The 54,502-nt window shown below is 38.6% G+C and carries 49 protein-coding genes, 1 tRNA gene and 1 pseudogene (1 of these 51 cut by a window edge); 34 read left to right on the top strand and 17 right to left on the bottom strand.

The features are described 5' to 3' along the window. Positions 1 to 68: 68 nt before the first annotated feature. A tRNA-Tyr gene (locus GQR39_RS05165) sits at positions 69 to 153 on the bottom strand. Between the two features lie 112 nt (positions 154 to 265). Between GQR39_RS05165 and GQR39_RS05160 the strand changes: the two genes are divergently transcribed. The 3 genes from GQR39_RS05160 (at position 266) to GQR39_RS05150 (ending at position 2,386) form a co-directional block, all read left to right on the top strand. Next, positions 266 to 793, top strand: coding sequence for a VC2046/SO_2500 family protein (locus GQR39_RS05160; RefSeq protein WP_165734976.1), 528 nt, complete (start codon positions 266 to 268; stop codon positions 791 to 793). Positions 794 to 972: 179 nt separating this feature from the next. Continuing rightward, on the top strand, positions 973 to 1,275 hold the full coding sequence (locus tag GQR39_RS05155; RefSeq protein WP_002961433.1) for a DUF6172 family protein: 303 nt from the start codon (positions 973 to 975) through the stop codon (positions 1,273 to 1,275). A gap of 193 nt (positions 1,276 to 1,468) precedes the next feature. Then, on the top strand, positions 1,469 to 2,386 hold the full coding sequence (locus GQR39_RS05150; RefSeq protein ID WP_024598317.1) for a diguanylate cyclase: 918 nt from the start codon (positions 1,469 to 1,471) through the stop codon (positions 2,384 to 2,386). 74 nt (positions 2,387 to 2,460) lie between these two features. On the opposite strand, the gene GQR39_RS05145 is transcribed toward GQR39_RS05150, so the two are convergent. The 3 genes from GQR39_RS05145 to GQR39_RS05135 all read right to left on the bottom strand — a co-directional run bounded on the left by GQR39_RS05145 (position 2,461) and on the right by GQR39_RS05135 (position 4,176). Beyond that, complete coding sequence (locus GQR39_RS05145; protein ID WP_165734975.1) at positions 2,461 to 2,940, bottom strand: YchJ family protein; 480 nt, start codon at positions 2,938 to 2,940, stop codon at positions 2,461 to 2,463. A 38-nt stretch (positions 2,941 to 2,978) separates the two neighbouring features. Further along, on the bottom strand, positions 2,979 to 3,413 hold the full coding sequence (locus GQR39_RS05140; protein ID WP_007583705.1) for a SulA-like leucine-rich domain-containing protein: 435 nt from the start codon (positions 3,411 to 3,413) through the stop codon (positions 2,979 to 2,981). A gap of 298 nt (positions 3,414 to 3,711) precedes the next feature. After that, positions 3,712 to 4,176, bottom strand: a complete 465-nt coding sequence (locus GQR39_RS05135; RefSeq protein WP_165734974.1) for an SEL1-like repeat protein — start codon at positions 4,174 to 4,176, stop codon at positions 3,712 to 3,714. 118 nt (positions 4,177 to 4,294) lie between these two features. On the opposite strand from GQR39_RS05135, the gene GQR39_RS05130 reads away from it, so the two are divergent. Continuing rightward, positions 4,295 to 5,587 (top strand): NCS2 family permease, encoded by a 1,293-nt coding sequence (locus GQR39_RS05130; protein WP_010555089.1) that lies wholly within the window; start codon positions 4,295 to 4,297, stop codon positions 5,585 to 5,587. 66 nt (positions 5,588 to 5,653) lie between these two features. Here GQR39_RS05130 and GQR39_RS05125 read toward each other — a convergent pair whose 3' ends face one another. Continuing rightward, the gene (locus tag GQR39_RS05125) at positions 5,654 to 6,412 is read right to left on the bottom strand and encodes a hypothetical protein (protein ID WP_007583833.1); all 759 of its coding nucleotides are present in this window, start codon (positions 6,410 to 6,412) and stop codon (positions 5,654 to 5,656) included. A gap of 324 nt (positions 6,413 to 6,736) precedes the next feature. Between GQR39_RS05125 and cysB the strand changes: the two genes are divergently transcribed. After that, positions 6,737 to 7,714 carry an HTH-type transcriptional regulator CysB gene (cysB, locus tag GQR39_RS05120; RefSeq protein ID WP_002961670.1) on the top strand — a complete coding sequence of 326 codons (978 nt, stop codon included), beginning with the start codon at positions 6,737 to 6,739 and terminating at the stop codon, positions 7,712 to 7,714. A 77-nt stretch (positions 7,715 to 7,791) separates the two neighbouring features. Here cysB and GQR39_RS05115 read toward each other — a convergent pair whose 3' ends face one another. The 3 genes from GQR39_RS05115 to pabB all read right to left on the bottom strand — a co-directional run bounded on the left by GQR39_RS05115 (position 7,792) and on the right by pabB (position 11,212). After that, the gene (locus GQR39_RS05115) at positions 7,792 to 9,168 is read right to left on the bottom strand and encodes an L-serine ammonia-lyase (protein WP_010555091.1); all 1,377 of its coding nucleotides are present in this window, start codon (positions 9,166 to 9,168) and stop codon (positions 7,792 to 7,794) included. Between the two features lie 103 nt (positions 9,169 to 9,271). After that, complete coding sequence (locus GQR39_RS05110; protein ID WP_024590991.1) at positions 9,272 to 9,847, bottom strand: CoA pyrophosphatase; 576 nt, start codon at positions 9,845 to 9,847, stop codon at positions 9,272 to 9,274. A gap of 6 nt (positions 9,848 to 9,853) precedes the next feature. Further along, positions 9,854 to 11,212, bottom strand: coding sequence for an aminodeoxychorismate synthase component I (gene pabB, locus GQR39_RS05105; RefSeq protein WP_165734973.1), 1,359 nt, complete (start codon positions 11,210 to 11,212; stop codon positions 9,854 to 9,856). Between the two features lie 155 nt (positions 11,213 to 11,367). On the opposite strand from pabB, the gene GQR39_RS05100 reads away from it, so the two are divergent. From GQR39_RS05100 to GQR39_RS05080, 5 genes are all read left to right on the top strand, one after another. Further along, entirely contained in the window at positions 11,368 to 12,894 is a 1,527-nt protein-coding gene (locus tag GQR39_RS05100; RefSeq protein ID WP_007583843.1) for a fumarate hydratase, read from the top strand. Positions 12,895 to 13,321: 427 nt separating this feature from the next. After that, positions 13,322 to 14,362, top strand: a complete 1,041-nt coding sequence (locus tag GQR39_RS05095) for a Glu/Leu/Phe/Val dehydrogenase (protein WP_007583845.1) — start codon at positions 13,322 to 13,324, stop codon at positions 14,360 to 14,362. Positions 14,363 to 14,764: 402 nt separating this feature from the next. Next, the gene (locus tag GQR39_RS05090) at positions 14,765 to 15,403 is read left to right on the top strand and encodes a CatA-like O-acetyltransferase (protein ID WP_165734985.1); all 639 of its coding nucleotides are present in this window, start codon (positions 14,765 to 14,767) and stop codon (positions 15,401 to 15,403) included. 165 nt (positions 15,404 to 15,568) lie between these two features. Beyond that, a complete protein-coding gene (locus GQR39_RS05085) occupies positions 15,569 to 16,393 on the top strand; it encodes a M90 family metallopeptidase (protein ID WP_002961680.1) in 825 nt (274 codons plus the stop codon). Between the two features lie 105 nt (positions 16,394 to 16,498). Then, positions 16,499 to 19,678: an amidohydrolase family protein gene (locus GQR39_RS05080; RefSeq protein ID WP_165734972.1), complete on the top strand. Its 3,180-nt coding sequence runs from the start codon at positions 16,499 to 16,501 to the stop codon at positions 19,676 to 19,678. 197 nt (positions 19,679 to 19,875) lie between these two features. On the opposite strand, the gene GQR39_RS05075 is transcribed toward GQR39_RS05080, so the two are convergent. Further along, positions 19,876 to 20,217, bottom strand: coding sequence for a hypothetical protein (locus GQR39_RS05075; protein ID WP_002961684.1), 342 nt, complete (start codon positions 20,215 to 20,217; stop codon positions 19,876 to 19,878). Positions 20,218 to 20,367: 150 nt separating this feature from the next. Here GQR39_RS05075 and GQR39_RS05070 point away from each other — a divergent pair, with 150 nt between their 5' ends. Beyond that, positions 20,368 to 21,120: a Nif3-like dinuclear metal center hexameric protein gene (locus GQR39_RS05070; protein ID WP_165734971.1), complete on the top strand. Its 753-nt coding sequence runs from the start codon at positions 20,368 to 20,370 to the stop codon at positions 21,118 to 21,120. An 80-nt stretch (positions 21,121 to 21,200) separates the two neighbouring features. Here the strand turns inward: GQR39_RS05070 and GQR39_RS05065 are convergent, their stop codons facing one another. The 3 genes from GQR39_RS05065 to GQR39_RS05055 all read right to left on the bottom strand — a co-directional run bounded on the left by GQR39_RS05065 (position 21,201) and on the right by GQR39_RS05055 (position 25,697). Beyond that, entirely contained in the window at positions 21,201 to 21,965 is a 765-nt protein-coding gene (locus tag GQR39_RS05065) for a YdcF family protein (protein WP_165734970.1), read from the bottom strand. Positions 21,966 to 22,019: 54 nt separating this feature from the next. Next, positions 22,020 to 22,907 (bottom strand): LysR family transcriptional regulator, encoded by an 888-nt coding sequence (locus GQR39_RS05060; RefSeq protein WP_002961689.1) that lies wholly within the window; start codon positions 22,905 to 22,907, stop codon positions 22,020 to 22,022. A gap of 420 nt (positions 22,908 to 23,327) precedes the next feature. Further along, the gene (locus GQR39_RS05055; RefSeq protein ID WP_165734969.1) at positions 23,328 to 25,697 is read right to left on the bottom strand and encodes a GGDEF domain-containing protein; all 2,370 of its coding nucleotides are present in this window, start codon (positions 25,695 to 25,697) and stop codon (positions 23,328 to 23,330) included. Positions 25,698 to 25,987: 290 nt separating this feature from the next. Between GQR39_RS05055 and pyrC the strand changes: the two genes are divergently transcribed. The 9 genes from pyrC (at position 25,988) to GQR39_RS05010 (ending at position 34,879) form a co-directional block, all read left to right on the top strand. Then, a complete protein-coding gene (pyrC, locus tag GQR39_RS05050; protein ID WP_024606980.1) occupies positions 25,988 to 27,040 on the top strand; it encodes a dihydroorotase in 1,053 nt (350 codons plus the stop codon). Between the two features lie 440 nt (positions 27,041 to 27,480). Continuing rightward, positions 27,481 to 27,684 (top strand): cold-shock protein, encoded by a 204-nt coding sequence (locus tag GQR39_RS05045; protein WP_002961702.1) that lies wholly within the window; start codon positions 27,481 to 27,483, stop codon positions 27,682 to 27,684. Between the two features lie 1,117 nt (positions 27,685 to 28,801). Then, positions 28,802 to 29,572: a DUF3450 domain-containing protein gene (locus tag GQR39_RS05040; protein ID WP_024590812.1), complete on the top strand. Its 771-nt coding sequence runs from the start codon at positions 28,802 to 28,804 to the stop codon at positions 29,570 to 29,572. 6 nt (positions 29,573 to 29,578) lie between these two features. Beyond that, complete coding sequence (locus GQR39_RS05035; RefSeq protein ID WP_007583865.1) at positions 29,579 to 30,943, top strand: MotA/TolQ/ExbB proton channel family protein; 1,365 nt, start codon at positions 29,579 to 29,581, stop codon at positions 30,941 to 30,943. Then, positions 30,943 to 31,467 carry a MotA/TolQ/ExbB proton channel family protein gene (locus GQR39_RS05030; protein ID WP_002961709.1) on the top strand — a complete coding sequence of 175 codons (525 nt, stop codon included), beginning with the start codon at positions 30,943 to 30,945 and terminating at the stop codon, positions 31,465 to 31,467. Before GQR39_RS05035 ends, GQR39_RS05030 begins: the two co-directional genes overlap by 1 nt. 14 nt (positions 31,468 to 31,481) lie before the next feature. Further along, complete coding sequence (locus tag GQR39_RS05025; protein WP_007583867.1) at positions 31,482 to 31,886, top strand: biopolymer transporter ExbD; 405 nt, start codon at positions 31,482 to 31,484, stop codon at positions 31,884 to 31,886. After that, complete coding sequence (locus GQR39_RS05020) at positions 31,886 to 32,503, top strand: energy transducer TonB (RefSeq protein ID WP_007583869.1); 618 nt, start codon at positions 31,886 to 31,888, stop codon at positions 32,501 to 32,503. The genes GQR39_RS05025 and GQR39_RS05020 overlap by 1 nt, the downstream gene beginning before the upstream one ends. A gap of 11 nt (positions 32,504 to 32,514) precedes the next feature. Next, positions 32,515 to 33,774 (top strand): tetratricopeptide repeat protein, encoded by a 1,260-nt coding sequence (locus tag GQR39_RS05015; RefSeq protein ID WP_010553387.1) that lies wholly within the window; start codon positions 32,515 to 32,517, stop codon positions 33,772 to 33,774. 61 nt (positions 33,775 to 33,835) lie between these two features. Continuing rightward, positions 33,836 to 34,879, top strand: a complete 1,044-nt coding sequence (locus GQR39_RS05010) for a hypothetical protein (RefSeq protein ID WP_165734968.1) — start codon at positions 33,836 to 33,838, stop codon at positions 34,877 to 34,879. 16 nt (positions 34,880 to 34,895) lie between these two features. Here the strand turns inward: GQR39_RS05010 and GQR39_RS05005 are convergent, their stop codons facing one another. Continuing rightward, positions 34,896 to 35,222, bottom strand: coding sequence for a TraR/DksA C4-type zinc finger protein (locus GQR39_RS05005; RefSeq protein ID WP_165734967.1), 327 nt, complete (start codon positions 35,220 to 35,222; stop codon positions 34,896 to 34,898). 61 nt (positions 35,223 to 35,283) lie between these two features. Beyond that, positions 35,284 to 36,264, bottom strand: coding sequence for a tRNA-dihydrouridine synthase (locus tag GQR39_RS05000; protein ID WP_165734966.1), 981 nt, complete (start codon positions 36,262 to 36,264; stop codon positions 35,284 to 35,286). Positions 36,265 to 36,489: 225 nt separating this feature from the next. Here GQR39_RS05000 and GQR39_RS20440 point away from each other — a divergent pair. From GQR39_RS20440 to adk, 12 genes and pseudogenes are all read left to right on the top strand, one after another. Continuing rightward, positions 36,490 to 37,023 (top strand): annotated as a pseudogene (locus tag GQR39_RS20440) (hypothetical protein); the annotation flags it as partial. A 367-nt stretch (positions 37,024 to 37,390) separates the two neighbouring features. Next, positions 37,391 to 38,248: a DUF692 domain-containing protein gene (locus GQR39_RS04990; protein WP_101217250.1), complete on the top strand. Its 858-nt coding sequence runs from the start codon at positions 37,391 to 37,393 to the stop codon at positions 38,246 to 38,248. Between the two features lie 36 nt (positions 38,249 to 38,284). Beyond that, positions 38,285 to 39,037 carry a putative DNA-binding domain-containing protein gene (locus tag GQR39_RS04985; RefSeq protein ID WP_101217249.1) on the top strand — a complete coding sequence of 251 codons (753 nt, stop codon included), beginning with the start codon at positions 38,285 to 38,287 and terminating at the stop codon, positions 39,035 to 39,037. A 72-nt stretch (positions 39,038 to 39,109) separates the two neighbouring features. Further along, the gene (locus tag GQR39_RS20385; protein WP_002962301.1) at positions 39,110 to 39,232 is read left to right on the top strand and encodes a hypothetical protein; all 123 of its coding nucleotides are present in this window, start codon (positions 39,110 to 39,112) and stop codon (positions 39,230 to 39,232) included. Positions 39,233 to 39,402: 170 nt separating this feature from the next. Then, the gene (apt, locus tag GQR39_RS04980) at positions 39,403 to 39,948 is read left to right on the top strand and encodes an adenine phosphoribosyltransferase (RefSeq protein WP_007584093.1); all 546 of its coding nucleotides are present in this window, start codon (positions 39,403 to 39,405) and stop codon (positions 39,946 to 39,948) included. A gap of 3 nt (positions 39,949 to 39,951) precedes the next feature. Further along, entirely contained in the window at positions 39,952 to 42,471 is a 2,520-nt protein-coding gene (gene dnaX / locus GQR39_RS04975) for a DNA polymerase III subunit gamma/tau (RefSeq protein ID WP_165734964.1), read from the top strand. A 60-nt stretch (positions 42,472 to 42,531) separates the two neighbouring features. Then, entirely contained in the window at positions 42,532 to 42,858 is a 327-nt protein-coding gene (locus GQR39_RS04970; protein ID WP_002962306.1) for a YbaB/EbfC family nucleoid-associated protein, read from the top strand. A gap of 7 nt (positions 42,859 to 42,865) precedes the next feature. Next, positions 42,866 to 43,474, top strand: a complete 609-nt coding sequence (gene recR / locus GQR39_RS04965) for a recombination mediator RecR (protein ID WP_165734963.1) — start codon at positions 42,866 to 42,868, stop codon at positions 43,472 to 43,474. Positions 43,475 to 43,770: 296 nt separating this feature from the next. Continuing rightward, positions 43,771 to 45,672 (top strand): MFS transporter, encoded by a 1,902-nt coding sequence (locus tag GQR39_RS04960; protein ID WP_165734962.1) that lies wholly within the window; start codon positions 43,771 to 43,773, stop codon positions 45,670 to 45,672. 4 nt (positions 45,673 to 45,676) lie between these two features. Next, positions 45,677 to 46,402: an RluA family pseudouridine synthase gene (locus GQR39_RS04955; RefSeq protein ID WP_165734961.1), complete on the top strand. Its 726-nt coding sequence runs from the start codon at positions 45,677 to 45,679 to the stop codon at positions 46,400 to 46,402. Positions 46,403 to 46,520: 118 nt separating this feature from the next. Next, entirely contained in the window at positions 46,521 to 48,434 is a 1,914-nt protein-coding gene (htpG, locus tag GQR39_RS04950) for a molecular chaperone HtpG (RefSeq protein ID WP_076924124.1), read from the top strand. A gap of 188 nt (positions 48,435 to 48,622) precedes the next feature. Beyond that, on the top strand, positions 48,623 to 49,267 hold the full coding sequence (adk, locus tag GQR39_RS04945) for an adenylate kinase (RefSeq protein ID WP_007584076.1): 645 nt from the start codon (positions 48,623 to 48,625) through the stop codon (positions 49,265 to 49,267). Positions 49,268 to 49,355: 88 nt separating this feature from the next. Here the strand turns inward: adk and tpx are convergent, their stop codons facing one another. Continuing rightward, entirely contained in the window at positions 49,356 to 49,937 is a 582-nt protein-coding gene (gene tpx, locus GQR39_RS04940; protein ID WP_024598337.1) for a thiol peroxidase, read from the bottom strand. Between the two features lie 233 nt (positions 49,938 to 50,170). On the opposite strand from tpx, the gene GQR39_RS04935 reads away from it, so the two are divergent. Continuing rightward, the gene (locus GQR39_RS04935; protein WP_007584074.1) at positions 50,171 to 51,175 is read left to right on the top strand and encodes a response regulator; all 1,005 of its coding nucleotides are present in this window, start codon (positions 50,171 to 50,173) and stop codon (positions 51,173 to 51,175) included. A 3-nt stretch (positions 51,176 to 51,178) separates the two neighbouring features. After that, positions 51,179 to 52,150, top strand: a complete 972-nt coding sequence (locus GQR39_RS04930) for a diguanylate cyclase (protein ID WP_165734960.1) — start codon at positions 51,179 to 51,181, stop codon at positions 52,148 to 52,150. 100 nt (positions 52,151 to 52,250) lie between these two features. On the opposite strand, the gene GQR39_RS04925 is transcribed toward GQR39_RS04930, so the two are convergent. Together GQR39_RS04925 and GQR39_RS04920 are read right to left on the bottom strand one after the other, a co-directional pair. After that, positions 52,251 to 53,765 (bottom strand): SpoVR family protein, encoded by a 1,515-nt coding sequence (locus tag GQR39_RS04925; RefSeq protein ID WP_165734959.1) that lies wholly within the window; start codon positions 53,763 to 53,765, stop codon positions 52,251 to 52,253. A gap of 19 nt (positions 53,766 to 53,784) precedes the next feature. After that, a protein-coding gene (locus tag GQR39_RS04920) for a YeaH/YhbH family protein (RefSeq protein WP_165734958.1) crosses the window boundary here: on the bottom strand, positions 53,785 to 54,502 show its 3' portion. 566 nt of this gene lie beyond the right edge of the window; the window shows 718 of its 1,284 coding nt (coding positions 567-1,284); its start codon lies beyond the right edge, outside the window — the gene reads right to left on this strand; its stop codon occupies positions 53,785 to 53,787.

Below are 54,502 nucleotides of genomic sequence, written 5' to 3'. Positions count from 1 at the left end.
GCCGCTCGGGAACCCCTCCACACTAATTTTATTGCATTTGGCCCCACTTAACTTAGCGGTAAGAAAAGTGGTGGAGGGAGCTGGATTCGAACCAGCGAAGGCTGAGCCGTCAGATTTACAGTCTGATCCCTTTGGCCGCTCGGGAACCCCTCCAATGCAACGGCGCTGATAATAGCAAATTGCGTATTTAAGTAAAGAAAAAAGCTAAAGAAAATTGAAATAAAGCCGATAAATATCTATCAGTTACCACAATCGGCTAAAGACTATGCAAATAGATGATTTGTTAATCACAGAGAGTCAGTTAAACAGTAGACTCAATAATAGTGTGCATGAAAATCGCCGTGGCGAATTTGCACTATTATTAGCGATGCTGTCACATGACGCACTCGACTTTAGTCAATTTCATTTACCAAAAACTGAAACAGATAATTTAGTTATAGAAGAAGAGGCGTTAAGAAAGCAATTTGGCGCAGGTCCAAAGCAACTTTTAGCCCCTGATGCATATAATATGTTGGTTGGACAATTTAATGCATCATTAATATCTCAAGAAGGAGAGCACTGTGGTATGGCTAGTATTAAGTTAAGACAATGCTTAAGCCCTGAACCACTTGCGATTAGAAATGATGATAAGCATATTCCACTTAATGTAATAGATAACTGTGAGCTTGCCGTCAGAAGAAGAATTAAAAGCGGACAAACCCAACTAGCTAATCCCCCTATAGATGCAGCTGCTTTTTACGACAGCCTTAATAATGATGCATTACATCAACCACTTCAGCTCATTGCGGTGTGATATATGATTGTAATAATCACCAGTTAATATATGCTTTATAACGGGTCTGCTTTATATATTTGCTAATAATTGATTTAATGAAAAAAAAGCATCCAAAAATTAAATGCAATTGCTATAATGGCGTCAAATGGTATGACATGAAATGCCATTATCATTAAACCAAGGTAATTAGGAACGTAATGAAGAAAACATTCACGCTAAATCACGAGAAAATCAAATACCCTCGTATGGTTGATGCTGCAAAGCACGAAGTGAAAAAATATTTGAAAAGAGAGCGTAATAAAACGCTACCTGAAGATGCTGACTATTGGGCATTTGACTGTAAGTTTGGTAACACAGCTGAAGATGCGCAAGTTGTGCACGTTGCTGAATTAAGTAACCAAATTGGCGAAATTGAAAAGCAAGGTTTGACCTCTTTCTATGTAGAGATTTTAGCTCGACCTGCTCAACGTCAACAGTTAGATTTAGATGATGACGAATAACACTTAATTTAATTAAGTGTTAGAAGTTTTAAAATGAGCCCAAGTGGCTCATTTTTTGTTTTTATGCATTAAAGATTCACCTTAAATCATTTTTATTAGTAACTAATAAGTAGAATTTCACTTTATTAACATTTGCATAACAAAATGTAGTGATATAGGGTGTGTTTAATTAAAAAAACAAAACAGTTGTACCATGCCTATAAATTACTCTGACCACCAATTGAAATTAAGCTTAAAGAGCTCTAAGGTACTTGTCGTTGACGATCAGCTATTAAGCTTAATTGTATTAAAAAAAATATTATCAGAGCATTTTAGTGTAACAACAACGAGCTGTGGTGAGGATGCGATTGAAATTTGTAAACATAATCCGCCAGATATAATACTACTCGATATTAATATGGAAGGAATGAGTGGTATTGAAACATGTCTAAAATTAAAAAATATATCTGAAACACAAGATATCCCCGTTATTTTTGTAACCTCATCTGAAAATCAAGAAGAAGAGTGCTGGGAAGCCGGAGCTGTAGATTTTATAAAGAAACCAACTAACTCGGAAACTTTATATAGAAGAGTGCGCGCCCATATTACGATGAAACTTCAACATGACTTACTCAATCAAAAAGTATTTCTAGATGATTTAACAAAGGTATTCAATCGTCGTTATTTTGATGCGCATTTTTCTAAAATGGAACGAAGCGCCTTACGAGAAAAAGTCGACTACGCACTATTACTCATCGATATAGACTACTTTAAGCAATACAACGATCTTTATGGTCATGTGCAAGGCGATACGGTTTTAAACCTTGTTGCACAAACTATTACTAATAGTTTGCAAAGGCCAACCGATTTTGTTGCGCGTTACGGCGGCGAAGAGTTTGTAGTTGTTCTACCGCATACAAGCACTGAAGGTGCGATTTGTGTTGCTGATAAAATTAAACAAAATGTGGTCGATTTAGGAATATTACACAGATATTCAGAATATGACTTTGTGACTATTAGTATTGGCGGTGCAACCCTACAACCGTACGTAAATAACAAAAACACCTTGCAGATCGCAGATGAAAAAATGTATGAGTCCAAAATGCAAGGTCGTAACCAAGTGTGTTTTTAAGTTTAGCTAGCTAATAAATCACTTTGCCACTTAAAAACACCTTGTAGGTGATAAACATTAAATAAGATTATTTATTACACGCTATGACATTTTTTGTACTTTTTATTGCTACCACATGGGCAGTTATCATTTCTGCCCACTTTAATATCTTCAACAGGATATATAGTGCCATCTAAATAACGCCATTGAGTGTTTTCTTTAATAAACTGCGATTTTTCGTGAAGCTCACAAAATAAGTTTTGATAAAAATATTGGGCTTTAAATTCTACAGTGCCGGTATCTCCATCATGGCTTGACCCAATTACATCAAGATTTATAAATCGACAGCTGTTAGCAAAATCATTGATTTCTTTAACCGGATTTTCAGCTTGTTTTTCTTTTGCGTAGGTTTGATAAACATATTCTGCATTTTTAATAACATAAGCACTGAATCGTGAGCGCATAAGTTGTTCAGGAGAATCAGCTTGCTTAACAGATAAGTGAAGCGGCTCGCAGCAATCGGCATAATTGTGCCCACTGCTGCAAAAACATAATGTGGTATTGAGTGAAGTCATAATAATAATACAAAGTCTAAAACATTAGTTTAACAAGCTTATTGGGCGAGTGATATCTCTGTTGTTTGAGACTTTTTAGTAAAACAGTATAGTTTTGTATTCGTTTTACTTAAATCGAACGATAGATTCGTAAGTAGTTGGTTATTAACTATATCGGTCCAGGTAATTACCGCTGCAAAGTTTCCGTTATGTAATGCAGAATTTAATACATACTCTAAATTTACTAGGTGCTTTTGTCTAATAACAAGTAATTTACTTGTATCAATAGAGCATGAGTCAAGTAAAGCTTTGCTAGGTACGTGATCTGGAGCAATTAGTAACGTCCATGCATTAGAGCTATTGTATTGGTGTAATACTTTTAAAAGCTCAAAGGTCGCTGAAATTTCATCTTCAATTTGAATCAAATTCACGCAATCGCTTTGCTCATCTTGTTGGTAACTTTTAACTGTTCTTACGGTAATAGGCTGTAACATAATTTCACTCACTGGGTTTTTATACAGTATTCATATACAGTAGTTTATACAGTGCTTTCGTGCAAGCCTTTTATGCTATTTATTTGTACAGTTATTCAGCTTTTGATCATTGTTTTTATTTTTTTAATTTATAATTCTTTATTAATCAGATTGTTATGGAATTATTTTTGAGAAGGTATTCTAAAAATAAATTTTTGAGCAGTGTCTTCATTTTGGGGTTTTATACTGTATAGGATTATCTTTGTAACCATATACAGTATTTTTTTACACTGCATACAGTACTTCTGCCATAGCTAGCTTATGTGTTTTCAATCGTGCGAGGGATCATATGAGAAAACTGGAGTTGGTGGATTTGTTCGTACAAACTTGCCGCATAACATTGAGCATCTTTAAATCGCTTAGTTTCGATATGTTTGCGTATATCTGTAACCGCTGCAGTGGCAGGGGCGTACCCTTGGCTACTTGCTAAGCTTAACCAAGCTACAGCATGAAATACACTTTGTGGCACGCCTTCACCTTTCACAAAAAATAAACCTAAATAAAACTGTGCTCTATGGTTTCCCGCCATTGCAGCAAGTCGCATCCATTTTGCAGCCAATGGAGCTTGATTATTTTTTAAATAATATAGGGCTTTATTTAACGTACTTTGCTCATCTTTTTTATTATCAACGGGCACAGAGGTATTTTCGGGTTGAGTAACAAAACCTAAAATATTATCTAGCTGTTGCTCTAAGTCTTGCTCACAAGGTGTTGTTTTAAGCATATTGGTTCATTTATTATTTTAACTACTTTAACAGTTTAGTATATAGCAAGGTAAAATGTCCTGTAAAAGATAATTTTTATGTTAAAATCTCGCCACTTTTTACTATCACAAGTTTATTATGTTCGAAGCCTTATTTAAACTGAGCGAAAATAATTCAACAGTTAAACGCGAATGCGTTGCTGGCCTAACTACCTTTATAACTATGGTATACATTGTATTTGTAAACCCGGCTATGCTCGCAGAGGCTGGGATGGATCAAGGGGCTGCATTTGTAGCGACATGTATAGCAGCTGCGATAGGCTGTTTTATAATGGGTTTATGGGCTAATTATCCATTAGCATTAGCGCCTGGTATGGGGCTAAATGCCTTTTTTACGTATGGTGTCGTATTAGGAATGGGTTATACCTGGCAAGCCGCCTTAGGGGCTGTATTTATGTCGGGTTGTATATTTTTGTTTTTAAGCTTATTTAAAGTCAGAGAGTGGATTATTAATGCCATACCTCTGGTGCTCAAGCGAGCAATCGCAACGGGTATAGGTGCTTTTTTAGCATTAATTGCCCTTAAAAATGCAGGCATTATTGTCTCAAGCCCGGCAACATTAGTGCAGTTGGGCGACATTACTTCTCCAGGACCGTTATTGGCTATATTAAGCTTTTTTGTAATTGCAGCGCTTTTATATCGCGATTTTAAAAGTGGCGTACTTATTAGTATTTTATTAGTGACTGGCATTGCTTTAAGTTTGGGGCTTGTTGAATATCACGGTGTTATGGCTATGCCACCATCAATAATGCCTACTTTTATGCAGCTAGATTTTGCAGCCGCTTTTGATATATCAATGATGAGTGTTATTTTTGCTTTCTTGTTTGTCGATCTTTTTGATACTTCGGGTACATTAGTTGCGGTAACTCAAAAAGCAGGTTTAGCTGATGAAAAAGGTAACATGCCTCGTTTAGGGCGCGCATTAAGTGCTGACAGCTCAGCAACAATTGCAGGTGCGATGCTAGGTACGTCTACGACTACATCGTATATAGAATCGGTTGCTGGTGTATCTGTTGGCGGACGTACTGGCTTAACAGCTGTAGTTGTAGGCATCTGCTTTTTACTAATGATGTTTTTTGCACCGCTTGCACAAATGGTACCGGCTTATGCTACGGCAGGCGCTATTTTATATGTCGCTGTTCTGATGCTGCAAAATTTAAAGTTTGTAAACTGGGATGATATGACCGATGCAATTCCTGTTACTGTGGTATTACTAATGACACCATTAACGTTTTCGATTGCGCACGGTATTGCACTTGGTTTTATATCTTATACGGCGGTTAAAGTCTTGTGCGGCAAGCAAGATCAAGTCAGTATTAGTGTTTGGATATTAACAGCCTTGTTTGTTTTCAAGTTTGCATTTTTGTCTTAATAGCTAACAAAAAAGCCTGCACAAATTTTAATTTGTGCAGGCTTTTTTAATGCTTTTATAAAAGCACTACCATTTCTTTTTAGGAGCAAACAGTATATCTAAGTCGTCTTGCTCTTCTTCTGTTTTCTTTTTAAGTGCGCTTGCATTAGAAGCTCGCAGTTCAACACTAATTGCTTCTAAGTAACCCTCAACTTCTAGCCGTTTTGTTGTTACGTATTCGTCAGAGTAGGTAACTGCGCTGAGTGTTGCCTGCGCTTTTTCAAAGTACTGTCTTGCAGAGCCAACCATACTGGCTGAGCGGGCAGATAGGCCACGTTTTATTTGGCTTTCAATATTAATACGCAGTTGTAGTTTTTCGAGACGTTTATCTTCTAAAACAAAAACTTGGCTATCAATACGACCTTTGCTGTGTTCAGAGCGTAAAATTGAGCGTAATTTTTTAATGCCTTGAATTAGGCCTACAAGTTGTTTGTCATTACTCGGTAGCGTTAAAGCTTCACTGCTATTATCTTGAACTGGATTAGATAAGTGCGTTTTTGCTTCACTTAAGCGGCTTTTAAGTGCTTTAGATGTTTGCGAGTTAGTAACCATTGTATTTAAAGCTTCGTAAATACGGCGCTGTAACGTACGAATTAGATTTTCAGAAAGGGGGATGTTAGCACTATTCATTAGTGCCTCTTCTGTTTCTTCTATTATAGCTTTTTGTTTTGTAAGCTCTTTACGGCGTTCTGCCTCTTGTTTTTCTTTGTGTTGTTGTACAGCACTTACCCAAAGTGCAATCACAATCAATGCAACTATAAGCACTATTATAATAGAAACGATCATGGTGTAATTCTCGGATATATAACCTAATTATTTAATCTTACATTAAATATACGTTAACAGGGTAGCTTTGCGCCGATTAACTTAAAAAATATACCAAAAAATTGATAGGTTGAGCTCTTTATAAACTGCAGTAAGCCTAAGGGCTTATAAACTAAAGCTGAATAATCATCGCTACCTGAAGCATATTTATTATGCTAGCCTTGAGCTCTAATCAGATAATTGCACACCTAAAGACCTAAAGTGCTATTTTACGTAAATAACACTTGGTTTTAAGCGGTATTGCCTTTATAAATAATATGAATAATAACGTTAAAATTTGCAGCCATGAAATTACAACAACTCAGATACATCGTAGAAGTACAAAATCATAAATTAAATGTTTCAGCGACTGCTGAGAGTTTATTTACCTCGCAGCCAGGAATTTCTAAACAAGTACGCATGTTAGAAGATGAGTTGGGTGTGCAAATTTTTGGTCGCAGTGGTAAGCATTTAACGCATGTAACCGGTGCCGGCGAAGATATTATTAATATTTCTCGTGAAATACTCTCTAAAGTAGAAGGTATTAAAGCCGTTGCTAATGAGCATACGCTACCTGATCAAGGTAAGTTAAATATTGCTACAACACATACCCAAGCTCGTTATGCTTTGCCTAACGTAATTCAAGGGTTTATGAAAAAATACCCTGCGGTATCGCTTCATATGCACCAAGGTACTCCACAGCAAATATCGGATGCTGCAGCACGCGGTGATGCCGATTTTGCTATTGCAACAGAAGCACTGCATTTGTATTCAGATTTAGTTATGCTGCCTTGCTACCATTGGAATCGCAGTATTGTTGTCGCTAAAGACCATCCGTTGGCTAAAAAGGCAAATAGTTTAACCGTTGCTGATATTGCTCAATATCCACTCATTACATATGTATTTGGTTTTACGGGCCGCTCAGAGTTAGATAAAGCGTTTAGCGCACACGGGCTTGAACCACACATTGTATTTACCGCAACCGATGCTGATGTTATAAAAACATACGTACGACTGGGTTTAGGAGTTGGTGTTGTTGCTTCAATGGCGATAGATCAAGTAAGCGATACCGATTTAGTGTGTATTGATGCAAGCCACTTATTTGAAGCTAGTACGACCAAAATTGGTTTTAGAAAGGGCAGCTTTTTACGTACTTATATGTATGATTTTATCGAACGTTTTGCACCGCACTTAACTAAAGAGCGAGTAGAGCGAGCAAGCTTATTACGTAACCAAGATGACGTAGATAAGTTATTTGCAGATATAGAGTTACCCGTTAAATAATGTCACTACATTAAACGAATAATAAAAAAGCCGCCTATTTTAAAAATAGGCGGCTTTTTCTTTTTATAGCGAGCTGATTAACATTCGATAATATTAACAGCCAATCCACCGCGAGCGGTTTCTTTATATTTAGTTTTCATATCGTTACCAGTTTCAAGCATGGTTTTAATCACTTTATCAAGTGATACCTTTTGCTCGCCACTGCCACGTATAGCTAAACGTGAAGCGTTAATTGCTTTAATAGCGCCCATTGCATTACGTTCAATACACGGCACCTGTACTAAGCCACCAACAGGGTCGCACGTTAGGCCTAAATTATGTTCCATACCAATTTCTGCTGCGTTTTCTACTTGCACAACATTGCCACCAACAATTTCTGTTAATGCGCCTGCAGCCATAGAGCACGCAACGCCCACTTCACCTTGGCAACCTACTTCGGCACCCGATATAGAGGCATTCTTTTTATATAAAATACCAATAGCAGCAGCGGTTAATAAATAACGCGTGGCTATATCGCGGTCTACTTCTTTCACAAATGTGTGATAGTACATAAGCACAGCCGGTAAAATACCCGCAGCACCATTAGTTGGTGCGGTAACTACACGGCCACCTGCAGCGTTTTCTTCGTTTACGGCAAGGGCAAATAAATCAACCCAGTCCATTGCACGAAGCGGGTCGTTACTGACCTCTATATTTAGTTTTAAGTATAAGCTGGGCGCACGGCGTTTTACTTTTAAGCCGCCAGGTAAAATACCTTCGGTGCGCATACCACGGTCAATACAAGCCATCATTACTTTCCAAATATGGAACAATGTGTCTTTTACTTCGTCTTCAGTGCGCAGTGTTTTTTCGTTTTTCATCATCAAGGTAGAAACACTAAACCCAGACTCTTTACACATCTCTAGTAGTTCTTTTGCGCTACCAAATGGGAAAGGGGCTGGATTTTCTTCTCTAATATCGAGGGCCGCCTGTTTTTCGTTTTCAAACTCTTCGTCGGTAACAATGAAGCCACCGCCAATAGAGTAATATACTTTGCTGTAAACTTTTTCGCCGTTGTTTGAGGCGATAATTTCCATTGCATTAGAATGCTTAGGCAGTGTTTTACGACGATGGAAAACAATAGCACCTTGTTTTGGGAATTTGGCTTTGTGTGTTTTGTTTAAATAAATAACCTGATCTTTTTCAATGGTCGCTAAAATGTCGTCGACTAAATCGGCATCAATTGTTTCAGGATCGTAACCGGCTAAACCAAGAATTACGGCTTTACCCGAGCCATGGCCAACACCTGTTTGACCAAGAGAGCCATAAAGCTCTACTTTAATATCGGTAACATTTGCTAATAATTGTTGTTCTTGTAGGTCATTAACAAATAAGCGTGATGCGCGCATTGGGCCAACGGTGTGTGATGACGAAGGGCCAATACCAATACTAAACATATCAAATGCACTGATCATAATGTGTGTGTCTCTACTTTGTTTTATCAGCACGAAGCTGCTCTTTGAACGGTCGAGCATGATAACGTGGAATTGTGATTGTGTAACTACTAATAACGAAGATTTAAACTGGTAAGGCGAGTTGTTTTGTAAAGTTTTTTATAATGCTTGCAGTCGCACCCCATAGTAAACCATGCGGCGTTTTAAAACCTTGCAAAATAACCGTTTTCCCAAATCGTTGAAAAGGTAAGGGTTGCCAGTTAGCTTCGTTATTTAACTCAGTGACAGAGAGCAAAAAGCTCGCTTGTACTTCATTATAGTCATTTTCCCAGGTGGTATTTTTTTTGAGTAAACCCACATAGGGGCTAATACTAAAACCCGTTAAGGTTGAATACTCAGGTAAGTGACCTAAGACATTAACGTTGCTTTGGGCAATATTTAGCTCTTCTTTTAGTTCGCGAAGGGCTGTGGTGCGAAGGGTAATGTCGCTTACTTCAAACTTGCCTCCGGGCAAACAAATCTCCCCAGGGTGATGGTGTAAATAAGTAGGGCGTTTACACAGTAAAATATGTGCATGGTTATCTATATCAATAATTGGCAGCATAACAGCGCTAGCGCGTTTTTTACGTGTGTCTTTTAACTGATTTGGCGCAGCTGTAGGGCTTAACAGAAACCGCGCCATAATGTGTTCACTATTCAAAACGACCTACTGTTTTAATAAAGGGAGGATTTTATTTACTTTATCGTAAGTTTCTTGATATTCCAATTCGACTTTAGAATCAGCGACTATTCCACCACCTGCCCAGCAGTAAATTTGCGCTTTGTGGCACACCAAGGTGCGAATAGTGATACTCGTATCCATATTTCCACACGCACTTAAATAACCAATTGAGCCACAATAAATGCTGCGGCGATGCGGCTCTAGTTCTTCAATTATTTCCATCGCTCTAATTTTGGGTGCACCGGTGATTGATCCACCCGGGAAAGCTGCTTTTAGCTGATCGACCGCTGTTTTACCTTCATCAAGTTCTGAGGTTACCGTGCTTACTAAATGATGCACTGCCGGAAAGCTTTCAATAGCAAAAAGGGAAGGGACGTGAACGCTGCCTGGTTTTGCTACTTTGCCTAAGTCGTTACGTAGTAAATCAACAATCATTACATTTTCAGCGCGATCTTTAGCTGATGCTGCGAGTATTTTCGCTTGGCGTTGATCCTCTAGTGCATCTGCTTTTCGCGGCAGTGTGCCTTTAATTGGCTTGGTTTCTACAACGTTATTATTTACAGATATAAAGCGCTCAGGGGAAATTGATAAAATAGCCCCTTGAGGGTGATTTATAAAGCTTGAAAACGGCGCTTTATTTGCCTCACGCAGTTTAATATAAGCTGCCCAAGGGGAGCCTTCACACTGAGCGTTAAAGCGCTGCGCTAAATTAATTTGGTAACAATCGCCACTTTTTAAATACTCCTCAATTTGGGCAAACTTTGCAGCGTATTCCGTTTCGCTCATATTTGATTGCCAGTCGCTGTTTAGGGCAAAGGACTGCGTATTAACTTGGGAGTTAACGTGTTTATTTAAATATTGCTGATAAAGCGCTAATCGATCGGTGTTTGGCTGCGATACATAAAACCAGCTTTGTTGCTGCTTGTCGTAAATAAGGGCATCTAAGTAAAGGCCAATAGCCATTTGGGGAAGGTTAATGTCTTCGATAGCACGAGTGGGGATGTTTTCAATTGTACGGCCTAGGTCGTAGCCAAAGTAGCCAAGCCAGCCGCCGTTAAAGGGTAAATCGTAACCGGCTTTTGTTTTATCAAGATGCGAAAGCTCATTATTCATAATTTCAAAGCAGTTATCACTACTTTCTATATTATTTAAAAAGCTTTTATTATTTTTTACTTCAAGGGTACTTTGCGGCTCAATGGCAATAATATCAAAACGGCTGTTTATATGATTACTATTTGCAGAATCTAATAGAATTGCATAAGGCAAATGTGAAAAATGCGCAAAAACGTCAATGCAGTTTTGTGTTATGCCTAATTTAATACAATTTTTTTTATTGTTTAGCATTTACTGCCCCTTTAAGAACTGGCTCGAAACGGGCTGGGAGGGTATCATAAGTCAAATTTTTTGGCAGCACTAAGCTGTAAAAAACAGTGCAAACCACCGTCACCGGTTTGATTTAGATTACGCGACAACGCGTAACGGTAACTTAAGGAACCACTATGAGTACAATTTGTCAGCAAGACTTTATTGATAGCATTGAAGATGCATTGCAATATATTTCGTTCTATCACCCACTTGATTTTGTTCAAGCTCTCGAAAAAGCTTACAACAAAGAACAAAGTAAAGCGGCTAAAGACGCCATTGCACAAATTTTAATTAACTCACGCATGTCGGCTGAAGGCAAGCGTCCACTTTGCCAAGATACCGGTATTATTACCTGTTTTGTTAAAGTAGGTATGGATGTTAAGTGGGATAAAACAGATTTAACCGTTCAACAAATGGTTGATGAAGGTACTCGTCGTGCATATTTGAATCCAGATAACCCTTTACGTGCATCTATTGTTGCAGACCCTGCTGGCACGCGTAAAAACACGAAAGATAATACGCCTTCGGTTGTGCATATCGATTTAGTAGCGGGCGGTAAAGTAGAAGTAATGGTTGCGGCTAAAGGCGGCGGCTCTGAAAACAAAAGTAAAATGGTTATGTTAAACCCGTCAGATGATGTTGCTGAATGGGTAGAAAAAACACTACCAACAATGGGTGCTGGTTGGTGTCCGCCAGGCATGCTAGGAATAGGTATTGGTGGTACGGCTGAAAAAGCGGCAGTAATGGCTAAAGAGTCGTTAATGGACCCGGTTGATATCCATGAACTAATGGAGCGCGGCGCAGAAACGACTGAAGAAAAGCTACGTTTAGAAATTTTTGACCGTGCTAATAAATTAGGTATTGGCGCACAAGGCTTAGGCGGTTTAACAACGGTTGTTGATGTTAAAATTAAAACAGCACCAACGCATGCGGCTTCAAAACCTGTAGTAATGATCCCTAACTGTGCGGCAACTCGCCATGTACATTTTACACTTGACGGTTCTGGCCCTGCTAATTTAAAAGCACCTAAGCTAGAAGATTGGCCACAAGTAACATTTGAAGTGGGCGAAGGAACACGTCGTGTTGACTTAAATACACTGACTAAAAAAGATGTTCAAGAATGGAAAATGGGCGAAACTGTTTTACTTTCGGGCACTATTTTAACAGGTCGTGATGCAGCGCATAAACGTCTGCAAGATATGATCAATTCAGGTGAAGGTTTACCAAAAGGCGTAGACTTTGATAATAAATTTATTTATTACGTAGGCCCTGTGGATGCGGTACGTGATGAAGCAGTAGGTCCTGCAGGCCCTACAACTGCAACTCGTATGGATAAATTTACCGATATGATGCTAGAAAAAACAGGCATTGTAGGCATGATTGGTAAAGCTGAACGTGGACCTGCAACTGTTGAGTCTATTAAAGAGCATAAATCTGTTTATTTAATGGCTGTAGGCGGCGCAGCTTACTTAGTATCTAAAGCGATTAAAAAAGCACGCGTAGTTGCTTTTGAAGATTTAGGTATGGAAGCTATTTATGAATTTGAAGTAGAAGATATGCCAGTGACCGTTGCAGTAGACAGTGAAGGCGCCAATGCGCATACACAAGGCCCTGCAATCTGGAAAGCTAAAATAGAAGAGCTTGATAGCAAGCTAAAATAACGTACGTTATGTTTTTAAAAAGCGAGCCTAGTGCTCGCTTTTTTGTTTTTTAAATAGAGTCATTATCAAGCTTACAGCTCTGACCAGTTTGCGAAAAAGCTCACTTTTTACTGGAAACCTATAGGCAGCAGTACGTGGCGGGCAAGCAGCACTTGTATATTAAACTTTACACGCAATCGCTTTGTTACGTTCACGTAAACGTAAGTTGGTGTGGTTGTTCTATTTATAGTTTTTAAAACTTACAAATGACGATTTTGTGAATTTTTTATCTATACAATAGTTTTAATCCGGTTATTTAATTTAAGCTTGATGTTTTCATTGGTTTTATCTTCTGCGAGTATAGCGAACTCGAATATGAAGTGATAAAGTCTCGGCAATTTCCAGCGCGCATACCCTCTCACGGGTTAACTATTTCGGAGTATTTTAAGTGGCTGTGTTTAATCGAGTTGAATTTGATAACCATGAACAAGTGGTTTTTTGTTCTGATGAAGAGTCGGGTTTAAAAGCAATTATTGCTGTACATAATACCAACCTAGGTCCTGCAGTTGGCGGATGTAGAATGTGGGATTATGCGAACGACGAAGATGCTGTTTACGACGTGCTACGTTTATCAAAGGGCATGACTTATAAAAATGCAGTTGCGCGCTTACCATTTGGTGGTGGTAAATCTGTAATTATAGGTAACGCGAAAGAAATTAAATCTGAGCAATTATTCCGTGCATTTGGTCGCCAGTTAGAGCGATTAAATGGCAGCTATTACTCAGCAGAAGATGTAAACATCACATGTGCTGATGTAGCTATTATGAATAAAGAAACTAATTACGTACTGGGTCTTGAAGGTAAAAGTGGTAACCCATCGCCATTTACAGCATATGGTACGTTTTTAGGAATTAAAGCAGCGCTACAGCATCAACGTGGTCATCAAGATTTTGCAGGAGTGAAAGTGGCTGTTCAAGGTTTAGGTGCTGTTGCATATGGTTTATGTAAGCATTTAGCCGATGCGGGCGCTGAGTTGTTTGTAACTGACATTAACCAAGCTGCAATTGATCGCGTAGTTAATGATTTTGGCGCGACTGCGGTTGGCATTGATGAAATTTACGACTTAGATGTTGATGTTTATGCACCTTGTGCATTAGGTGCAACTATTAACGATTTAACGATACCGCGTTTAAAAGCGACTATTATTGCAGGCTGTGCTAATAATCAGTTAGCAGAGTCTCGCCACGGTGAAGTTATTCGTGAAAAAGGCATTTTATATGCACCAGATTACGTAATTAACGCTGGTGGTATTATTAATGTTTATTACGAAACAGCGCCAGAAGGTTACAGTGCAGCAGCGTCTAATAAACATGTTGAAGGTATTTTTAATACGTTAGCTGAAATCTTTGCCCGTAGCGAAAAAGAGCAAAAATCAACGCATTTAATTGCTGACGAATTAGCGCAAGAGATCATTAAAAACGGTCTGTGATCTAAGTTCTAATTTATATAAGGGTGTGCAAGTGCACACCCTTTGTTTATCTGTAAGTTAGGGTCTGTTGATCTTTGCGGATTAAAATTTGTTCAAACTAGGGGTTATTTAATCGCGGCGCGAGATTTGTAACCTAGTGGGCTAAGTAAAAACCGAGTAACAAAGAGTAAGTAGCCCCTAGGAAGAACCTTTTGGGCAGCGCCTGTTTGGCATTAATGCTACGTTATAGCCCATTTATGGGGAATAACCACACTGCATAGACTCTGCCTTGCCTAAATACTAAACAGGCTGCTGCAAATTTAACCTTGAAAGATCAACAGACCCTAATGCAATTATTACTGAACAGCGGTACACTTTATTTTTAATATTGTGCGGCAAATTATGACTCCCTCAACTTCTCTCATGCAGCCTATCGATTTAGATAATTGGCCTAGAAAGCAACACTTTGAATTATTTAAACACTTTTCTCAGCCTTACTTTAATGTGTGTGTGCGTTTAGATGCTCAAGCACTTTACGACTATTGCAAAACCAATCAATTTTCTTTTTTTCAAGCGTATGTATATTGCACCTTAAAAGCGTGCCATGAGTACGATTCAATAATGCTACGTATTATAGATAGTAAGCCATGGTTACTTAATAGTGTTCGCGCAAGTGTGGTTGAGTTGTCTGAAAACGATACGTTTGTTTTTAGTTATTTTAACAGCACAGGCGAGTTTAAAGAGTTTGTAAATCATGCAAGTAACGTAAGCAAAAAAGCGAAATTACAGCCGTTATTTTCTGATGCATTTGCTCAAACAGAAGGGCAGGCTGATTTAATTCATATATCTGTTTTGCCGTGGCTGAATTTTAGTGCGTTTTCGCATGCATTTAGTGAAGGGCAGAGTTTAGGCATTCCTAAATTTGTATTTGGTCAGTTTGATAAACACACAGGCACAATGCCTTTAGCTATCGATGTACACCATTCATTAATGGATGGTTTGCACGTAGCGAAATTTATAAGCACATTGCAGGGTACATTTGATACCTTTTGCAAAAATTAACTTTAAACACATCAGTAACGGCAGTGCAAAGCAGTAAACAATTTATAAGTAATCTATAAGCAATGCGATGTGAATTACTTTATATTCAAATACATAACCTTGTATGCTTGAAAAGCACGTGTGCTGGACATATTTATATACCATACCTTAGCTCAGGAAATCCCCATGATAAATGGACTGTTAATTGTTGTTTTAATTCTTTTTGTGGTGATTTTCTGGCGTTGGCCATCAATTCAAAACCGATTATGGCGCAGTAAATATAAAGACTTTGCTTTAAATTCGCAGCAAAAAGATATTTTACTGCGTTGCATGCCCATCTATAAAAAAATGACCGACGCCGACAGAGAAAAATTAGAGCGACATATTACGTGGTTTTTAAACGAAAAACGCTTTGTCGGTTGTGATGGCTTAAGGCTAACGTCTGCAATGAAGTTAATTGTTGCCGCCGATGCGTGTGTATTAGTACTTAATAAACCGTGGCCGTTATATAGAAATGTAAAAGAAATTTTATTATATCCAAGTGCTTATTATGCTCCGCAATCAACTCGCGATAGTGCAGGACTTGTGAGTTACCATAATACGGTAAGACTAGGCGAGTCATGGCCTGGCGGCACACTCGTTTTAAGCTGGCATGATGTACTTGAGGGTAATCGTTTACCAAGCGATGGACATAACTTGGTATTTCATGAGTTTGCGCATCAACTCGATCAAGAAACAGGTAAAACAACGGGTACGCCCATTTTAAAAAGCTCAGCAGATTACAAAGAGTGGGGCAGGGTATTTAGCCGCGCCTTCACCCAGTTAAAAAGCCATGTTGCCTATAGCATGCCGCATGTTATTCACAGCTATGGTGCGACTAACGAAGCTGAGTTTTTTGCTGTACTCACCGAAACCTTCCTCGAAAAACCCGCAGAGCTGCGCCGATACGATCCTGAAATTTATAGTATGCTAGTTAATTACTATCAATTTGACCCTATTGTTTGGCATTAAACCTACATAAACCGCGCTTTATCATATAACGCTGGCAAGTTGCGTTTGTTTTTGTTGCAATCATGTGAAATAGTTTTTACTGCAACAATAACAAGCGAGAAACGCATGAAAAAAATGCTTCATACAGTATTGGCGCTGTCGGTGTCATTAGCGATAGGGCAGGTAAATGCCGCTGAAAAAGACGAACAAAAATGGCAAGTAGATTCACCTAAGGGGCAATTTGTTGACGCTGCAATTAGCGTTGAGCAGGGCACATGGATGAATATAGATATTAGCCCTGATGGTAAAACCGTGGTGTTTGACTTACTTGGCGATATTTACACTATGCCAATGAGTGGTGGTACAGCTACAAAGCTCACCTCTGATATTGCATGGCAAATGCAACCACGCTTTAGTCCTAACGGCAAAAGTATTGCGTTTACCTCCGATCAAGGTGGTGGCGATAACATTTGGATAATGGACTTAAATGGTGAAAATCAACACGCTGTTACCGATGAAACCTTTAGATTACTAAATAGTCCTGCATGGAGTCCTGATGGCGACTACTTAGTTGCGCGTAAACACTTTACAGCTAGCCGCTCATTGGGAGCAGGTGAAGTGTGGTTGTATCACAAAGCGGGTGGCAAGGGCGTACAGCTTACAAAACGCGAGAACGATCAAAAAGATTTAGGTGAGCCAATGTTTTCACCTGATGGTCGTTATGTATACTTTTCGCATGATGCAACACCCGGTAAAACCTTTCATTATTCAAAGGATTCTGTAGCGGGCATTTATAAAATTAAGCGCTACGACCGTGAAACGGGTGAAATTGAAACTGTAATCGATACGATGGGCGGTGCTATTAGGCCTACACCATCACCAGATGGTAAAAAGCTTGCTTATATAAAGCGTGATGACTTTCAAACTAGCTTGTATTTATATGACTTAACTAGCGGTGAGCACACTAAGCTTTACGATAAGCTTGAGCGAGATATGCAAGAAACATGGGCTATTCATGGTGTATACCCAACCATTGCATGGACCCCCGATAACGAAGAGTTAGTATTTTGGGCTGGTGGTACAATTCACAAGCTAGATGTTGCAGACAAATCCGTTAAAACCATTCCTTTTAAAGTGCAAACTACTAAAAAAATTCAAAAAGCGGTGCGCTTTACACAAAACTTAGATACTGATGAGTTTGATGTAAAAATGCTGCGTAATGTGCAAGTAAGCCCAGATGGCGAAACTGCAATTTTTGAAGCGCTTGGGCATATTTATAAACGTGATTTAGAGTCGGGTAAAATTAAGCGTTTAACAAAGCAAACTGATCATTACGAATTATTTCCACAGTACTCTCGCGATGGTAAAAAAATAGTTTACACCACATGGGATGATAACAAACAAGGGTCTGTAAGAGTGGTTTCTGCGCGCAGTGGTCGTGGCGATACAATTACTAAAGAGCCCGGGAAATATGTAGAGCCTGCGTTTAGTCCAGATGGGAAAACGGTTGTTTATCGAAAAGCCACGGGGGGCAGTATTTTAAACCCTAAATGGTCACTTAACCCTGGTATATATAGCGTAAGCGCAAAAGGCGGTAAAAGTGAGCTTATTTCAAAAAGTGGTTATCAACCACAATTTGGAGATGCAAACGATCGCGTTTTTATAATGAGTCCTTGGCCAAAACCAACGCTAAGTGTAGTTGAGCTTGAAAGTAAAAAAGTTCGTAAACTGTACGAGTCAGAACATGCGACAGAATTTAGAGTATCACCAGATGGGCAATATCTCGCTTTTGCTGAGCGATTTAAAGTATTTGTAACGCCGTTTGTTCAAAGTGGTAAAACAATTAATATTGGGCCTAAAGACAGTCAATTTCCAATAGAGCAGTTATCGGTACGTGCTGGTGAAAACATTAGCTGGAGTGCTAAGAGCAACAAACTTTATTGGACATTAGGGCCTGAGCTTTATCATGCAAGCCTTGAGGGGATGTTTGCTATTAACAAAGCCGAAGATGCCGACTTTAAAGTGAAAAGTGGCGATAATATCGGTTTCAGTAAAAAAATGGCAGAGCCTAAAGGTATGATTGCGCTCACTGGTGCAAAAATTATAACTATGGACGGCGAAAAGGTTATTGAAAATGGTGTAATTATCACTGATGGCAAGCATATTAAAGCAATTGGTACAGCCAGCGATATAAGCATTCCTAAAAGTGCTGAGGTTATTGATGTAACAGGTAAAACTATTATGCCTGGTATTGTTGATGCTCATGCACATGGCTCGCAAGCAAGTGACGAAATTATACCTCAGCAAAACTGGAAAAACTTTGCAGGTTTAGCGCTGGGTGTAACTACAATTCACGATCCATCAAACGATACCTCAGAAATATTTACCGCAAGCGAAATGCAAAAGGCAGGCATGATTGTTGGCCCGCGTATTTTCTCAACGGGTACTATTTTATATGGCGCAAATATGCCAGGTTATACGTCGCATATTGACTCGTTAGACGATGCTAAATTTCATTTAGAGCGCCTTAAAAAAGTAGGGGCGTTTAGTGTTAAATCGTATAACCAGCCACGCCGAGAGCAGCGCCAACAAGTTATTGAAGCAGGTCGGATGCTTGAAATGATGGTAGTACCAGAAGGCGGCTCATTATTACAACATAACTTAAGTATGATTGTAGATGGACACACAGGTATTGAGCATTCAATCCCTGTAGAGCACATATACGACGATATAAAGCAGTTATGGTCGCAAAGTGATGTTGGCTATACACCTACGCTTGTAGTGGCTTATGGTGGTATTTGGGGTGAAAATTACTGGTACGATAAAACTGATGTATGGAATCATCCGCGTTTAAGTAAATTTGTGCCTAAAAACCAATTATTACCGCGTTCTATGCGCCGCATTAAAGCGCCCGATCATCACTATAACCACTTTAATAACGCACGCGTTGCTGCTGAACTGCAAGACTTAGGTGTTTTGGTTAACTTAGGTGCACACGGTCAGCGTGAAGGATTAGGTGCACACTGGGAAATGTGGATGTTTGCACAAGGCGGAATGACGCCGCTTGAGGCTATACGTGCATCGACAATTGATCCGGCTAAGTATTTAGGGCTTGATAAAAACGTAGGATCACTTGAAGTTGGCAAGCTTGCTGATTTAATGGTTATTGATGGCGATCCGCTTAAAAATATTCGAGATTCGGATAAAGTAGATTACACCATGATCAATGGTCGATTATTCAATGCAGAGACAATGAGTGTAGTGGGTAAAAAAGAGCGCGAACCACTTTACTTCGAAAAGTTATAATTTATTTTGATCTTTTGAAAGCGGCTACATAGCCGCTTTTTTAGTCTTACTCAACTTATAAGGCTCTATTTTTTTGATTAAATGGTGCAATTAAGGTTGGAAGACGATAATTAATATAATTTTTAGATATTTTTTAGCAAATAACGCACATAAAAAAACCGCTTAACGCGGTTTCTTTTAAAAATCATAAATGTTGATTAAACAACACCGCGCGGTAAGCGACAGTCATGATCTTTACGAGCTAAAATTACAATCCAAAGTTCTTCCGCTGTGTAACCTTCTTCGTTTTCGGTAACAACAGTGAATGGCGCTTTTTTCTGTGCTTTAACAGGCGCAGCTGCTTTTGGTTTTTTCGTTTTAGTTGTTTTACCAGAGTTTAACTTTTTAGTAAGCTCTGCTACGTCAGCTAGGCGTAAATTTTTACCGCCATCAATGCTGTACCAACCAGGTTTAGTTGTGATTTCAGGTTTTTTACCATTGGCAGTTTCGTACGCTGCTTCAAAGGCAGATAACACTTCTGTTTTGTCTAGTTTGCTCATCAGAGACCCTATACGTTGTGAACACAGATAAAGAAGAGGTATTTATACCTATTTTAAAACAGTTTTTCAATTTTTTGCGATTTTCCTTCCATTTTAGGGCTATAAACGCCAAAATTTGCACAAAATTCAGTGCTAAGTAAGGTAAGTTATATGCAACGTAGAGAATTTAACCAACTCCTAAATGACATTTTAAAACCTCAATTAATTAAAGATTTTTGCCCAAATGGCTTACAAGTTGAAGGTAAAAACGAAATTAAAAAAATTGTGACGGGTGTAACCGCAAGTCAAGCATTAATAGATGCTGCCATTGAGCAACAAGCAGATGCTATTTTAGTTCATCATGGATTTTTTTGGAAAGGGGAATCCCAACCAATAACGGGAATGAAAAAGCGTCGTATAGGTGCGTTATTAGCACACGATATTAATTTATTTGGCTATCACTTACCACTCGATATTCATCCAGCAGTTGGCAATAACGCGCAACTTGCAAAGTTATTGGATATTGAAATTGAAACAGGGCTAGAGCCAACTTCAAATAGCGTAGCAATGAAAGGGCGTTTAAAAACACCATTAAGTGGTGAAGATTTTGCAGATAAAATTGCAAAAGTGCTAAATCGAACCCCGCTCACAAGCTTAGTACGTTCAACAAAAATTGAAACCATTGCACTGTGCACCGGTGGTGGGCAAGGATATATTGATTTAGCTGCAGAGCAAGGCATTGATGCTTATTTAACGGGTGAGGCATCGGAGCAGACAATTCATAGTTCTCGTGAGCAAAACATTGATTTTTTTGCTGCAGGGCATCATGCAACAGAGCGCTATGGTGTAAAAGCTCTGGGTGAGTTACTTGCTCAAGAGCATGGTTTTAATGTGACATTTATAGATATAGATAACCCAGTTTAACTAGGCTATCTATTAGTTAACCTGAACGCTTCTTGAGATTGATTTATTATCCAGAGTTCAAGTTAGTTAGACGAAATGAGTTACAGTGCCTCTGGATCTATCCAGCGGCGCAAACTTATCCATGTGTTTCCTACTACTTCGTGACTATATTGCGTAACCACAAGTAAGGCATGAGCATTGGGAATAAACTGTTTGCTCCATGGAAGTGCAGCAAAATTATGATAATCAGTGGCTGCGGTTATGACTTCAATACCTTGAGCATTAAATAAGTCTTTTGCGCGTGGCATGTGCAGTACAGATGTTACTAGTGCAACTTTAAAGTCGACTAATTTTGATGCCAGTAACTTAGCTTCTTCACCTGTATCCATTGCTTTTGGGTTTTGGGATATACGACTCTTATTAACGCCTAAACTAATTGCCGTTTGATACATAAGCCCGCTATTAGTGATATTTTGATAACCCCCGCCTGACACTATAAGCTCTGCATTAGGGTAGTGCTTTGCTAGCTTTACACCTTCTACTAAGCGCGTTAGTGCACAATTACCTAATTGATTATTAGCACTGAGTGCAGGGTTTGGGTTTATATCGCAACCTAGTACAACTATTTTGTCTATTTTTGGATGCTTTAGGGTATTAAATGCAAGCGACGCAGGTTCATTATTTTGGATAATTAAATTGGCGATAAAGGGTGTGCTCAATGCAAGTAATACAATTAAGCTTAAAGTAGATAAGAAGAGAGCTGATTTGCGGCCTTTAAATGCGAGTAGGAGCATCAGGCACGCAAATAAACCCAATAGAGGCAGTGGCATAAGTAAGCCACCAATCATTTTTTTAATAACAAACATAAGAGTTAAACGCTGTAGAGTTAATTACAGCGATATTACTCATTATATTGATGATTATCGACCGTTATTTAGCTTACACGTATTTAAAAAGTGACGATAAACAGGGTTATCTTTCATGTCTTTTTTCATCGCTAAATACATAGGACGAGTAAGGCCAAGAGCGCCCAAAGGAATTGATTTAATTAAGCCTTGGCTTTCATAAGGTGTAACTAGCCAATCAGGTAAAGCGGCAACGCCCATGCCGGCACTTACTAGTTGAAAAATAAGTAATCCTTGGTCAACCGTTTTTAACGTACCGTCAAAACGTGCATTTTGAATGAAATGCTTAAATATATCTTGGCGTTCACGCGGGATAGGGTATGAAATAATAGTTTCGTTTTTTAAATCAAGCGCTGTTACATACGCTTTTTTAGCAAGTTCATGATCCGGTGCCACAATAAGCTTCAATTTAAAATCAAATAAGTGCGCGTACTCTAATGTGTCGGGTTCACGTATGTCAGATGTTAAAACTAAATCGAGCTCATCGCTTAGTAAGTCAGGAATAGCGTCGTAACTAAAGCCGCGCTCGTAATCAATTTTTATATCAGGCCAAAAGTTATTAAATTCTTTAATAGTAGGCAATAACCAATGAAAACATGCATGGCATTCCACACTTAAACGCAGTTGAGAAATAGGCTGATTTAAGCTTTCTTTCAAACGGCATTTAGTCGCTTCCATTTTTGGTAATATTTCGTGAGCCAACTCAAGTAATAGCATTCCCTGAGGGGTAAAGCGGACTGGTTGAGTTTTACGCTCAAATAATTGGCAATCTAATTTATTCTCTAAATCTTTGATTTGATGAGATAAAGCAGACTGTGTCAAAAATAACTCTCGTGCCGTATTAACCAAAGATCCTGTTTCTTTTAGGGTTGCTATGGTTTTTAAATGTTTAATACCAATCATCTTTAAAAATTCTCATGGGAAAAGTGAGTTCAGCTCAGATTAACCACATAATACGCCTATATAAAAAACGTTTCAACGTCTAGATGGCTAAAAGCTTGCGATTTATTGTGGTTTATTGCAGTTTATTGCTATGAATCGCGAAAATGTTAGAATTAGTAACGATAAAAGTCATTCAAAAACTGGTTTGATGAGTTTTAGATGAGTTTGCTTCATGTTGTATTTTAAGTATATCGATTGCGGTGTGCTTCACCTCAGTGTGAATTTTGACCATGTAAATAACTGTGTGAGGTGGGGGGTTGTTGAATGGTTACTTTAGATTGTGGTTTAAAAACTAAGGTCGTTTTGCCCTTTAGCTTTAGTTTAGGTCAATGGATGAGTATATACATAATACTTAAGCCAGCGACCTACTCGCTGGCTTTTTTATAAGGGCTTATTAATAAGTAATATGGCTTCTTTGGCTGTGACCGGTTTTGACTTTAAAAAACCTTGGCCATAGTCGCACGCGGTGGATTGTAAAATGGCTAATTGTTCAAGTGTTTCTATCCCTTCAGCAACAACCTCAAGTTTTAATGATTGCGCAAGTGATAAAATGGCTTCAACAAGTGGATTGGTGGAATCTTGTAGGTGGTCAATAAAACTTTTATCTATTTTTAAAATATGAATAGGCAGTTGGTGCAAGTAGCCGAGTGCTGAATAACCCGTTCCAAAATCGTCAAGGCACAATTTTACTTTTAAAGGTGAAAGACCTTCTATTATTTGAGTGGCGAGTTCTAGATTTTCTATTAAGCCTGATTCGGTAATTTCTAAACATAAAGAACCCAGAGGTAATTGGTATTTATTATAAATAGAATGTATTTGCGCTACAAAATCGAGGCTTGCAAAATGCCGTGACGATACATTAACCGTTACTTTCAAAAAGCGATGACCTTGCTGGTGCCAATTAGAAATCTGCTGAGCGGCTAAATCAAGTAAATGTAAATCAAGATTTATAATTTGCCCTGTAGTTTCAGCTATCGGTATAAAGTCATTAGGTGGTACAAATCCTTTTTTAGGATGATGCCAGCGCACAAGTGCTTCAAAACCAATAACCTCACTTGTGGTAATTGTAAAAATTGGCTGAAAATAGAGTTCAAATTCGTTGTGTTCTATACCGTGTTGCAAGTCGTTTTCGATATCGGCATGGGTTTTAAGTTTTTTACGCATCGTGTTATTAAAAAACTTAACTTGTCCACGCCCGGTGGATTTTGCTTCATACATAGCAGCATCAGCTTGTTGCAGTAATATATAAGCTTGATCGTTTATGTTGTCGGTATAGGCAATACCAATACTAGTAGAGGCTTGAAGTAAGTGGCTATCTACATTAAGAGGTTTTGATAATGCGCTTTTAATTCGGTTTAAAGCTTCATTAACTTGGTTTTTATGTGTGATATTTTCCATAAAAATAGCAAATTCATCACCGCCTAAACGAGCAAATGTATCGGTGCTTCGTACTGTACTTTTAATTAAGTCGCATATTTTTATAAGAAAATGGTCTCCGACTTCATGCCCTAGCGAATCATTAATACTTTTAAAACGATCAAAATCTAGATACAGCAGGGCATGGCTAGTACTTTTTTTAGCACGCGTTAAACGTAAAATAGCATGCTTTATTCTCTCAATGAGTAATGAGCGGTTAGCAAGGCCGGTAAGCTCGTCATGCAATGCTTTATGCTCGAGCTCTTGTCGGGCTAGTTGTCTATCAATTGCCATACTTATTTGGCGACTTACGTAAGTTAGAAGAGCGCTGTCGTGTTCGTTGTATTGCAGTGTTTTATCGTAGCTTTGTACAACAATAACACCGCTTATACGATCACTTGTTTTAAATGGAACACCCAACCAAGACTCTGATTGTCTGCCTACCATTTTAAAATCACCGTTATCTATATGACTTTGAAAGGCATCTTTATTGAGTAATAAGGTTTGCTCTGTTTGCAGTAGGTAATATGAAGCAGTGTCTTTGAGCTGTTCTTTAGATATTTTTTGATGTGTTTTGGTGTTTATGCCTTCTTCGACTATATAAACAAGGTCAAGTATATCTACTTTTTTGTCATATAAAGCGATAAAAAAGTTATCAGCACGAAGTAAGTTATTGATAATTGAATGCAAGGCTTCAAAGAAGGTATCTAAGTCGTTAGCTTTGTAGGTTAGGTTGGCTATTTGTAATAAGCTATTTTCTAATTTTTGTGCGTTGTTAAGTTGCTCAACTGTTTTTTGTAAGTTATTTACCGTATTTACCTGGTTAATTTTAGCACTGAGTAAGTGGGCAACTGTTGTAAGAATTTCAAGGTGTGCGTTTGTAAAGTAGCCTTTAATAGGGTGCTCACAATCAATAACACCTAAAACTTGTTCTTTATATATAAGAGGGACGCATAGTTCTGATTGGGCAGGGCGCTCATCTGCGATATAACGGCTATCTTTTGTTACATCATCGATAATTACGGCTTTACCAGTAGTTGCAACAGCCCCAGTAATTCCTTCACTAAAACGTATTACTTTACGTTCGGCTTGATATTTGTCACGGGCGTGAGCAATACCCATCGAGGCAACTTGATTTAATGTATAAGCATTGTTATCGGCAAGGTAAATAACGCAATCAACAAATCCTAAACGGTTAACAACGTGCGTTGTAACATACTCAAATAGCTCGTCTAGTGTGTCTAGTTGCAATAAGCTTGATGAAAATTGATTGATAATACTCAGTTGATCAGTTTTTATCTCAAGTGCTCTTGAGGAATCATTTTTGTAAGACATAGGCAATTTATATTATTCTTTTTATTTTTAAATACGTAGCTAAGTTAACCTAATCTTGGATTTTGTACAAAATAAAGCGATGAGTGGTTTTAATTGGCTGTAAATTATTATGACGAATGACTTTAATTAATTGTAAGTAATAACAATAGCTAATCCCAATTGAATTGGAGTATTAAGCTTTAATTACACAACTCGGTAATGTCATTAGCATATGCATTATTTTTAATAAAATCTTTACTCGAAAACATCATATGCCTATGATCGGATAAATTCAGCCTTGGAATAAAGTAATGACAAGCAATAATACAAACTCTGTAACAACCCTTACTATCACTCGCCCAGATGACTGGCATGTACATTTACGTGATGGCGACCAGCTAAAGGATACTGTACGAGACATAAGCAGATACATGGGTCGCGCTATTATTATGCCAAACCTTGTTCCGCCGGCAACATGTACTGATACCGCTCTTTCTTATCGAGAACGTATTATGGCAGCAGGCCCACAAGGTGCCTTTGAGCCTTTAATGGTACTTTACCTTACTGATAAAACGACACCAGATGAAATAAAGAAAGCAAAAGCAACGGGTAAAATAGTAGCTGCAAAGCTGTATCCTGCTGGCGCTACAACCAATTCTGATTCGGGTGTTACATCAGTCAAAAATATTTACCCGGTTTTAAAAGCAATGCAAGAAGTAGGTATGTTGCTGTTAGTACACGGAGAAGTTACTGATTCATCAATTGATATTTTTGACCGTGAAAAAGTATTTTTAGAGACGATTTTAGGGGATGTGGTAAGTGACTTTCCTGAACTTAAAATTGTACTAGAGCATATTACAACTAAAGATGCAGTAGAGTTTGTAGTTAATGCACCTAGCAATGTAGCAGCAACAATTACAGCTCATCATTTACTTTATAATCGTAATCATATGTTAGCGGGTGGAATTCGCCCACATTATTACTGTTTGCCAATCCTCAAACGTAACATTCACCAGCAAGCATTAATGGCCGCAGCTATAAGTGGAAATAAAAAGTTTTTCTTAGGAACTGATTCGGCACCACATTATAAAGATAAAAAAGAAGCTGCTTGTGGTTGTGCTGGTGCATATACGGCCCATGCCGCTATTGAGTTATACGCTGAAGCATTCGAAGAAGCGGGAGCTTTGGACATGCTTGAAGGATTTGCAAGCCACTTTGGTCCTGACTTTTATGAGTTGCCGCGTAATGCCGATACAATAACATTACAAAGAAAACCATGGGACGTACCTGCAAGTTATACCCTAGGCGACTCTGAAGTTGTGCCTATAAAAGCAGAAGATACTATTGATTGGTCTGTTAAATAGTTAATATTCTATATTTAAACCAAAAGCCGCTTAATTTTTAAAGCGGCTTTTTTGTTTGTATTTTTGATGTTATTGAAGCGTTATTTGACAGTATTGCTGTTGTAGAGGGCTTTTATACGCGTTTATAGCAATATATATTACAATAATACTTTATAGTTTTCGCTTGGAAATTAGTCAGTTAAAGGCGATTTGAAACAAATTTATATTTTTAATAAATAATTCCCAATTAATAGAGCGAAAAAAAATATAATGTGTTAATCTTACCTTGCTTTGAGTTTTTATGTATTGAATTTACGGATATTGTGCTGCGTTTAAGGTTACCGGTTAGGTTATTACTTGTTCCTGTACTGTACCTCCATATTTTTGAGCATTGACTCAGGGAGGATATTGCCATAATAATATGGCTGAATTTTAATTATTGACTTACAGGAAAATTTAGTATGTCGGTTACTGGTAAAGTAAAGTTTTTCAACGAAGCTAAAGGCTTTGGTTTCATTGAACAAGAAAATGGTCCTGACGTGTTTGTACATTTCAGCGCAATCACTGGTTCTGGTTTTCGCACTCTTAGCGAAGGTCAAGCAGTGACATTCAGCATCAAACAAGGTCAAAAAGGCCCTGAAGCTGAGAACGTAGAAGCAGCATAATTTATTATGTGAACTCTAGTTCATCTTGGTGAAGCAGGTCTCTGTTTCACCATAATTCCTCTCTATGTACATAATTAATAAAATCCTTCTTTTTAAATCCTTGAACACAAATTTCATATATTCATATATTTTTAAATCTTCTATTTTAATACAAACCCAAAATTCAATTATCTGAATAACTTATACAATCGAACCACTTTCTATCGCATTTAAAACATCCCTTACAATTTATCCAACTGATCTGATACTTATATACATAAAAATGATGCCAAATAACAATCTGTGTAAATTTTAGTGTAAGTCTTGCTAGTGCAATCAGGTTGAAGTTTTGTACTTTAACTATAAATGGGCAAGGGAACCTCTATAGACCTCTGATAGCTTATTATGGAAGCGTTGGGCATCATTTATAGTCCATTATTATTAAAGTTGAGCAGCTTTTTGTGATTAACTTTGTTACTAAATAAATTTAACTGTTAAATAGTATTAATGAGCACTCTAAAGCGGTAAATGTAACTCGTCTAATTATCGAAAGCTATTTGGCTATTTCAGGCCTTGCTAAAAGGAACTTATTATTAAGATTATTATTACTATTTATGGGAAACACGTTTTATAAATGGCTTTAGGCAGTGCGTGCATAAAGCAAGGTGGGCGGTATTGTAGATTATCCAGTGTTGTTTTTTTGTGCGACAAATGGTTTGTTTTTTCAGATGAAGTGTTATTGGGGAGATAAAATGTGCTGAAATCGTTTAAAAAATAACTTTTGTTATATCTATCTATATTTTTTTTTGTTTTTTTTCAGTGCGAATTCAGCTTTGGCTAAATGTTGCAATAATGTTGTTTTATGTCAGTACAATGCGAATAAATACACCCCTCAAAAGGCTTTAATCGAAATATTAAGCAAAAGCTTGGTTGCAATAATGTTAACAGTTGTGTGCTGGTACTTTTGTTTAAGCATTAACTTAGCTATTTATTTGCAGAGATTAGTAAACATCAAGTTGACAGCGCTAATTGCATTTAGCATTATTGGAAGGTTGATATCTATTAAAAGATATCAGGGTTGTTCTCTTCGGAGGATAATTAAATTATAAAAGTAACATTACTTAATTGGTTGGGAACTATGTCTGTTAAAATCAGAAAGAGTCTTGTAGCAACTGCGTTGGTTGGCGCATTTGCATTTGCAAGCAGCAATGTGATTGCAGATCCTTTGAATGACGTGCAAAAAGCAGGTCAACAAATTCAAAAGGCTGCGGTTAAGTCTCAAACTAAAATTGACAATGTATATGGTCAAACTCAGGAGCTAATCGCTGAGTACCGTAGCGTTGTTGATGAGACTGAACTTATGAAAGTGTATAACGATCACGTGTCGCGCTTGGTTGATAGCCAAAACGCGTCTATTGAATCGTTTGATCGTCAAATCGCTACGATTGATAACACGAAACAAAACGTTGTGCCTTTGATGTATCGCATGATCGATACGCTTGAGCAATTCATCAAAGCGGACGTTCCATTTAATCTAGAGACGCGTTTAGGACGTGTTGAAAGACTACGTGAAATCATGGTTTCTGCGTCTGTAACGACGTCTGAAAAATTCCGTCAAGTACTTGAAGCTTACACTATTGAAACAGCATACAGCTCACTTGTATCTGCTTCACAAGGTACACTAGAAGTTGATGGCAAAAGTATTAACGTTGATATCGGTCAGTTAGGTCGTATTACTTACGTTGCTCAGTCTTTTGACTTGAAACATGCTTGGGTGTGGGATAACAACACTAAACAGTGGAAAGAATTAGGTGAAGAATACCTAAAACCTGTTAAAGAAGTTATTCGTATGGCGCGTAAGCAAGCGACATTAGAACTTGTTAAACTACCTATCTTTGGCGCGGAGTAATCAATAATGAAGAAACTATTTAAAGGTTTTGCTGTTGCCGCAGTACTAACTGTTTCTGCAGGTACCGCGTTAAATGCACATGCAAATACTGGAGCTCTAGATAAAATACTTGAGCAAGTAAAGCAAGAGCGTATCTCTGAAGGTAAAATCGATAAGAAACGTGAACAAGAGTTCTTATCAGATCGTGCTGACAAGCAATCTTTACTTAATAAAGCTAAAAGCCAACTTGCTTCTGAGAAGTCTCGTGGTGAAAGCTTAACTAAGCAATATGCACAAAATGAAAACACGTTAGCTGAAAAAGAAGCTGCTCTTCAAAGTGCTCAAGGTACTTTGGGTGAGATGTTTGGTGTTGTACGTCGTGCAGCTCAAGACGCTATCGGTTCTATCGAAGCATCACTAGTTAGTGCTGAGAAACCTGGCCGTGCAGAAATCTTACGTTCATTAGCTGCTGCTAAAGAACTTCCAACTGTTCGTGAACTTGAAGAGCTTTGGATTTCACTTCAAACAGAAATGACTGAATCAGCTAAAGTTTCAACTTTTGAAACTGAAGTTGCTGGTCTTGACGGTAACCCGTCAATGAAGAAAGTAACGCGTATCGGTAACTTTAACTTAGTTACAGACGATGGTTACTTAATTTATTCACCAGAAACTAAGTCTATTCAGCCTCTAGGTAAACAGCCTGATAGCTATATCTTAGACGGTATCACTGATCTTGAAAATACATCACCAGATAACTACGCTGGTGTTTATATCGATCCGACTCGTGGTGCTATCTTACGTATCAACACTCAAAAAGCGACACTTATGGAATACTTCCATCAAGGTGGCGTAGTTGGTTATATCATTACAGCTTTACTAGCTTTAGGTATGCTAATTACTCTAATTCGCTTTGTTGACCTTACACTTACTACTAGTAAGATTAAGAGCCAGCTTAAAAATGTTGCTACACCGAATACAAATAACCCACTGGGTCGTATTCTTAAAGTGTACCATGACAACAAGAACCAAGATGTTGAAAACCTTGAGCTTAAACTTGATGAAGCGATTCTACGTGAAACGCCGCGCATCGAAGCTGGTATCAACATAATTAAGATTCTTGCTGCAATCGCACCATTACTAGGTCTACTAGGTACAGTAATCGGTATGATCTTAACGTTCCAAACAATCACATTGTTCGGTACGGGTGATCCGAAGATCATGGCAGGTAACATCTCTCTAGCACTTGTAACTACAGCGCTAGGTCTAATTGCTGCATTACCACTAATTCTACTTCATGCTCTTGTAGCTGGTCGTAGTAAGTCGGTATTACACATCCTTGATGAGCAAAGCGCGGGTATCGTTGCTACTCACGCGGAGAAGGAGAAAGCCTAATGCTAGTCCTGATGGAGATATGGGAATCTATCAGGGATTTTGTTGGCACAGGCGGCCAGGTTTTATACGTGGTCGCGATAGCACTCTTTCTGATGTGGGTTTTAATGATTGAGCGCTATTGGTTTCTACTTGCAGAGTTTCCTCGCACAGCGAAAGAAATTGTAGCAAAGTGGGATGCCCGCCAAGACACTACGTCTTGGTACGCACACAGAATCCGTGAAGCATGGATTTCTGAAGCGTCTGAAAAATTAGATCAGCGTATGTTGTTGATTAAGACATTAGTAGCTGTTTGTCCTTTAATAGGCTTACTTGGTACTGTTACTGGTATGATCTCGGTTTTTGAAACCATGGCCAACCAGGGTACGGGTAATGCACGCTTAATGGCATCAGGTATTTCAATGGCAACAATCCCAACAATGGCTGGAATGGTTGCGGCACTATCTGGAGTATTTTTTAGCTCACGTCTTGAGACAAAAGCTAAAATGGTGAAAGCCAAACTTATTGATAGTATGCCTCATCACTAGAGAGAGAATTAAATATGGCACGTAAACAACGTTTTCGTGAAGAAGAAGAAGCAGCGGTTGATATGACGCCAATGCTTGACATCGTATTTATCATGCTTATTTTCTTTATCGTAACTACATCGTTCGTTAAAGAGGCTGGTATCGAGGTCAATAAACCAAAAGCTGCCCAAGCTACTAAGCAAAAAAATGCTAACATTTTTATTGCTATTCGTAGTAACGGCGAAATCTGGGTTGATAAACAACAAATTGATGTTGAACGTATTTCAGCAAAAATCGAAAGTTTATTAGCAGAACAACCTACTGAAGTTGTGATTATACAAGCTGATAAAGAAGCTAAACACGGCACAGTGGTTAAAGTTATGGACCAGATTAAAGCGACGGGTGACAACCTTAGAATTTCAATAGCTGGAGATCAGTAATGATTCGTTTTCTGTTTTCACTGATTGCAGGTGGGGCAGTTACTTTCGGCTTGTTCTACTTCATGGCCTTCCTCATCTCTGGTGGGGCTGACCGTAATACGGAACAAAAAGAGCAGATCATAGTCGAAATAATGACGAATCCGCCTGAATCTAAGGTGCAGGAGAGGAAGCGTGTACCGCCTCCTCCTCCACCACCGCCAAAGCAGCCGCCTAAACCGCAGCCGCCACAGCCGGAAAATAATAATCCAAACCCTGGTGCTATGTCATTTAACATGGGTAGCATTGATGTTGGTAGTTCAGCTGGTGGACTAAGTGGTCCTGGTGCATTTGGACGAGATGGTGATGCGACACCTATCGTTCGTATAGAACCAAAATATCCAACGCAAGCAGCACGTGATGGCAAAGAAGGTTGGGTACAACTTTCATTCACAATTGATGAGTTAGGTGGAGTAACTGACGTTGAAGTAATTGACGCAGATCCAAAACGTATCTTTGACCGTGAAGCTAAACGAGCACTGCGTAAGTGGAAGTACCGTCCTAAGATCATTGACGGAAAACCACAGAAACAACCAGGTTTACAAGTTCAATTAGACTTTAAACTTAACCAAGGCAACTAAGGAGGCGAGTAATGAGAAATTTTTCTAAAGTAACTGCTCTTGCGATTCTTATGTCTGTGTCGGGTGCTACTTTAAGTGCATCTGTTTTAGCAGCGCCAGATTACGCAAAGATTGAAGAGCGTAAAAAAGCAAAAACTAAAATCATGGGCGAGCGTACTGGTAAAAAGGTAATTAAAGCATTTGACTTGTACAACGAAGAAAAAGTTGATGAAGCAATTGTTTTGCTTAGAGAGATTGAACCTTCGAATGACTTTGATAAAGCGACCGTAAATCGTTACTTAGGTAGCATGTACGCTCAAAAAGAAAAGTATGACGAAGCGATTAAGTACTCTAAGCAAGCAGTTGCCCCTGATGTTTTAAACTTTGCTGATCAAGAACAAACTCTAAAGCTGTTAGGTGATTTATACGCTGGCACAGAAAAGTATCAAGAAGCCAAAAAAGCTTATGTTACTTGGATGGATTTTACCGGTGAAGAAGATCCTACGGTTTACACGCGTATTGCCCAAGCTAACTATCAGTTAGAGCAATTTCGTGATGTTTTTGAACCAGCAGATAAGGCAATTAAACTTCAAAAAGAACCTAATAAAGGTCCTTACCAATTAAAACTGGGTGCATACTTTGAACTTAAAGATTATGCAAACATGGTTAAGATTGGCGAAGAGATTGTTCGTGTATGGCCTGATGATAAAAAAGCTTGGGTTAGCTTAGGTAAATATTACCTACAAACCGAAGACTATCAAAAAGGTTTAGCAACGATGGAAGTTGCTTACAAGAACGGTTACTTTGAAAATGAAGTTGAGTATAAAGTCTTATCTAACTTTTACTCTCTAAACGAGATCCCTTTTAGAGCAGCTGTAACGCTAGAAAAGGCCGTTAAGAGTGAAAAAGTAAAACGTACAAAGCAGAATGTTAGCGCGATTGCTAGTAACTATCATCGCTCTAAGGATCTAGAAAAAGCTGCTAAGTACTACGAAGAAGCTGCTAAATTTGATGACGACGCTGAACTTTACCGTAAAGCTGGTTCATTACTTTTACAATCTGAAAAATTCAGTGCTGCTGTTGTTCGTTTGAACAAAGCATTAGAGCTTGGCTCTGACAAAAAAGGTACTATTTATTCAGATTTAGCTGAAGCGTATTACTATCAAGGTAAGTATAAGCAAGCATATGCTGCAATTACTAAAGCTATGGATGACCCTCGCACACGTAAGTTTGCAAAAGGTTGGTCTACATATATTAAAGATAAAGCCGCTCGCAACGGTGTTAAAATTTAATTTTAATTAGCTAAAGCAACTTATAAAAAGCCCCTCTGGGGCTTTTTTTATTGGAACTACTATGTATAAAAAGCTCTCTTTTTCATTACTACTGTGCTTATTTTTAGCTGCATGTTCAAAGCAGCCTCAACCTTATGAGTCATTTGAAGACGCACAAGTTGCTTTAAAAACTTTAAACATGGCACTTGTACAACCAGACGCTAAAAAAATCGATAGGATTACTAAAGAGCAATTGGTCTTTTCTGATGCGTATTTAGTTAAACGTCATACTATTTATCAGAACCTAATGGGTATGGAGCTTAATCTCAATCAAATTGCACAAGTAAACTACTTGGTTATTGCAGAGCGCTTTCCTGAGCGCTATTTTAATTGGCCGGCTCAAGTAGACGTATTAAAAAACATGCTTGCTTTTGAGGGTTCAAAAAGTACGCCGGATAATATTATTACTTGGCTTAAGTTAACCCAAGATACGCTAGACAGTGCTAAACAAAGCAATTTAAAGCTGAATAAAATTGAGCTCACACTACTACAAAGCTATGTATTGATTGCGATAGGTAGTAATGACGTTCAACCAGCGCTTAAGAGTCATATAAGAGCTTTTAGCGATTATTTAGCTAGTTACAAGCCTAGAGGTAGTGTTGGTCTGAGAGGCCTGCCAAATGGGTCACAGTGGTATCAGAGCAAACTAAATTACTTTAGTGGCGAAGTACATTCACCGCTAGAGTGGGTTACTATTTTAAATGAAAATATAAAAGTATTAGATCGTGTTGCATTCGACAGTAAATTGTCTATTTCTCATAAAAAATCGTTTTTAGTGCAGTATCTATCGAATGAAAAATTAATTGAAGGGCTTGATTGGCAGGCTGATTATCAAGACTTACCTGCAATGGCGAGCAATATGAACATGTCTGATAAAGATAAAACATTGATGCTTGCAATGATGGAATCAGATATTGGCATTCATTACCATGCGTGGACTTTGCCACAGGCAAAGGTGAATCTTATGAAACGCTTAGAAATCACCCAAGAAGAGGCTCAATATTTAGTTGAAGATATAATACTCTACCCAGGGCAATCATTTAGCTTTATACAACACATTATATAATGATTTGAAAGTGCGCTTATTGTGCGCACTTTGTACACCGTTGAGTTGCGGGGTCTAGTTCAAGTGATTTGGCTGGTATTTTTTCTTCACAGTCGCAGCAGTAGCCATATTGCCCAATTTCTATTTGGCTGACCGCCGCTTCTAATTTGATCATGCGACTGATCAAAAACGCATACTCAGGACCTAGCTTCTCTGCTGCACAGTCTAACCATTCATTGTTTGCTGTATTATCTAAAATTTGTATTAAATGCTGATGTGTAGGGTAGGCTGATTTAGAAAGCATAGTTAATATATTTAATTTAATTTGTGCTATTTCATCGTTTAGTCTTTTTTGATGATGCATTATCAGTACAACCTTATTAAATTGGCTTCACGTTATACTGATATTATCTAGAGGCTTTAGGTTAGCCGTTATGATTTGAATCAAGTTGCGGTGCTTTGGCGTATTTTTTTAATACGCTTGCCACATCTTCTTTACTTTTTAAACGCCTGATTTCATCAAATAAATCGATCGCTTGCGGGTATTGGCGTTTAAGGTAACCTAGCCATTGCTTTGTACGAGAAGCAAAATACTTTTCATCTTTTGCAGGGTCTTGATGAATAGCAGAGTGGATTAAGTGATAAATAATATGCTCCCATTGAAGGCCATCATATTGTTCATTATTTACATGAGCTTTAATTTTTTTTGCTAAATCAGGGTGCGAAAGGGCGCCACGACCAAGCATCAAATCAGTACATCCACTTCGTTTTTGGCAAAGCATTGCGTCCTCAACTTGCCAAATTTCACCATTGGCAACAACGGCAATATTTTTATCTTTTATTATTGGTGGAATTTTTTCCCAATAAGCTGGCGGGTTATAACCATCGCGTTTGGTTCTGGCGTGTATAGCTACACTATTTGCGCCTGCGCTTACCACAGCATCAACAATTTCTTGGCTGTTACTGTCGTCATCAAAGCCTAAGCGAATTTTTGCACTTACTTCATGTTTATCATCTACAGCATCTCGGACTGCTTTAATAATCGTATACATGTGGTCAGGATCTTTAAGCAGTACAGCACCCCCTCGACTACGATTAACGGTTTTTGCTGGGCAACCAAAGTTAAGGTCGACCCCATGAGATCCTAAAGCAATTGCTCTTACTGCATTTTCGGCTAACGGATTTGCTTCTTGGCCGAGTAATTGAACACGCACAGGAGTACCTGCTCGCGTAAATCCATTATTATGTAGTTCAGGGCAAAATCGATGAAAAACTTTATCAGGTAAGCATGTTTCAACCACTCTTACAAACTCGGTAACGCACAAATCGAACCCACCAATGTCTGTAAGTAATTGGCGCATTTTAAAATCAACGACACCTTCCATAGGTGCTAAAACAAGTTTCATAAAGTGATTAATTTTGATAAAAAACTGGACGCATAGTTTACCTGTAAATCACACATTGATAAATCTGTAATTACCAACCATATTTAATGTAGAAACCGCAAAAGTAAATATTATGAAAATAAATGAAAGTTTTTATTCTTGTACAGGTCTACTTAAGCATACAAGCAATTTAAAATATATTTTCATTGCTGAGATTTACAATACTTGATTAAAGAGAGTCACAAAATGAATACAGTTAAAAAAAATACAATCGCGTTAACTTTAGGTGCAGTAGTTGTTGGCTCTGCAAGCTTTGCATCTGCAGATGTACAAGCCAACCCATTTGAGTTTCAACAATTAGTGACAGGTTACCAACTAGACGCTAAAGAAGGTAAGTGTGGTGAAGGTAAATGTGGCGGCGATGCTAAAGATGCAAAAGCTAAAACAGAAGGTAAGTGTGGCGAAGGTAAATGTGGCGGCGATGCAAAAGATGCAAAAGCTAAAACAGAAGGTAAGTGTGGCGAAGGTAAATGTGGCGGCGATGCAAAAGATGCAAAAGCTAAAACAGAAGGTAAGTGTGGCGAAGGTAAATGTGGCGGCGATGCAAAAGATGCAAAAGCTAAAACAGAAGGCAAGTGTGGCGAAGGTAAATGTGGCGGCGACGCAAAAGATGCAAAAGCTAAAACAGAAGGCAAGTGTGGCGAAGGTAAATGTGGCGGCGATGCAAAAGATGCAAAAGCTAAAACAGAAGGCAAGTGTGGCGAAGGTAAATGTGGCGGCGACGCAAAAGATGCAAAAGCTAAAACAGAAGGCAAGTGTGGCGAAGGTAAATGTGGCGGCGATGCAAAAGATGCAAAAGCTAAAACAGAAGGCAAGTGTGGCGAAGGTAAATGTGGCGGCGACGCAAAAGATGCAAAAGCTAAAACAGAAGGCAAGTGTGGTGAAGGTAAATGTGGCGGCGATGCAAAAGATGCAAAAGCTAAAACAGAAGGCAAATGTGGTGAAGGTAAATGCGGCGGCGATGCTAAAAAAACTAAAAAAGAAGGTAAGTGCGGCGAAGGCAAATGTGGCGGTCGTTAATATCTTATTCTAAATAAGTTATGCTAAAAGGGCCTTAAGGCCCTTTTTTGATAAGTTAGAGGTAGTTATGACACAAATCCAGAGTACAGATTTCGGGATGGTGGGCCTTGGCCTACGACGAGAAATGCTTGATGAACTGCTTGAACACGTACCTAATCAAGTAGATTTTTTGGAAGTTGCGCCAGAGAACTGGTTAAAACTAGGTGGACGCTTTAAAAAGCAATTTAGAACATTAACAGATGCAAATAATTTTGTGTGTCATGGATTATCACTGTCTATCGGTTCACCCGAACCACTGGATGTTGAATTTGTTAAATCTTTAAAAGTTTTTTTTGAAGAGCACAATATAAAAATTTTCAGTGAGCACTTAAGTTACTGTTCCGGTACAGGCCATATGTATGACTTAATGCCTATTCCGTTTACACAAGATGCAATAGCACATGTTGTCCCTCGTATTAAACAAGTACAAGACATACTTGAGCAGCAAATTGCGATAGAAAATGTTTCCTATTATGGCGCTCCTGGACAGCAATTATCAGAGCTGGAATTTACAAATACCATTTTAGAGCAAGCAGACTGCAAGCTTTTACTGGATGTGAATAACATTTATGTGAATTCGATTAATCATGGCTATAACGCACAAGAGTTTTTAACAGGGTTACCCTCTAATCGTATCGCCTATGGGCACGTTGCAGGCCATTATAATGAGGCTGATGACTTAATAGTTGATACACATGGTGCTGATGTCATTGATCCTGTGTGGGAGCTACTGGATAAAGCATATGAAGTGCATGGCGTATTTCCAACCTTGCTTGAGCGCGATTTTAATATCCCTACCATGAATATTTTAACCAAAGAGTTAGATATAATTCATGAGCTACAAGCTAAACACATTACTTCAACTGTTTTAAAACAACGAGCTTAATATAAGCCTTTATAAATATTAAAAGAGTGCCTGGTTATGAGCTTTATTGAAATACAAAACGAATTTATGGCGCATATTCGCGAGCCTAAAAAAAATAAAAAGCCCAGCGGTATCGAAGACAGACGTATGGCCATTTATCGCGACCTATTTTTTAATAACATTGAAGGTTTTATATCATCAGGTTTTCCGGTATTAAAAACCTTATATACAGACAAGCAATGGCTGGTCCTTGTACGCAAATTTTTTAGCGAATATGATTGTCATTCGCCGTACTTTTTAGATATAGCAGGGGAGTTTATTAATTACTTATCAAGTGATTATAAAATGAAAAGATACGATCCCGTGTTTATGCTAGAACTTGCACATTATGAGTGGGTAGAGCTAGATGTATCGATTGCACACGAAGATGAGCAAGAGCAAAAATTACAAACAACAGCGCTTACTAGTTCTGCTTTGCATTTATCGAAAACGGCAAGAAATTTAAGTTATCAATTTCCGGTTCAAAATATTAGCAATCGCTTTATACCAAAAGAGCCATCACCTCAGCCTAATTATTTTGTTGTATATAGAGATGAAGATGATGACGTTCAATTTCTGGCTACGAATGCGATGACTGCTTTGTTGCTATCAATTATTGAGGCAAGTGATGGAGCGACATTTGACGACGTTTGCCAACAGGTATTCGCTCATGCACCACAATTTAATGCAGATCAAATTGCTCAAGGCGCATTGGTTACCCTTAATGCAATGGTTGAACGCGGTGTAATTGTGACAAAAAATCAAGATTAAGGTCTTTATTGATGATTTTACATCGTCTATTATGGCAGCCTTATTTGTCGTGCTTAATAAAAGGTTGTACCAATGTCAGATGATAAAGACTTTAAAGATCCGTTCAATGCTACTTATTTTCTTGCTTTCTTAGCTGTATTTGCAGGGATTGGTTGTTTAAATGCAATATTAGGCTGGATCACTAGCTTAACTTAAAATGCATAGCGTTTATTAAGGCTGTTGCTTACTTCAGCCTTGAACCACTTTATTTTAATTACACCCCCATAGTTAATACTTCTTTTATAGTAACGCCAAACTCGCAATTAAAGGTTAGTTAAGGTTATAATCACCTGCTTTGTAATATAAACAATTGAGCAGTTAAAATTATGACTCAAGTAACACCAGCAATTATCAAAAACAGCATAACTACAATTGCTGATTATCCAAAGCCGGGCATCATGTTTCGCGATGTAACCACTTTAATGGCAAATCCAGAAGCCTTTAAAGCAACTATTGACGCGTTTATCGCAGAATATAAAGATCAGGGTTTTACTAAAATAATTGGCACAGAATCACGTGGCTTTATTTTTGGTGCGCCACTGTCTTACGCATTAGGCATTCCGTTTATTCCAGTTCGTAAACCAGGTAAGTTACCACGCGAAGTTATTCGTCAAGATTACTTACTTGAGTACGGTGAAGACACGCTAGAGCTGCATGTTGATGCAATTGTACCTGGCGATAAAGTATTATTAGTTGATGACTTATTAGCAACTGGCGGCACAATTGAAGCCACCGCTAAATTAGTTCATAAACTAGGTGGCGAAGCCACAGATGCTGCATTTGTTGTATCACTACCAGAGCTTGGTGGCGAGCAGCGCATCAAAAAAATGGGTATTAAAATCCTAAAATTGGTTGAATTCGAAGGCGAGTAATCGATGAGTTATCAGGTTCTAGCGAGAAAATGGCGTCCTCAAACCTTTCATGAATTGGTTGGGCAGTCTCATGTTAAGCAAGCGCTTGTAAATGCGCTTACACAAAATAGACTGCATCACGCTTATTTATTCACTGGAACCCGCGGTGTAGGTAAAACCACTATTGCGCGTATTTTTGCTAAAAGCTTAAATTGCGACGAAGGTATATCTGCAAATCCGTGTGGCCAATGTAGCAGCTGTTTAGATATAGAAGCAGGGCGCTACATTGACTTACTCGAAATAGATGCGGCTTCTCGTACAAAAGTAGAAGACACCCGCGAAATACTCGATAACGTTCAATATGCACCAACACGTGGACGTTATAAAGTATACCTAATCGATGAAGTTCACATGCTTTCTAAGCACAGCTTTAATGCGCTTTTAAAAACGCTTGAAGAGCCACCAGAGCATGTGAAATTTTTATTGGCGACGACCGACCCTCAAAAACTACCAGTTACTATTTTATCTCGCTGTTTACAATTTAACTTAAATGCCTTGTCGCAAAGTGAAATTAAAACACAGCTTGAACACGTACTTACTCAAGAGCAGCTTAGCTTTGATACCGATGCACTTAGCATTATTTCAAAAGCCGCTGATGGCAGTATGCGTGATGCGCTTAGCTTAACCGACCAAGCTATCGCACAAACAAATGGTGATATTAATAATCAAGCAGTACAAACAATGCTTGGTTTAATGGATACTCATTATAGCCAAAGCTTGCTTGCAGCATTACTTGCACAAGATGGCGCTGCGCTAATGGATGAGATTGCGCAGGTGGCAAGTCGTAATCCTAATTATGTGGCATTGCTTGATGATTTAATTGCACTTACGCATTTGACCCAACTAACCCAGTTAGTGCCAGAAGCGGCAGGGCTAGATGAAAAAAATGTAGATTATATTGCTCATGTTGCACAACATACGAGCCCACAACAAATTCAAATTTATTATCAGTTACTGTTAAATGGTAAAAAAGATTTACAATGGGCACCAGAGCCTCGCTTAGGTTTTGAAATGATAATGCTAAGATTATTAGCATTTAAGCCTACAGACGCTCAACAAACTGTACACACAGTAAACGAAGAGCCGGCCCCAAATAAACAAGGCCGTGCAAATGCACTGCGAGATATATTAAATAAAACATCGCAAAACACTGTAGCTAGCCAAAGTAGTGTCCCTGTAAATAATACTAAGCCAGTTAGCAATACAGAGCAGACTAAATCCCTTGAGATAGAGCCTTTACCAAATGTTGCTGCTCAGACATCGAATAATAACGTCGTACAAAGTAATAATGAGCCTGCCCAAGTTGCAGTAGAGCAACCGGTTCAACAAAGTGAAAACGCTTTTGAACAACAGGCTTCAGCTAATGAACAACCACAAACCAATGTTGTTTCGGATGCTCAAGCCCAGCGCCAAAGTGAAGATGAAGCTTACATGCAACATAGTGATGCTGAGCAAACGTTAGCTTCGCAGTTTGACGATATAATGAGTAGCGCTGTAGATCAGGGTTTTAAACCTGCACCTACTGCAAACTCAGAGTTTTCACCAGAGCCCTTAACAAATCACAATGCAAGTACGCCAATAGCTGAACAAGAAGCGCAGGCGCAATCTGCCATTGCTCGTATTTTACGTGACAGAAACATATCGGGTGCGGGTAGGTTATCAGGCAAGAGTACAAGTACATCTGCAAATAATGTAGCAGTGCAGCCAAGCCAAGCGCCTGCTAAAAAGCCAGAACAACATCCAAGAATGCCTAAAGCCCAAAGTGTTCATCAAGGTAGTGCAGATACAAGTGTAAGTGAGCTTAATAGCCCTTCAAGTACTACGTCTGGCGATATCCCTCCTTGGGCAACTGATAGCGAAGGTGAGAGTGAAAAAAAGCATGAGCTCCCAGTAACAGGGGGCCAAACCCAGGCACATAATCACTCCAACATAAAGCCAGCTAGTAAGATTGATTTTAAAGCAAAGCACCAAACAATTACTGAAAATCTTGCGCCAGAATTACTTGAGCAAATAAACCCTCAAAAAGCGCCTGAAATAGTGCCAGAGGAAGTAAGTATTCCTGCCCCTGATGATTTTCAAAGCCCAATTAGTGAAATTAGATTTGCACATCAACAAGATGAATGGGCTTATTTAATTAAACGTATGGGACTGGGTGGTCGTATGCGCCAATTTGCATTGCATTCAATATTTACCAAGCAAGGCAACAGTTTACATATAGACGTTGATGAATCACAAAAGCATTTGGATACACCGATGCTTCGCCAAAGATTAGATGCCGCATTGTCGAGTATTTATGAGCATAACGTGTCGTTAAGTATTAATTTTGCTAAGGGAGTTATTGACTCTCCTTATCTTATTCAGCAAAAAATTGATGCAGGTCGTCATCAACAAGCAATCGATGTGATCACATCTGACGAAAACATAGTACAATTTCAGCAAGTATTTAGCGCCGAAATTGACGAAAACAGTATTCAGGCATTGTAATTACTTACAATCGCCCTTATGTTCATGTTAATTAATGTATTAAAAGAAAGAGAGAAAGTTATGTTTAAAGGTGGAATGGGCAACATGATGAAGCAAGCGCAGCAAATGCAAGATCGCATGCAAAAAGCCCAAGACGAAATCGCAACATTAGAAGTTGTTGGCGAAGCCGGTGCCGGTTTAGTTAAAGTAACCATGCTTGGTAACCACAATGTACGTCGTGTTCAACTTGATGAAAGCCTTATGGAAGACGACAAAGACATGATTGAAGACTTACTTGCAGCAGCATGTAACGATGCTGTACGCCGTGTTGCAGAAGAAACACAAGAGCGCATGGGTAAAGTAACTGGCGGTATGCAATTACCACCAGGTATGAAAATGCCGTTTTAAGTAAATAATGCAACTTTCAGATAGTTTAAATCAGCTTATAGAAGCACTGCGCTGTCAACCGGGCATTGGTCCAAAATCAGCGCAACGTATTGCTTTTCACTTGCTTGAGCGCGACCGAAAGGGAGGCACTCAGCTGGGCAATGCATTGACTAAAGCAATGACAGCCATAGGGCATTGTCAGTCTTGTCGTACTTTTTGCGAACAAGCCCAGTGCGATATTTGTTTAAGTACAAAACGCCAAGATAGCGGCATATTATGTGTTGTTGAATCGCCTACTGATGTGCTTGCCATTGAGCAAACGGGTCAGTACTTAGGGCTATACTTTGTTTTAATGGGTCATTTATCGCCAATTGACGGTATCGGCCCTAAAGAAATTGGCTTAGACGTTTTAGAGCGAAAACTTGCTCAAGGCGGTATTAATGAGGTTATTTTAGCGACTAACCCTACCGTTGAAGGCGATACTACAGCTCATTATATTGCTCAGCTTTGTCATAAATATAAAGTAGGTGCTTCGCGGATTGCTCACGGTATTCCTGTGGGAGGCGAGCTTGATTTAGTAGATGGTAGAACGCTTATGCATGCTTTTAGCGGCAGGCGTTTAGTTACACAAGACTAACTTTAAGTCACTATTTGAAAAGATATTATAAAAGCCTACATGATTAAATTATGTAGGCTTTTTTGTTTTTAAGGTAAGCTTAGAAACAATCTAATACCAATCCGCAATAATACTTAATCATTTTGCGGGGCTAAACGTGTCGCTACCTGCGTTAAAAAATTCTCATTTAGAACAACTAAATAGCGAATTTTTTGCCTAGCTATCAACACGTTTTTCCGCCCTCAAAATAGATCATTTAATTAAACAAATTGGTATAATATATTTTTGGGCTATGTCTCTAATTAGTAAGGAATACAATGAAAGATAATCAACCCTACCAAGGTACATTACTGGGTAGTAAGCGTTTTTTACCGCTTTTTATTACGCAGTTTTTCTCAGCGATAAACGATAACGTGTATAAGCAATCAGTGCTTATTTTATTGATATTCCAGGCTGCAACGCTTGCTGATGGCGCACTTTATTCAAATATTGCTGCTGGGTTATTTATCCTACCTTTCTTTTTATTTTCAGGGATAGCGGGGCAGTTAGCTGAAAAAACAGAAAAATCCAAACTAATCAGAATCGTAAAGCTATGTGAAATCCCTATTATGGTTGTAGGGGCAGTCTCGATTTTAACGCAATACGTTTGGCTGATGTTAGCCACCGTGTTTTTAATGGGCGTACAAAGTACATTTTTTGGTCCATTAAAATACTCTATTTTACCGCAGCACGTAGCCCCTAACGAATTAACAAAAGCGAATGGCTTGGTTGAATCAGGCACGTTTGTAGCGATACTAATGGGTACAATTTTTGGCACCTATTATATTACTCAATCAGTAGGGCCTACGCTTATAAGTATTGCCGTATTAGTACTGGCTGTTATGGGTTATGTGAGCAGTCGCTTTATACCCATTAGTGAGGCAAACGAGCCTAACTTAAAATTTACCTATAATATATTTTCATCCACGAAAAATGTATTTTCAGCACTTAATTCGCAAACAGAATCGGTTGGTAAATCAGTCCTCGGGATCAGTTGGTTTTGGTTAATTGGCGCAATTATTTTAACGTCCCTACCAAATTATGTAAAACACACAATGGGCGGCGATGAACTGGTTGTAACTAGCGCGCTTGTTGTGTTTTCACTAAGTATTGCTATTGGTTCGTTATTGTGTGAAAAGCTTTCTCGCTCTCGAATAGAATTAGGAATTGTGCCTTTTGGCGCTATTTTAATTACCTTGTTTTTATACTTACTGAGCCAAGAGCCAGCCATTAGCTCTTATTTACCTCAAAACCTTGAATTATTGACGCTTGATCAGTTATTAAAAACAGGCGACATGTTGTGGCATTTTGTATGGATGGCAGGCATTGGTATTGGCTCTGGTTTTTACACTGTACCGCTGTATGCGCTTATTCAACAGCGTACTGAAGAGTCGAGTCGCTCACGAGTTATAGCGGCTAACAATGTATTAAATGCACTGTTTATGGTGGGCAGTGCTGTTTTAAGTATTGTAACGCTGTCTGTTTTTCAGTGGAGTATTTCAGAGTTGCTACTGTTACTTGCTGGGCTAAACTTACTTATATCTGTTTATATTTATACCAAAGTACCAGAGTTCTTTTTACGATTTATTATATATATTTTAGCTATTTGTATGTACAGAGTGCGTACAAAAGGTGAAAGTAATATTCCAGATGAAGGCGCTGCCGTTATAGTGTGTAATCACGTGAGCTTTGTCGATTGGATGTTTATTTTAGCCGCATCACCAAGGCCTATCCGATTTATGGTATTTGCCCCTATTTATTATTCGCCAGCCCTACATTGGTTATTTAAAATGGCCAAAGCTATTCCCATTAACAGTGAAAAAACCAATCCGGAAGCGTTTAAAAAAGCCTTTGACGAAGTGGCTGCTGCGCTTAATAAAGGCGAACTTGTTGGTATTTTCCCTGAAGGAAAACTAACCAGTGACGGCTCTATCGATATTTTTCGCCGTGGAATCGAGCGCATTATTGAGCGCTCACCTGTGCCTGTTATTCCTGTGCATTTAGGGGGCCTGTGGGGAAGTATGTTTAGCCGAAAAGCTAAGTGGCAACTACCACGATTAAAATGCTCTTTAGTGTCGGTTGCAGTAGGTACCCCGATTGCTGCTGACAAAGTAGTAGCAGACGATTTGCGTGAGCAAGTATTGGCTTTAAAAGCGCTTCATTCAAAAGATATTGATTAATTTAATGGCTAACTCAATATTGGATACACCAGTAGAGTCACAAATGATTGTTGATGACTTTGTAGCGCCTAAGTGCGACGGGTTTATTGAAATATTATATCAAGATGATGATATTTTACTGATCAATAAACCCAGTGGGTTATTAAGTTTGTCTGGTAAGAATCCGCTTAACTGGGACTCAGTACATTACCGTTTAGTACATGGTCAAAAAGAGTTAACAGCCGCATTTGCTGAGGCAAAGTTACCGCATCGGTTAGATTTGGGTACATCGGGCATTATGATTGTTGGATTAAACGCCAAAGCATCAAAGCATCTTAATAAACAGTTTCAGGCGCGTACTATCCAAAAGCGTTATGTAGCCATGTTAGAGGGTAGCTTAGCTGTTGATGAGGGGGAAATTACTGCACCAATAGCAAAAGATAAACTGCTTTTTCCGCGAGTTAAAATTTGCCAAACGACGGGCAAAGTAGCGGTGAGTGAATATAGTGTGCTTGAGCGGCTTAAACAACCGTGCAGAACCTTAGTGCAATTTACGCCCGTTACCGGACGTACCCATCAATTACGAATACACAGCCAGTTTATAGGGCACCCAATTTTAGGCTGTGATTTATATAAAAGTGCGCAAAGTGAGTACATGGCGGGACGCTTACAATTACATGCCAGCGATTTATATTTTGAACATCCAACAACAGGTGAAAAGATTCATATTAATTGTCCGCACCCATTTTAGATAAACGAGATATTCTATTTTTTCGTTTCACCTTTTTTTGATTTTTCCCTTGAAGTTCTAACACCTCACCCCATATTAAGTGCATAACGCAGACACTTTGCAAATTGGAGATATATAAATGACTGCAGCACAAAAAGAAACATTAGGCTTTCAAACAGAAGTAAAACAATTATTAAACTTAATGATTCATTCTCTTTATTCTAATAAAGAAATATTTTTACGCGAACTTGTGTCAAACGCATCAGATGCGGCAGACAAGTTACGCTTTTTAGCGCTATCTCAAGGCGACCTTTACCAAGGTGATGCCGATTTACGTGTTCGTATTAGCGCAGATAAAGAAGCAAATACAATTACCATTTCTGATAATGGTATTGGTATGACACGTGATGAAGTAATAAGCTCATTGGGTACTATTGCAAAGTCGGGTACTGCTGAGTTTTTCAAAAACTTAACGGGTGATCAAAGTAAAGATTCACAATTAATTGGTCAATTTGGTGTTGGTTTTTACTCAGCATTTATTGTTGCTGATTTAGTAACTGTTCGTACACGTAAAGCCGGTGAAACAACCGCTTACGAGTGGGAATCTCAAGGTGAAGGCGAATACACGCTTCAAGAAATTGAAAAAGAAGGCCGTGGGACCGACATTATTTTACATCTTCGTGATGAAGAAAAAGAATTTGCTGACGATTACCGCTTACGTGGCATTGTTACAAAATACTCAGACCATATTTCAACACCTGTACAAATGTTTAAAGCAGAAGTACCAGAGTCTGAAGGCGAAGACGGCGAAAAAATTCCAGCAGTACCAGGTGAGTGGGAAAGCATTAACCGTGCAACTGCATTGTGGACGCGTGATAAGTCAGAGCTTTCTGATGAAGAATACAAAGAGTTTTACAAGCACGTAAGCCACGACTGGGAAGATCCACTTAGCTGGGCACATAATAAGGTTGAAGGTAAAACTGAATACACGAGCCTTTTATACATCCCTAAAAAAGCACCTTTCGATTTATGGAACCGTGAACGTCAAAGTGGCTTAAAGCTTTACGTACAACGTGTATTTGTAATGGATGATGCTGAGCAGTTCATGCCAAGCTACCTTCGTTTTGTGAAAGGTTTACTAGATTCAAACGATTTACCTCTAAACGTATCTCGTGAAATTCTACAAGACAACAAAGTAACGCAAGCTATTCGTAAAGGGTGTACATCGCGCATTATTAAAATGCTTGAGCGTATGGCTAAAAACAAAGCTGACGATTACCAAGTATTTTGGAACGAGTTTGGCCAAGTAATGAAAGAAGGCCCAGCTGAAGATGCGGCAAATAAAGAAGCTGTGTGTAAACTATTACGTTTTTCTTCGACTCATACTGATTCAGAAACGCAAGATGTGTCGCTTGAGCAATATGTTGAGCGCATGAACGAAGGTCAGGATAAAATTTACTATGTAGTAGCTGATACATTTACCTCTGCGAAAAATTCTCCGCATTTAGAGATTTTCCGCAAAAAAGGCATTGAAGTATTACTACTAAGTGACCGTGTTGATGAGTGGATGATGAGCCACTTAACTGAATTTGCTGATAAGCAACTACAGTCAATTACACGTGGTGACCTAGATTTAGGTAAACTTGACGACGAAGAAACTAAAAAAGCACAAGAAGAGTCTGAAAAAGAAATGGCTGGGCTTGTTGAACGTATTAAAACAGCATTAGGTGAAGACGTTAAAGAAGTACGCTTTACGCACCGCTTAACAGATTCTCCAGCGTGTGTTGTAAGCGACGACAACGATATGAGCTCACAAATGCAAAAGCTAATGGAGTCTGTAGGTCAAGCAGCCCCTGAAGCAAAACCTGTGTTTGAGCTAAACCCAGAGCATCAACTTGTTAAGCATTTGAATGACGAACAAGATGAAGATAAATTTTCACAGTGGTCACATGTTTTATTAGACCAAGCATTACTTGCAGAGCGCGGTACACTTAAAGATCCAACTGGGTTTGTTACTCGCCTAAACAAACTAATGCTTGAACTAAGCAAGTAGTCAGTTAACTATTTAGTTAATAAAAGTATAAATTATATACTTTAAATAAAAGGGAACGTATGTTCCCTTTTTTAATGCGCTGTAAATACATCAACAACTCATCAATTAGTATAAGTTGCTTGAGTATCGGCGGCGCTTGTGGAAGAATTCAGGCTTTAAAATAAATATCCATACTAGGGGACAATAATATGCGCATTATTCTTTTGGGCGCGCCGGGTGCAGGTAAAGGTACTCAAGCTCAGTTTTTAATGGACAAATACGGTATTCCACAAATTTCTACTGGCGACATGTTACGTGCAGCAATTAAAGAGGGCACGCCATTAGGCTTAGAAGCAAAAAAAGTAATGGATGCTGGTCAACTAATTTCTGACGATATTATTATTGGTTTAGTAAAAGAGCGTATTACTAAAGCTGATTGTGAGAAAGGTTTTTTACTTGATGGCTTCCCACGCACAATTCCTCAAGCTGATGCGATGAAAGAAAATGGCGTAGTGGTTGATCACGTTATTGAATTTGACGTGGCTGACGAAGTGATTGTTGAACGTATGGGCGGACGTCGCGTTCATCCTGGTTCTGGTCGTGTTTACCATATTGTATATAATCCACCAAAAGTGGAAGGTAAAGACAACGAAACTGGAGATGACTTAATTGTTCGCGCTGACGATACTGAAGAAACAGTACGTAAACGTTTAGGTATTTATCACGAGCAAACTATGCCATTAGTTGATTACTACCAAGCAGAAGCTGCTGCTGGTAATACTCAATACCACAAACTAGATGGTACACAAGCTGTTGAAGCTGTTAGTTCACAACTTGGTGAGCTTTTAGGTTAATTATAAAAGCACATTAAAAAACCGCCAATTGGCGGTTTTTTGTTTTAAGGCTGTTTAGCATTGCTTAATCAATGCTATTTAATCGGCTTTACAGCGTTTTAAGTTTCTCAATTACGCTGTTGTATTCTGGTTCAGTTGAAAGGCTACTAACTAATTGTTTATAAATGACGTTATGGCTTTCATCTAAAATAAATACAGTTCGCGTTAATAAGCCCATATCTTTAATAATCAATCCGTATTTTTGGCCAAAATCGCGCCAAACAGAATCTGATAACGTAGTGATTTTATCGATATTTTCAGCTTTGCAAAAACGCTTTTGAGCAAATGGTAAATCAGCACTAATTGTTAGCATTACAACACTTGGAAATTGCGAGGCTACTTTTTCATTGAAATGCTTAGTTTGCAGGCTACAAATACCTGTATCAAGACTTGGCACTACACTTATCAATACAGCTTGGCCTTTGTAATCCTCAAGCGTTACAGGGATGAAGTTGTCATCAACTACTTTGAAATTTGGCGCGCTATCTCCAACAGAGATCCCTTTGCCTAATAAAGTGACTGGTTTGCCTTGTGCAGATACTTTTCCTATGTCTAGCGTGTTTTCTGGGTAATCGGCTGCAATAGCCACAGAGCAAAATGCGCTCAAAGCAAAGGTAAGTGAACGTAACATAAGGTATTTCCTTTTAAATTAACGCAATGGGCGTCAGTGTATTATACTGCGCTATAGTAACCAAGAGATTATACCGCTCTGATGAAGTTGGGATTAGTTCTGCAATATAAAAATTGTAACTGTGCTAAACTTTGATTAACATGAAGTTACAAAATATATCTTCAATAATAAAAATAAAAACCATCATAAAATGATTTTAATGCTCATTACTGGTTTAGAAACAGAGAGATAATATGTCAACATCGGTACTAATATGTGATGACTCAAAATTAGCTAGGCGTCAGCTAGCTCGTTCATTACCTGAAGATTGGGATATTAAAGTTGAATTTGCACTCGACGGCGTTGATTGCATAAAGCAAATAAAGTTAATTGAACCAGAAATACTTTTTCTCGATTTAAACATGCCTGAAATGGATGGGTATGAAGTATTAATCGCTATGAAAGAACAGGGGCTAAACATACTCACTGTTGTTGTCTCTGGTGATATACAGCCAAGTGCACATCAAAGAGTGCTTGAACTTGGTGCTATCGATTTCATTCAAAAACCATGTTCCCCCGAAAAACTAGCCAGCATAATTGAACACCATGGGATTAAAGATAAAGCCATGCGTGAGCGTCTCTCTCATTCGCTTGGAGAGCAAGTTGACCCTGATGTTCGGGATATATACCAAGAACTCACTAACGTTGCTATGGGACAGGCTGGGGATTTACTTGCGCGCCTTCTTAATGTGTTTGTAGAGCTACCAATTCCTAATGTGAATATTTTGGAAGTTAATGAACTCGATATGGCGCTGCAGTCTATAGATAATAATGCAGCTACATCGGGTGTGTGCCAGGGCTTTATTGGCGGTGGCATTTCGGGCGAGGCGTTATTACTTTTAAATGATTCAAGCTTTAAAGAAATAGCTTCTTTGATGAATTATGACGGCGAGTTAAACGATAAAATTGAACTTGAGCTGCTTATGGATATTAGTAATATTTTGATAGGCGCTATTTTAACGGGGCTTTCTAAGCAGCTCGATATGTCATTTAGCCAAGGGCACCCGATTGTACTTGGCCAACACCGAGACGTGTCTGAACTGGTTAAATCAAATAAGTCACGTTGGCAGCGTACGCTTGCTATAGAGATTAGTTACGGTATTGAAAACCATGATATAAATTGCGATCTCATGCTGTTATTTACTGAAGATTCACTTAAAACTTTGAAGTACAAAGTTGCTTACCTATTAGAAGATTAAGTTATGGCTGCTGATTTAGAGATGACTGAAATCCATTGGTTAATGGATATGTTCAATACCGTTGATGTAGGCCTTGTAGTGCTTAATAGAGACTATAAAGTGTGTGTATGGAATGGTTTTATGGAAAACCATTCAGGGCTTCTACCAAGCGCAGTAAAAGATAAAGACCTATTTGATTTATTTCCAGCAATAGACGAAAAATGGTTTAGAAGTAAATCAGAATCGGTTTTTGTTTTAAAAAACCGCTCTTTTACGATTTGGGAGCAGCAGCCATACATTTTTAGGTTTAAAAATTATCGACCTATTACTGGTAAAGCTGATTACATGTATCAAAATGCGACATTTATCCCTCTTACAAATACGATGGGCGAAGTTAGCCATATTTGTATTATTTTGTATGATGTAACAGATGTCGCGGTAAATAAAAAAGAGCTTGAAGAGTTAAACAAAAAATTAGAACAAGTAAGTCAAACAGATAGCTTAACGCAGCTTGCAAACCGTGGACACTGGGAAGGTACGCTACGCCAAGAGTTTTTAAGAGTTAAGCGAAGTGGTGGCTGTAGTACATTATTAATGTTTGATATTGATCACTTTAAAAAAATAAATGATGAATATGGCCATAGCTGTGGTGATGAATCGCTTCGTCATTTATCTAACTTACTACGTACGACGCTGCGCGAAACTGATGTTGCAGGGCGTTATGGCGGTGAAGAGTTTGCAGTGACATTACTTGATACAGATAAAGAAGGCGCTTTTGTGTTTGCTGAGCGTTTAAGGGTATTGATTGAAACTAACCCTGTGAAGTATAAACACTTTGAAATAACAATGACGGTAAGTATAGGGCTGGCTGGTAGGAGTAATGATTTTAAAAATCATGAGCGCTGGATAGAGGCTGCAGATAAAGCACTGTACCAATCTAAAAATACAGGGCGAAATAAAGTAATAGCCTACGAAGATATAAAAAATGACGCTTGAGCGTCATTTTTTATATCCAGAATTTAGGGTTAAATAATAGTGTGTTTTTTTACGATCTGCTGAGCAAACCCAATCAGTATGAAAATTTTATTGCCCTTCATTATTCTGTTGTGTGTCTAGAATCATCTATTGGGCATTGACCAATCATTGAAACCTCAGCAGAATTTGACTCTTGCTCTAGTTTTACTTTAAAGCCCCATAATCTGTAAAGATGCTTAAGCACTTCTTTGTGCGAGTTTGCTAAAGGAATGTTGTTATGGGGTACATAGCGTAGGGTTAGTGAACGGTCACCTCTAATATCAACGTCATATACTTGAATGTTGGGCTCATGATTACTCAAGTTGTACTGCGCTGAGAGCGCTTCTCTTACTGCTTTATAGCCATTGTCGTTATGTATTGCGCCAATTTCTAAATGGGGGTTATTAGTATGGTCAATAATAGTAAATAATTTAAAATCACGAATTAACTTAGGCGATAAAAACTGGCTAATAAAACTCTCATCTTTAAAGTTTTCCATTGCAAAATGCAGTGTATCTAGCCAATTACTGCCTGCATATTCAGGGAACCAGCGTTTATCTTCTTCAGTTGGGTGCTCACATATTCTGCGAATATCAACCATCATATTAAAGCCTAAAGCATATGGGTTGATACCTGAATAATACTTACTGTTATAAGGTGGCTGATAAACTACGTTGGTATGGCTTTGTAAAAACTCTAACATGAAAGAGTCGGTGAGTTTTCCCTCATCATATAAGTGATTAAGGATGGTGTAATGCCAAAAAGTTGCCCAACCTTCGTTCATTACTTGAGTTTGCTTTTGTGGGTAAAAGTATTGCGAAATTTTACGAACAATACGTATAACTTCACGTTGCCAAGAGTCGAGTAATGGGGCATTTTTTTCAATAAAATACAAAATATTTTCTTGAGGTTCAGAAGGAAAATGGCGTACTTTCTTTTTGGTTTCTTGCTGTTGCTCGGGAATAGTTCGCCATAATTCGTTTACTTGCGATTGAAGGTAGTCTTCACGCTCTTGTTGGCGTTTTTGCTCTTCAAATAGCGATATTTGTTGTGGACGTTTGTAGCGATCGACTCCGTAATTCATTAATGCATGACATGAGTCGAGTAGGGCTTCTACTTGTGTAATACCGTGCTTTTCTTCACAGCGACTTATGTAGTTTTTAGCAAATACCAAGTAATCAATAATTGAGCCAGCATCGGTCCAGGTTTTAAATAAGTAGTTACCTTTAAAAAATGAGTTATGTCCGTAACATGCATGTGCCATTACAAGCGCTTGCATAGGTAGGGTATTTTCTTCCATTAAGTACGCAATACAAGGGTCTGAATTTATCACTATTTCGTAAGCGAGACCCATTTGTCCGCGCTTATAATTTTGCTCTGTTTGAATGAACTTTTTACCGTAAGACCAATGGCTGTAGCCAATAGGCATGCCAACGCTTGAATAAGCATCCATCATCTGCTCTGCGGTTATCACTTCAATTTGATTAGGGTAGGTGTCTAACCTGTAGTGAGCTGCAACACGGGCAATTTCACCTTGGTACTCATCTAATAAATCAAAGGTCCAATCTGGGCCATCACTCAATCGTTTATCATTCATAATGCTACCTCGCTTTTGGCTATGCAGAGTTTTGCTGTTGACGACCTTTTTTAAATAGCTCCCTAAAAATTGGGTAAATATCTTCAACGCTTTGAATATGCTGTATGGCGAAATTATTATGGCTGTGTGTTATAGATTCATATTCGCGCCATAGGCTTTGATGAGCACGAGTGGTTATTTCAATATAAGCAAAATAGCGTACTGCGCTTAAGAGCTTATTACGTAAAATTTCACCACACTGCGGGGTGTCGTCCGCCCAGTTATCGCCATCAGAGGCTTGTGCGGCGTATACATTCCACTCGTTTGCGTGATAACGCTCTTTTATTATTTCGTTCATTAATTTAAGTGCGCTTGAAACAATAGTGCCGCCAGTTTCTTGAGAATAAAAAAACTCTTGCTCGTCTACTTCTTTTGCTTGTGTGTGGTGGCGAATATAAACAACTTCTATGTCTTTATAGCTGCGTGTTAAAAATTGATAGAGCAAAATATAAAAGCGCTTTGCCATGTCTTTTGTTGGCTGATCCATTGAGCCCGACACATCCATAATACAAAACATCACGGCTTTGCTGGTGGGGTGAGGGCGCTTTTCGTAATTACGAAAACGTAAATCGTAGTTATCAATAAACGGGACCGATTTAATTTGTAGTTTTAATGCTGCAATTTCTTTTTGTAATAAAGCAATTGCCGCTTTATCGTTATGTGGACCAGCAAGCAGCAGAGCAAGTTGTTCTTCGAGC

The organism is Pseudoalteromonas sp. C8 (assembly GCF_011378685.1).
GTDB classification, from domain to species: domain Bacteria; phylum Pseudomonadota; class Gammaproteobacteria; order Enterobacterales; family Alteromonadaceae; genus Pseudoalteromonas; species Pseudoalteromonas arctica.
The sequence above is the reverse complement of the archived record's forward strand: the minus strand, read 5'-3'. Positions and strand labels throughout refer to the sequence as shown.

Coding starts and splice junctions, on each gene's coding strand:
- GQR39_RS05160 (WP_165734976.1), top strand. CDS start 266: ATGCAAATAGATGATTTGTTAATCACAGAGAGTCAGTTAAACAGTAGA.
- GQR39_RS05155 (WP_002961433.1), top strand. CDS start 973: ATGAAGAAAACATTCACGCTAAATCACGAGAAAATCAAATACCCTCGT.
- GQR39_RS05150 (WP_024598317.1), top strand. CDS start 1,469: ATGCCTATAAATTACTCTGACCACCAATTGAAATTAAGCTTAAAGAGC.
- GQR39_RS05145 (WP_165734975.1), bottom strand. CDS start 2,940: ATGACTTCACTCAATACCACATTATGTTTTTGCAGCAGTGGGCACAAT.
- GQR39_RS05140 (WP_007583705.1), bottom strand. CDS start 3,413: ATGTTACAGCCTATTACCGTAAGAACAGTTAAAAGTTACCAACAAGAT.
- GQR39_RS05135 (WP_165734974.1), bottom strand. CDS start 4,176: ATGCTTAAAACAACACCTTGTGAGCAAGACTTAGAGCAACAGCTAGAT.
- GQR39_RS05130 (WP_010555089.1), top strand. CDS start 4,295: ATGTTCGAAGCCTTATTTAAACTGAGCGAAAATAATTCAACAGTTAAA.
- GQR39_RS05125 (WP_007583833.1), bottom strand. CDS start 6,412: ATGATCGTTTCTATTATAATAGTGCTTATAGTTGCATTGATTGTGATT.
- cysB (WP_002961670.1), top strand. CDS start 6,737: ATGAAATTACAACAACTCAGATACATCGTAGAAGTACAAAATCATAAA.
- GQR39_RS05115 (WP_010555091.1), bottom strand. CDS start 9,168: ATGATCAGTGCATTTGATATGTTTAGTATTGGTATTGGCCCTTCGTCA.
- pabB (WP_165734973.1), bottom strand. CDS start 11,212: ATGCTAAACAATAAAAAAAATTGTATTAAATTAGGCATAACACAAAAC.
- GQR39_RS05100 (WP_007583843.1), top strand. CDS start 11,368: ATGAGTACAATTTGTCAGCAAGACTTTATTGATAGCATTGAAGATGCA.
- GQR39_RS05090 (WP_165734985.1), top strand. CDS start 14,765: ATGCAGCCTATCGATTTAGATAATTGGCCTAGAAAGCAACACTTTGAA.
- GQR39_RS05085 (WP_002961680.1), top strand. CDS start 15,569: ATGATAAATGGACTGTTAATTGTTGTTTTAATTCTTTTTGTGGTGATT.
- GQR39_RS05080 (WP_165734972.1), top strand. CDS start 16,499: ATGAAAAAAATGCTTCATACAGTATTGGCGCTGTCGGTGTCATTAGCG.
- GQR39_RS05075 (WP_002961684.1), bottom strand. CDS start 20,217: ATGAGCAAACTAGACAAAACAGAAGTGTTATCTGCCTTTGAAGCAGCG.
- GQR39_RS05070 (WP_165734971.1), top strand. CDS start 20,368: ATGCAACGTAGAGAATTTAACCAACTCCTAAATGACATTTTAAAACCT.
- GQR39_RS05065 (WP_165734970.1), bottom strand. CDS start 21,965: ATGTTTGTTATTAAAAAAATGATTGGTGGCTTACTTATGCCACTGCCT.
- GQR39_RS05060 (WP_002961689.1), bottom strand. CDS start 22,907: ATGATTGGTATTAAACATTTAAAAACCATAGCAACCCTAAAAGAAACA.
- GQR39_RS05055 (WP_165734969.1), bottom strand. CDS start 25,697: ATGTCTTACAAAAATGATTCCTCAAGAGCACTTGAGATAAAAACTGAT.
- pyrC (WP_024606980.1), top strand. CDS start 25,988: ATGACAAGCAATAATACAAACTCTGTAACAACCCTTACTATCACTCGC.
- GQR39_RS05045 (WP_002961702.1), top strand. CDS start 27,481: ATGTCGGTTACTGGTAAAGTAAAGTTTTTCAACGAAGCTAAAGGCTTT.
- GQR39_RS05040 (WP_024590812.1), top strand. CDS start 28,802: ATGTCTGTTAAAATCAGAAAGAGTCTTGTAGCAACTGCGTTGGTTGGC.
- GQR39_RS05035 (WP_007583865.1), top strand. CDS start 29,579: ATGAAGAAACTATTTAAAGGTTTTGCTGTTGCCGCAGTACTAACTGTT.
- GQR39_RS05030 (WP_002961709.1), top strand. CDS start 30,943: ATGCTAGTCCTGATGGAGATATGGGAATCTATCAGGGATTTTGTTGGC.
- GQR39_RS05025 (WP_007583867.1), top strand. CDS start 31,482: ATGGCACGTAAACAACGTTTTCGTGAAGAAGAAGAAGCAGCGGTTGAT.
- GQR39_RS05020 (WP_007583869.1), top strand. CDS start 31,886: ATGATTCGTTTTCTGTTTTCACTGATTGCAGGTGGGGCAGTTACTTTC.
- GQR39_RS05015 (WP_010553387.1), top strand. CDS start 32,515: ATGAGAAATTTTTCTAAAGTAACTGCTCTTGCGATTCTTATGTCTGTG.
- GQR39_RS05010 (WP_165734968.1), top strand. CDS start 33,836: ATGTATAAAAAGCTCTCTTTTTCATTACTACTGTGCTTATTTTTAGCT.
- GQR39_RS05005 (WP_165734967.1), bottom strand. CDS start 35,222: ATGCATCATCAAAAAAGACTAAACGATGAAATAGCACAAATTAAATTA.
- GQR39_RS05000 (WP_165734966.1), bottom strand. CDS start 36,264: ATGAAACTTGTTTTAGCACCTATGGAAGGTGTCGTTGATTTTAAAATG.
- GQR39_RS04990 (WP_101217250.1), top strand. CDS start 37,391: ATGACACAAATCCAGAGTACAGATTTCGGGATGGTGGGCCTTGGCCTA.
- GQR39_RS04985 (WP_101217249.1), top strand. CDS start 38,285: ATGAGCTTTATTGAAATACAAAACGAATTTATGGCGCATATTCGCGAG.
- GQR39_RS20385 (WP_002962301.1), top strand. CDS start 39,110: ATGTCAGATGATAAAGACTTTAAAGATCCGTTCAATGCTACTTATTTT.
- apt (WP_007584093.1), top strand. CDS start 39,403: ATGACTCAAGTAACACCAGCAATTATCAAAAACAGCATAACTACAATT.
- dnaX (WP_165734964.1), top strand. CDS start 39,952: ATGAGTTATCAGGTTCTAGCGAGAAAATGGCGTCCTCAAACCTTTCAT.
- GQR39_RS04970 (WP_002962306.1), top strand. CDS start 42,532: ATGTTTAAAGGTGGAATGGGCAACATGATGAAGCAAGCGCAGCAAATG.
- recR (WP_165734963.1), top strand. CDS start 42,866: ATGCAACTTTCAGATAGTTTAAATCAGCTTATAGAAGCACTGCGCTGT.
- GQR39_RS04960 (WP_165734962.1), top strand. CDS start 43,771: ATGAAAGATAATCAACCCTACCAAGGTACATTACTGGGTAGTAAGCGT.
- GQR39_RS04955 (WP_165734961.1), top strand. CDS start 45,677: ATGGCTAACTCAATATTGGATACACCAGTAGAGTCACAAATGATTGTT.
- htpG (WP_076924124.1), top strand. CDS start 46,521: ATGACTGCAGCACAAAAAGAAACATTAGGCTTTCAAACAGAAGTAAAA.
- adk (WP_007584076.1), top strand. CDS start 48,623: ATGCGCATTATTCTTTTGGGCGCGCCGGGTGCAGGTAAAGGTACTCAA.
- tpx (WP_024598337.1), bottom strand. CDS start 49,937: ATGTTACGTTCACTTACCTTTGCTTTGAGCGCATTTTGCTCTGTGGCT.
- GQR39_RS04935 (WP_007584074.1), top strand. CDS start 50,171: ATGTCAACATCGGTACTAATATGTGATGACTCAAAATTAGCTAGGCGT.
- GQR39_RS04930 (WP_165734960.1), top strand. CDS start 51,179: ATGGCTGCTGATTTAGAGATGACTGAAATCCATTGGTTAATGGATATG.
- GQR39_RS04925 (WP_165734959.1), bottom strand. CDS start 53,765: ATGAATGATAAACGATTGAGTGATGGCCCAGATTGGACCTTTGATTTA.